Annotated in this window: 55 protein-coding genes and 1 pseudogene; 36 read left to right on the top strand and 20 right to left on the bottom strand. The window is 67.7% G+C overall.

What is annotated here, in order from left to right:
• Nucleotides 1-219 (top strand): IS3 family transposase (locus GBO37_RS06245; protein ID WP_252927878.1); only part of this gene is annotated, 219 nt, incomplete at its 5' end.
• Between the two features lie 27 nt (nucleotides 220-246).
• Here the strand turns inward: GBO37_RS06245 and GBO37_RS06240 are convergent.
• The 4 genes from GBO37_RS06240 to GBO37_RS06225 all read right to left on the bottom strand — a co-directional run bounded on the left by GBO37_RS06240 (nucleotide 247) and on the right by GBO37_RS06225 (nucleotide 2,594).
• Entirely contained in the window at nucleotides 247-384 is a 138-nt protein-coding gene (locus GBO37_RS06240; RefSeq protein ID WP_252927877.1) for a DUF1349 domain-containing protein, read from the bottom strand.
• Nucleotides 385-536: 152 nt separating this feature from the next.
• Complete coding sequence (gene repC / locus GBO37_RS06235; RefSeq protein ID WP_256480074.1) at nucleotides 537-1,115, bottom strand: plasmid replication protein RepC; 579 nt, start codon at nucleotides 1,113-1,115, stop codon at nucleotides 537-539.
• 26 nt (nucleotides 1,116-1,141) lie between these two features.
• On the bottom strand, nucleotides 1,142-1,888 hold the full coding sequence (locus tag GBO37_RS06230) for an HPP family protein (RefSeq protein WP_371927496.1): 747 nt from the start codon (nucleotides 1,886-1,888) through the stop codon (nucleotides 1,142-1,144).
• A gap of 163 nt (nucleotides 1,889-2,051) precedes the next feature.
• Entirely contained in the window at nucleotides 2,052-2,594 is a 543-nt protein-coding gene (locus GBO37_RS06225) for a cysteine hydrolase family protein (RefSeq protein WP_045981838.1), read from the bottom strand.
• 142 nt (nucleotides 2,595-2,736) lie between these two features.
• On the opposite strand from GBO37_RS06225, the gene GBO37_RS06220 reads away from it, so the two are divergent.
• Complete coding sequence (locus GBO37_RS06220) at nucleotides 2,737-2,889, top strand: hypothetical protein (protein ID WP_157001368.1); 153 nt, start codon at nucleotides 2,737-2,739, stop codon at nucleotides 2,887-2,889.
• A gap of 1 nt (nucleotide 2,890) precedes the next feature.
• A complete protein-coding gene (locus tag GBO37_RS06215) occupies nucleotides 2,891-3,466 on the top strand; it encodes a DUF2585 family protein (protein ID WP_252927874.1) in 576 nt (191 codons plus the stop codon).
• Here GBO37_RS06215 and GBO37_RS06210 read toward each other — a convergent pair.
• Nucleotides 3,429-4,676, bottom strand: a complete 1,248-nt coding sequence (locus GBO37_RS06210; protein WP_252927872.1) for a glycosyltransferase — start codon at nucleotides 4,674-4,676, stop codon at nucleotides 3,429-3,431. The two genes, GBO37_RS06215 and GBO37_RS06210, sit on opposite strands and share 38 nt — an antisense overlap.
• Before the next feature lie 187 nt (nucleotides 4,677-4,863).
• On the opposite strand from GBO37_RS06210, the gene GBO37_RS06205 reads away from it, so the two are divergent.
• A complete protein-coding gene (locus GBO37_RS06205; protein ID WP_252927870.1) occupies nucleotides 4,864-5,286 on the top strand; it encodes a hypothetical protein in 423 nt (140 codons plus the stop codon).
• Here GBO37_RS06205 and GBO37_RS06200 read toward each other — a convergent pair.
• Nucleotides 5,283-5,444, bottom strand: coding sequence for a hypothetical protein (locus GBO37_RS06200; protein ID WP_252927869.1), 162 nt, complete (start codon nucleotides 5,442-5,444; stop codon nucleotides 5,283-5,285). The genes GBO37_RS06205 and GBO37_RS06200 overlap by 4 nt on opposite strands.
• Before the next feature lie 318 nt (nucleotides 5,445-5,762).
• Between GBO37_RS06200 and GBO37_RS06195 the strand changes: the two genes are divergently transcribed.
• The gene (locus GBO37_RS06195) at nucleotides 5,763-6,236 is read left to right on the top strand and encodes a sigma-70 family RNA polymerase sigma factor (RefSeq protein ID WP_252927867.1); all 474 of its coding nucleotides are present in this window, start codon (nucleotides 5,763-5,765) and stop codon (nucleotides 6,234-6,236) included.
• Between the two features lie 107 nt (nucleotides 6,237-6,343).
• On the opposite strand, the gene GBO37_RS06190 is transcribed toward GBO37_RS06195, so the two are convergent.
• Both GBO37_RS06190 and GBO37_RS06185 read right to left on the bottom strand, forming a co-directional pair.
• Nucleotides 6,344-7,135: a hypothetical protein gene (locus GBO37_RS06190; protein WP_252927865.1), complete on the bottom strand. Its 792-nt coding sequence runs from the start codon at nucleotides 7,133-7,135 to the stop codon at nucleotides 6,344-6,346.
• A gap of 163 nt (nucleotides 7,136-7,298) precedes the next feature.
• On the bottom strand, nucleotides 7,299-7,748 hold the full coding sequence (locus tag GBO37_RS06185) for a DUF892 family protein (RefSeq protein WP_045981834.1): 450 nt from the start codon (nucleotides 7,746-7,748) through the stop codon (nucleotides 7,299-7,301).
• Between the two features lie 168 nt (nucleotides 7,749-7,916).
• Here GBO37_RS06185 and GBO37_RS06180 point away from each other — a divergent pair, with 168 nt between their 5' ends.
• The 12 genes from GBO37_RS06180 (at nucleotide 7,917) to malQ (ending at nucleotide 22,859) form a co-directional block, all read left to right on the top strand.
• On the top strand, nucleotides 7,917-8,174 hold the full coding sequence (locus tag GBO37_RS06180) for a hypothetical protein (RefSeq protein WP_045981833.1): 258 nt from the start codon (nucleotides 7,917-7,919) through the stop codon (nucleotides 8,172-8,174).
• A gap of 75 nt (nucleotides 8,175-8,249) precedes the next feature.
• Nucleotides 8,250-8,741, top strand: coding sequence for a ferritin-like domain-containing protein (locus tag GBO37_RS06175; RefSeq protein ID WP_252927863.1), 492 nt, complete (start codon nucleotides 8,250-8,252; stop codon nucleotides 8,739-8,741).
• A gap of 55 nt (nucleotides 8,742-8,796) precedes the next feature.
• Complete coding sequence (locus tag GBO37_RS06170) at nucleotides 8,797-9,621, top strand: manganese catalase family protein (RefSeq protein WP_045981831.1); 825 nt, start codon at nucleotides 8,797-8,799, stop codon at nucleotides 9,619-9,621.
• A 210-nt stretch (nucleotides 9,622-9,831) separates the two neighbouring features.
• Nucleotides 9,832-10,803, top strand: a complete 972-nt coding sequence (locus tag GBO37_RS06165; protein ID WP_252927861.1) for an NAD(P)/FAD-dependent oxidoreductase — start codon at nucleotides 9,832-9,834, stop codon at nucleotides 10,801-10,803.
• The gene (locus tag GBO37_RS06160) at nucleotides 10,803-11,546 is read left to right on the top strand and encodes a DUF2243 domain-containing protein (RefSeq protein WP_252927859.1); all 744 of its coding nucleotides are present in this window, start codon (nucleotides 10,803-10,805) and stop codon (nucleotides 11,544-11,546) included. The genes GBO37_RS06165 and GBO37_RS06160 overlap by 1 nt, the downstream gene beginning before the upstream one ends.
• Nucleotides 11,547-11,662: 116 nt before the next feature.
• Nucleotides 11,663-12,229 (top strand): hypothetical protein, encoded by a 567-nt coding sequence (locus tag GBO37_RS06155; protein WP_252927857.1) that lies wholly within the window; start codon nucleotides 11,663-11,665, stop codon nucleotides 12,227-12,229.
• Nucleotides 12,230-12,309: 80 nt separating this feature from the next.
• A complete protein-coding gene (locus tag GBO37_RS06150; RefSeq protein ID WP_252927855.1) occupies nucleotides 12,310-13,167 on the top strand; it encodes an SDR family oxidoreductase in 858 nt (285 codons plus the stop codon).
• A 10-nt stretch (nucleotides 13,168-13,177) separates the two neighbouring features.
• The gene (locus GBO37_RS06145) at nucleotides 13,178-13,384 is read left to right on the top strand and encodes a hypothetical protein (protein WP_252927853.1); all 207 of its coding nucleotides are present in this window, start codon (nucleotides 13,178-13,180) and stop codon (nucleotides 13,382-13,384) included.
• 205 nt (nucleotides 13,385-13,589) lie between these two features.
• A complete protein-coding gene (locus GBO37_RS06140; protein ID WP_252927879.1) occupies nucleotides 13,590-15,557 on the top strand; it encodes an alpha-1,4-glucan--maltose-1-phosphate maltosyltransferase in 1,968 nt (655 codons plus the stop codon).
• Nucleotides 15,554-18,853, top strand: coding sequence for a maltose alpha-D-glucosyltransferase (treS, locus tag GBO37_RS06135; RefSeq protein WP_252927848.1), 3,300 nt, complete (start codon nucleotides 15,554-15,556; stop codon nucleotides 18,851-18,853). The genes GBO37_RS06140 and treS overlap by 4 nt, the downstream gene beginning before the upstream one ends.
• Complete coding sequence (glgB, locus tag GBO37_RS06130; RefSeq protein WP_252927847.1) at nucleotides 18,850-21,030, top strand: 1,4-alpha-glucan branching protein GlgB; 2,181 nt, start codon at nucleotides 18,850-18,852, stop codon at nucleotides 21,028-21,030. The genes treS and glgB overlap by 4 nt, the downstream gene beginning before the upstream one ends.
• Entirely contained in the window at nucleotides 21,027-22,859 is a 1,833-nt protein-coding gene (gene malQ / locus GBO37_RS06125; protein ID WP_252927845.1) for a 4-alpha-glucanotransferase, read from the top strand. Before glgB ends, malQ begins: the two co-directional genes overlap by 4 nt.
• Before the next feature lie 30 nt (nucleotides 22,860-22,889).
• Here the strand turns inward: malQ and GBO37_RS06120 are convergent, their stop codons facing one another.
• The 5 genes and pseudogenes from GBO37_RS06120 to GBO37_RS06100 all read right to left on the bottom strand — a co-directional run bounded on the left by GBO37_RS06120 (nucleotide 22,890) and on the right by GBO37_RS06100 (nucleotide 25,769).
• Nucleotides 22,890-23,267, bottom strand: coding sequence for a DUF1622 domain-containing protein (locus tag GBO37_RS06120; RefSeq protein WP_045981824.1), 378 nt, complete (start codon nucleotides 23,265-23,267; stop codon nucleotides 22,890-22,892).
• Nucleotides 23,268-23,559: 292 nt separating this feature from the next.
• Nucleotides 23,560-23,925, bottom strand: coding sequence for a hypothetical protein (locus tag GBO37_RS06115; RefSeq protein WP_252927843.1), 366 nt, complete (start codon nucleotides 23,923-23,925; stop codon nucleotides 23,560-23,562).
• A 460-nt stretch (nucleotides 23,926-24,385) separates the two neighbouring features.
• Nucleotides 24,386-24,580 (bottom strand): hypothetical protein, encoded by a 195-nt coding sequence (locus tag GBO37_RS06110; RefSeq protein ID WP_252927841.1) that lies wholly within the window; start codon nucleotides 24,578-24,580, stop codon nucleotides 24,386-24,388.
• A 92-nt stretch (nucleotides 24,581-24,672) separates the two neighbouring features.
• A pseudogene (locus tag GBO37_RS06105) lies at nucleotides 24,673-25,449 on the bottom strand (SDR family oxidoreductase).
• Nucleotides 25,446-25,769 carry a nuclear transport factor 2 family protein gene (locus GBO37_RS06100; RefSeq protein ID WP_252927839.1) on the bottom strand — a complete coding sequence of 108 codons (324 nt, stop codon included), beginning with the start codon at nucleotides 25,767-25,769 and terminating at the stop codon, nucleotides 25,446-25,448. The pseudogene GBO37_RS06105 and the gene GBO37_RS06100 overlap by 4 nt, the downstream one beginning before the upstream one ends.
• A 111-nt stretch (nucleotides 25,770-25,880) precedes the next feature.
• Here GBO37_RS06100 and GBO37_RS06095 point away from each other — a divergent pair, with 111 nt between their 5' ends.
• Complete coding sequence (locus GBO37_RS06095; RefSeq protein ID WP_252927837.1) at nucleotides 25,881-26,771, top strand: LysR family transcriptional regulator; 891 nt, start codon at nucleotides 25,881-25,883, stop codon at nucleotides 26,769-26,771.
• A 12-nt stretch (nucleotides 26,772-26,783) separates the two neighbouring features.
• Here the strand turns inward: GBO37_RS06095 and GBO37_RS06090 are convergent, their stop codons facing one another.
• Nucleotides 26,784-27,323, bottom strand: coding sequence for a TetR/AcrR family transcriptional regulator (locus tag GBO37_RS06090; protein ID WP_139597944.1), 540 nt, complete (start codon nucleotides 27,321-27,323; stop codon nucleotides 26,784-26,786).
• Between the two features lie 110 nt (nucleotides 27,324-27,433).
• On the opposite strand from GBO37_RS06090, the gene GBO37_RS06085 reads away from it, so the two are divergent.
• The 3 genes from GBO37_RS06085 to GBO37_RS06075 are packed head-to-tail and all read left to right on the top strand — an operon-like array spanning nucleotide 27,434 to nucleotide 31,174.
• Nucleotides 27,434-27,925 (top strand): (2Fe-2S)-binding protein, encoded by a 492-nt coding sequence (locus GBO37_RS06085; protein WP_252927835.1) that lies wholly within the window; start codon nucleotides 27,434-27,436, stop codon nucleotides 27,923-27,925.
• Complete coding sequence (locus tag GBO37_RS06080) at nucleotides 27,922-28,944, top strand: xanthine dehydrogenase family protein subunit M (protein ID WP_252927832.1); 1,023 nt, start codon at nucleotides 27,922-27,924, stop codon at nucleotides 28,942-28,944. The genes GBO37_RS06085 and GBO37_RS06080 overlap by 4 nt, the downstream gene beginning before the upstream one ends.
• Nucleotides 28,937-31,174 (top strand): xanthine dehydrogenase family protein molybdopterin-binding subunit, encoded by a 2,238-nt coding sequence (locus GBO37_RS06075; RefSeq protein ID WP_252927831.1) that lies wholly within the window; start codon nucleotides 28,937-28,939, stop codon nucleotides 31,172-31,174. The genes GBO37_RS06080 and GBO37_RS06075 overlap by 8 nt, the downstream gene beginning before the upstream one ends.
• A gap of 39 nt (nucleotides 31,175-31,213) precedes the next feature.
• Here GBO37_RS06075 and minE read toward each other — a convergent pair whose 3' ends face one another.
• From minE to GBO37_RS06050, 5 genes are all read right to left on the bottom strand, one after another.
• The gene (gene minE / locus GBO37_RS06070) at nucleotides 31,214-31,483 is read right to left on the bottom strand and encodes a cell division topological specificity factor MinE (protein WP_176695051.1); all 270 of its coding nucleotides are present in this window, start codon (nucleotides 31,481-31,483) and stop codon (nucleotides 31,214-31,216) included.
• Nucleotides 31,480-32,328, bottom strand: coding sequence for a septum site-determining protein MinD (minD, locus tag GBO37_RS06065; RefSeq protein WP_045981816.1), 849 nt, complete (start codon nucleotides 32,326-32,328; stop codon nucleotides 31,480-31,482). Before minD ends, minE begins: the two co-directional genes overlap by 4 nt.
• Complete coding sequence (gene minC / locus GBO37_RS06060) at nucleotides 32,325-33,089, bottom strand: septum site-determining protein MinC (RefSeq protein ID WP_252927828.1); 765 nt, start codon at nucleotides 33,087-33,089, stop codon at nucleotides 32,325-32,327. The genes minD and minC overlap by 4 nt, the downstream gene beginning before the upstream one ends.
• Before the next feature lie 221 nt (nucleotides 33,090-33,310).
• Nucleotides 33,311-34,321 (bottom strand): peptidoglycan-binding protein, encoded by a 1,011-nt coding sequence (locus GBO37_RS06055; protein ID WP_252927825.1) that lies wholly within the window; start codon nucleotides 34,319-34,321, stop codon nucleotides 33,311-33,313.
• 138 nt (nucleotides 34,322-34,459) lie between these two features.
• Nucleotides 34,460-35,392, bottom strand: a complete 933-nt coding sequence (locus tag GBO37_RS06050) for a DMT family transporter (RefSeq protein WP_252927823.1) — start codon at nucleotides 35,390-35,392, stop codon at nucleotides 34,460-34,462.
• Between the two features lie 146 nt (nucleotides 35,393-35,538).
• Here GBO37_RS06050 and GBO37_RS06045 point away from each other — a divergent pair, with 146 nt between their 5' ends.
• The 14 genes from GBO37_RS06045 (at nucleotide 35,539) to GBO37_RS05980 (ending at nucleotide 51,703) form a co-directional block, all read left to right on the top strand.
• Nucleotides 35,539-35,757, top strand: coding sequence for a DUF3072 domain-containing protein (locus GBO37_RS06045; RefSeq protein WP_127899739.1), 219 nt, complete (start codon nucleotides 35,539-35,541; stop codon nucleotides 35,755-35,757).
• A gap of 119 nt (nucleotides 35,758-35,876) precedes the next feature.
• Nucleotides 35,877-36,737: a gamma-glutamyl-gamma-aminobutyrate hydrolase family protein gene (locus tag GBO37_RS06040; RefSeq protein WP_252927821.1), complete on the top strand. Its 861-nt coding sequence runs from the start codon at nucleotides 35,877-35,879 to the stop codon at nucleotides 36,735-36,737.
• A gap of 101 nt (nucleotides 36,738-36,838) precedes the next feature.
• A complete protein-coding gene (locus GBO37_RS06035; RefSeq protein ID WP_045981811.1) occupies nucleotides 36,839-37,618 on the top strand; it encodes an SDR family oxidoreductase in 780 nt (259 codons plus the stop codon).
• Entirely contained in the window at nucleotides 37,618-39,417 is a 1,800-nt protein-coding gene (locus GBO37_RS06030) for a glycoside hydrolase family 15 protein (protein WP_252927819.1), read from the top strand. Before GBO37_RS06035 ends, GBO37_RS06030 begins: the two co-directional genes overlap by 1 nt.
• A 112-nt stretch (nucleotides 39,418-39,529) precedes the next feature.
• A complete protein-coding gene (locus GBO37_RS06025; protein ID WP_252927817.1) occupies nucleotides 39,530-40,099 on the top strand; it encodes a type 1 glutamine amidotransferase domain-containing protein in 570 nt (189 codons plus the stop codon).
• Between the two features lie 431 nt (nucleotides 40,100-40,530).
• Nucleotides 40,531-41,610 (top strand): DUF475 domain-containing protein, encoded by a 1,080-nt coding sequence (locus GBO37_RS06020; protein WP_045981808.1) that lies wholly within the window; start codon nucleotides 40,531-40,533, stop codon nucleotides 41,608-41,610.
• A 149-nt stretch (nucleotides 41,611-41,759) separates the two neighbouring features.
• On the top strand, nucleotides 41,760-42,983 hold the full coding sequence (locus GBO37_RS06015; RefSeq protein WP_252927815.1) for an MFS transporter: 1,224 nt from the start codon (nucleotides 41,760-41,762) through the stop codon (nucleotides 42,981-42,983).
• Between the two features lie 84 nt (nucleotides 42,984-43,067).
• Complete coding sequence (locus GBO37_RS06010; protein WP_252927813.1) at nucleotides 43,068-43,814, top strand: ImuA family protein; 747 nt, start codon at nucleotides 43,068-43,070, stop codon at nucleotides 43,812-43,814.
• The gene (locus GBO37_RS06005) at nucleotides 43,735-45,243 is read left to right on the top strand and encodes a DNA polymerase Y family protein (protein WP_252927812.1); all 1,509 of its coding nucleotides are present in this window, start codon (nucleotides 43,735-43,737) and stop codon (nucleotides 45,241-45,243) included. The genes GBO37_RS06010 and GBO37_RS06005 overlap by 80 nt, the downstream gene beginning before the upstream one ends.
• Nucleotides 45,240-48,446, top strand: a complete 3,207-nt coding sequence (locus GBO37_RS06000) for an error-prone DNA polymerase (RefSeq protein ID WP_252927810.1) — start codon at nucleotides 45,240-45,242, stop codon at nucleotides 48,444-48,446. Before GBO37_RS06005 ends, GBO37_RS06000 begins: the two co-directional genes overlap by 4 nt.
• Before the next feature lie 46 nt (nucleotides 48,447-48,492).
• On the top strand, nucleotides 48,493-48,855 hold the full coding sequence (locus tag GBO37_RS05995) for a helix-turn-helix transcriptional regulator (protein WP_252927808.1): 363 nt from the start codon (nucleotides 48,493-48,495) through the stop codon (nucleotides 48,853-48,855).
• Entirely contained in the window at nucleotides 48,852-49,931 is a 1,080-nt protein-coding gene (gene arsB / locus GBO37_RS05990; RefSeq protein ID WP_252927806.1) for an ACR3 family arsenite efflux transporter, read from the top strand. Before GBO37_RS05995 ends, arsB begins: the two co-directional genes overlap by 4 nt.
• The gene (arsH, locus tag GBO37_RS05985) at nucleotides 49,928-50,641 is read left to right on the top strand and encodes an arsenical resistance protein ArsH (RefSeq protein ID WP_252927804.1); all 714 of its coding nucleotides are present in this window, start codon (nucleotides 49,928-49,930) and stop codon (nucleotides 50,639-50,641) included. The genes arsB and arsH overlap by 4 nt, the downstream gene beginning before the upstream one ends.
• 72 nt (nucleotides 50,642-50,713) lie before the next feature.
• Nucleotides 50,714-51,703 (top strand): D-2-hydroxyacid dehydrogenase family protein, encoded by a 990-nt coding sequence (locus GBO37_RS05980; RefSeq protein ID WP_252927802.1) that lies wholly within the window; start codon nucleotides 50,714-50,716, stop codon nucleotides 51,701-51,703.
• Here the strand turns inward: GBO37_RS05980 and GBO37_RS05975 are convergent.
• Nucleotides 51,687-52,799 (bottom strand): tripartite tricarboxylate transporter substrate binding protein, encoded by a 1,113-nt coding sequence (locus GBO37_RS05975; protein ID WP_252927800.1) that lies wholly within the window; start codon nucleotides 52,797-52,799, stop codon nucleotides 51,687-51,689. The genes GBO37_RS05980 and GBO37_RS05975 overlap by 17 nt on opposite strands.
• A 122-nt stretch (nucleotides 52,800-52,921) precedes the next feature.
• On the opposite strand from GBO37_RS05975, the gene GBO37_RS05970 reads away from it, so the two are divergent.
• A partial coding sequence (locus GBO37_RS05970) for a response regulator transcription factor (RefSeq protein WP_252927797.1) occupies nucleotides 52,922-53,311 on the top strand: 390 nt, incomplete at its 3' end.

The raw sequence follows: 53,311 nt of genomic DNA, 5'->3' as shown, positions 1-53,311 counted from the left end.
ATGAGCAGAGCGGGCAATGTCTGGGACAACTCGGCGATGGAAAGTTTCTTCTCAACGCTGAAAACTGAACGCACCGCCCGAAAAGTGTATCGGACCCGAAATGAAGCCCGCGCCGATATCTTCGACTACATCGAACGCTTCTACAACCCGCGGCGGCGCCATTCGAAACTGGGCTATCTCAGCCCCATGGAGTTCGAGGCCCGCGCTATGCTAGCTTAACCTGCTGCCCACAAAACCGGTAGCAGCTCAGAAATGGCCGTTGTCACGATAGAAGCCGTAGAATGTCCCGCGCCAGAAGTCGGTCTTGTCACCGGTGGTAACCCTGAGCACGTCACCGTCCTTTGTTACGTTTTCGGGTGGGTTCAGCCATTTGAGATCAGTCATCTTGGATCCTGCTGCGCTAGAGGTTTCCAATGGAGATTATTTTGGTTGGATGGAACTGGATGGTCGGTCGCAAGATAGGCCGTTCATTGTGGTTGTGTAAAACAACCTGTTTTTCGGTACGGGATGCTGGCAAAGTTGACAGCGGTCAACTTTCACACTTCTCGGTGATTATCGCAGCGTAGCAATGCCATAACCATCGGGCCTGGAGGGAATCCTTTTTCCTCGGCCTTATCCGTTAGACTACGGAAATATCCGCCAGGTCGAAGAATTGTCCCATGTCGTTGCAAAATACATGCCATTGTGACAGCTGCGCTTTCTGGACCCATGATACGACACGCTCTTTGCCAGGCGTCCAGCGTGATGCCTAGCATTGGTCGTACAATGTCAGCAGCTTCTACTAGGCTTTCCCATGTGTGAATGGCATCGGGACCGTAATCACAAATACTTGGTGTTGCTTTCAGTATAAGTCCAAGCAGTATCGCTTGCGGTGAGGGGTGCTCCACTTCGTTGCCTTTTTCAAATTCCAAGCAATCTTTATTTGAACTTTGATGGTGCCGCTCAAAATGGCTGGCACTGACGCTCATTTTTGATGTTTCATCAGCTTTAACCGGCGCGAGAAGTGCATCAATTTCACCTGTTAGCAGGCGAATCCCTTGCTCGAGATGCTGTAGCTGCGACATGTCCAACTTACGCCGAAGGCAGCGTTGAAGATCTGAATAACTCTGCTGCAAGCTAGCTCAGTCTGTAGCTGTGTGCTCTACGTCCCAAGCCATAAGCTTAGACAAGTCGCGAAGGCTGATGACCACTGATTCACGCTTACAGCGGAGTTCACCAGGCGGGCCAGATCGCCCGCGCCCAGGTTGAAGTTCTGCCGATAGCGTTCCAGAAGATCGGTCAGCTGATCCTCGGACAGGCCGATGCGCGCGGCGGGGTCCGGGTCGGCGGTGCGGTGGGCGTTGCGGTCGTCCACCTGGCGCATCGGATAGCGGCGCCCGGTCAGCTGCGCATAGACCGCCGCGACGACGACCAGCAGCACCGTCCCCGCCGCCACCGGCGTCACCGCAAAGCGATAGCCGAGGTCCGCGATGGCGTCGGGGCTCATCGCGGCGGTCATGGCGACGGCCCCGGCAGGGGGGTGCAATGCGCGGCACAGGATCGTCGCGGTGATGGCCAGGCCCACCGCCACCGCGATCCGCAGCGCGGGATCGGCGACATGCAGGCACACCGCGACACCGATCAGCGCCGCCACCGTATTGCCCACGATCGCGGCCCAGGGCTGCGCCAGCGGACTGTTCGGGACCGCGAACAGCAGGACCGAACTGGCCCCGAAGGGCGCGATCAGGTACAGGCCCAGCTGGCTGTCGACCGCGGGCGACAGCACGAACAGCCCGGCGATGATCAGGCCCGCGACGGCCCCGATGCCCGCCCGCACCGCCTCGGGCAGGGGGGTCGAGGCGACCGACGGGCCCAAGGCGCGCAGTGCGCTGATCATCAGTGGTCGCATGGTCCCAGTCCCGGTCAACTGCACGTTTCGCGGTCACTATGTCCATTATTTGGGCAGATGAAAGCGCATTTCGGGATATGCCCGCGGCGGGCGCCTGCAGCCTGCGTGGTGTTCACCCCGCAGCGGCGGCCCGACGCGCGGTCCGCGCATCGGGCCGGGGCCATCAGGTCTTCAGGAAATCTTGGGTGCTGATGACATCGCCATAAAGAAACGCCAGCGCGCCCATGATCGCGGTGTGGACATGCGCCGCGGGGGCGGTCTGGCCGCCGAACTCGATGTCGCGGGTCGCGCAGGCATCGTGGATCGTGGTGGTGGCAAAGCCGTGGTCGTTGGCGGCGCGGGTGGTCGCGTCGATGCACATGTGGCTCATGGCGCCAACGACGACCACGTCGCGGACGCCGTGTTCGTCCAGCAGATCCTTGAGCCCGGTCTCGCGGAACGAGTTGGGGTGGTTCTTGGTGATGACCGCCTCGTCCTGGGCGGGGGCCACGACGTCGTTGATCCGGGCACCCGCGCTGCCGGGGACGAAGATCGGGCCGCCGGGGATCTCGTGTCGGATGTTCACGACCAGATCGCCCCTGGAACGGGCATGGGCGATCACGCGGGCGGCGTTGTGGGCGGCGGCCTCGATCCCGTGAAGGGGAAGGTTGCCGTCGGGCCAGTATTCGTTCTGCAGATCGACGACCAGAATGGCGCGTTTGGACATGGGGTTCCTCCTGTCAGTCGGGCCATGGTGCACCGGATGCCCCGCATCGCGATAGGGGTCATGGCGCAAAGCCTGCGATCCGGACGGAACATCGCCCGCGGCGGGATGTTGATGCGGACATGACCGACGAAAGGACCGCGCCATGGACGACAAGAAGAAATCCGACCCCGTCGTGCCCCGCCAGAACGGCCAGGGCCAGGGCCAGGGCGTACCCCACGACCCCAAGGAGTTCGACGTGATGAACCCGGCCAAGATGGACAAGCCGTCCGCCGACGAAACCCCGTCCAAATCCTGACGTGACGGCGCATCCCGACGCGGCCGCGACCCCTGACGATCAGGGGTCGCGGCAGGCCGCACGGGCGGTCGCGGTGATCGTCATCGCGACCGCCGTCAAGCTGGCGGTCTTTGCGGCGCTGGAACGTCCCTGGGGCTGCGACTGCGGCCGGATCTGGGCAATGCCCGGCGATCCGGCGCTGAATTCCCAGACCCTGCTGGACCCCTATTCCCTGCTGCATGCGGTGACGGGCGCGCTGCTGGTCCTGCTGGTCACGCGGCTGCGGCCCGATCTGGGCCTCTGGGCGCTGCTGGCCGTCGTCGTCGCCAGCAGCACGACCTGGGAGGTGATCGAGAACCTGCCCGTCAGCATCCGACTGTTCGGCTATGACGCTGCGGACCCGTTGGCCTATCATGGTGACAGTCGCCTGAACGCATTCGCCGACACGGCCTGCGCGGTTGCCGGGGCGCTGTTCGCGCGGGCCGCATCGGCGCGGGTCGTGCTGGCCCTGGCGGTCGGGACAGAGATCGCGCTGTCCCTTTGGATTCAGGACGGTTTCATCATCGCCGCCATTCGCGCGCTGCATCAGGCGCTGTGACCAGGGTCGGGCGTCGGCCCAGCACGCCTTCGATCGCGTCCGCGGCCCCCGCGGCGCGCGGCCAATGCGGCGCGTCCTGCGCAAAGCCGTGGACGTTCGCCCGAAACGACGGGTCGTCCAGCAGGCGGCACAGCGCGTCGTGGATGCGTGCCTCGGACGCCCACCGGGGCGACAGGCGCAGCCCGGTTCCGGTCCGGGCGATGCGGGCGGCGACGCCCGGCTGATCGTTGGTCAAGGGCAGGGCCAGCATCGGCACGCCCTGTTCCAGGCACTCCATGACCGTGTTCATGCCCGCATGGGTCACGCAGACCTGCGCGCGTTCCAGGATCGCGCGCTGCGGGACAAAGCTGCGGACCCAATCCGCGGGGATGTCGCGCGCGCCCTCGGCCGACTGGCCGCCAAGCGAGACAAGCACCTGCGCCCCGGCCCGGCGACAGGCCCGCGCGATCCGCGCCAGCAGGCGGTGCCGGTGCCCCTGCAGCGTGCCCAGGCTGACAAAGACCAGCGGTCGATCCGGGTCAGGGCGGATGTCGCAGGGCAGCGGCTCGGCGACCGGGGCGCGGAACAGGCCCATGTGGCGCACCCGCCCGCCGGTCACGGGACGAGGGTGGTCGAACCCCGGCACGGCCTGCGCCAGCGTCATCAGGGGCGACACGCAATCGGTGAAATCGCGCAGCGGCCCAAGGTCCCAGTCCAGGGCGATGGTCTGGATCACCCGCGACTGCCGCCGCATCACCCATTGCGCGATCCGCCGCGCGGTCCGCAGCCGTTCGATCCCCCGTTCGCTGTGGTCGGGGCGCCACCCCAGGAACGGGATCGGCACGCCGGGTTCGTCGTCGAAGGGCAGGGCGCATGCGATCGACACCATCGGGATGTGCATGTGGCGCGACAGCAGGCCCGCCGCCGGCTCTGTCTGATCGCCCAGGATCAGGTCGGGCCGATAGGCGGCGATGGCCGCCGGACCAAGCCGGCACAGCATCTGCGTGCGCGCGGCGCCCGCGGCGATCTCTCCGTGCAGGCGCGCGGAATGGGGGCGGTTGTCGGGCGGCAGGCAGGGCCTGGAGCGGACCGTGTCGCCGGCCAGAAAGCGGACATGGTGGCCGCGGGCGCGCAGCTCCTCGGCCAGCGCGGCGAAGGCCTGGCGATGGCTGGGATAGGGCGGGCAGATCATCAGGATGCGGGCGGCAAGCCGGTCGTATTGTACCATCATCGTCCTCTTGCAGGCCCAACGACGGTTTGGGGCAATCGTTGCAAAACTTTGTCCCCGGCAATGCACCATCGACGGATCGGGCCTTCGTGGCGGGCTGAACCGCGATCGGGGCGGTTTGTTCCGCGCCGTCAGGAACATGGTCCCGACTTGCCGGTTGCGCCGCCCGTGCGGAACGAAAGGAACGGCCATGACCTGCAGGATACTGATCGTGGAGGACGACTATTGGGCCGCGCTGCACCTGGCGACGGAGGTCCGCGATCGCGGGGCGACCGTTCTGGGTCCGACCGGGTCGATCCCCCTGGCCGTCGCGCTGATGTCCGCCCGGCAGCGTCCGAATACGGCGATCCTGGACGTCCAGCTGCGCACCCAGCTGGCCTTTCCCCTGGCGGACGCGCTGGCGGAACAGGGGGTGCCCTTCATCTTCGTGACCGGTTTCGAAAGGGAGGACATGCCCGAACGCTTTGACGCGGTGCCGCATTTCGTCAAGCCGATCATCGGCGATGCCTGCATCGACGCGGTGATGGCCCTGGCCGACGCGACGCGCCGGACCCGCGTGTTCGGGCCGCAATGCCGCATCCGGTCGGCCCGGCGCGGCGTGATCGGGGGCTAGCCGTCCCGGCGCGCCTTGGACGCCGCGATGGCGGCCTCAAGACGGCGTGCCAGTTCCTGCAGCCGGGGCGGCACGGCCACCTTTTCCATCTCGATCAGCAGTTCCTTCATGCTGTCGTCCATTTCGTCCTGGGGCGGGCGGTGATCCGTCTTGCTCATCGTGACCTCAAAAGCGCCTGGCGGCCTGCCAAACACGTCTTCCATTGCCTTCAGCAGATACCACGGTGCGGGGTTGGTGACAGTTCACATTTGCCGTGGCACCGCGAATTCGTCCCCGACGGTCACGCATCGTTGCGAAAACGGCGCAGGCACCCCCCGTGATGTCCGTCCGCTGAACCTGCAAACCGTTGGGATGTTCCCGAAGACGCGCGCATCGCCGAAACAGGCGGGAAACGGCCGGCCGATCACGTTTTCGGAACCAGATCGGTATGTACGCATTTGTTCAGCGTTCTGCTTTGGGAACAGGCGTAGCCGACCATGTCCGACAATGTACTTCACCACATTCCAGCCCTGCGCGCCTATGCGCGCTCGTTATGCGGGCGACAGGAGGATCCCGACGATCTGGTTCAGGAGACCCTGTTGCGGGCCATCGAATATGCCGACAAGTACCAGCCGGGCACCCATATGCGGGCCTGGCTTTTCACGATCATGCGTAACCGCTTCTACACCAATGTCCGCAAGTCGGCCCGCGAACGCACCGGGTCCGAGGATTGCGTGTCCGACAAGCCGATATCGCGAGCCACGCAGGAATGGCACCTGCGCCATCAGGAGGTGTGGGACCAGCTAGGCCGGATCCCCGTTCATTATCGCGAGGCCATCGTTCTGGTGTCGGTCTTGGGCGAAAGCTATATCCGCGCGGCCGAGATCCTGGAATGCGACATCGGCACCATCAAGAGCCGCGTGAACCGGGCGCGGACGATGCTGAAACGGGCGTTGGAACCGGAGTTCTGAAGTGTCCGCATGCGTCAGGCCCGGTCAGCGTCCGCGGTTCCGATGACATCGCATGATGTCCCTGCGTTGGATATGCGAGACCCGATGATCGGGCCCCGCTCTGATCGTCATTCGTCGCGGTCGTCCACGATCACCGTCAGTTCCTGACCGTCGCGATGCAGGGCGATCACGTCGTCGGTGGTGTGATCGGCGGCCTCCAGCGCGTCCGTGACGGCTTGGTTTTCCGACAGGGTTTCCCGCAGGGTGGTCAGGTTGTCCTGGGCATGCTCAAGCGCTGCGTCGACATCGCCCGGCGTGCTTTCGGTCACGGCACTGGTCTGGGTTCCGCCTCCGGTCGCCATCCCGTCCGCGATGCCTGCGGGGGCATCCACCGCGCCGCCGGCCGAGGCGCCGGAGGTGGTGTCCGACTGCATCGCGGCCGAGCCGTTCGTGTCGATCGTGGTCTGGCCGCCGGTCATCGGGGGCGTGCCCTCCTCGGCGGTCGAGACCGCGCCGCCGCCCACCTGTTCCAGCTCGCTGAGGCCCATGACGGTGACGGTCGTGTCCGCATCCATCCCCTCCAGCTGGTCGCCGTAGTCGCGGCCCGACTGCAGGTCGGCCACGACGCGTTCATAGGTCAGCGACATGTCGCCCGAACCGCCCGACTGCGCGGCCGATCCCGTATTCTGACCGCTGCCGGTCGTGGTGCTCATGTCGGCGGTGCTGGAGCCTTCGGCCCCTGCATCCTCGGTGCCGGTCATCGGGGCCCCGCCGCCGCCCAGGACGGCACCGTCCGCCGCCGCGCCGCCGCCTGCGCTGTCGGGTGCAGTGGTCTGAGCCAGGGACGCGCCCGGCAGTGCCAGGGCAAGGGTCGCCGCGACAAGGGCCGCGCGGCTGGTCTGTGTCAGTGTCCAGGTCATGATGTCTCCTCCGGAGATGATAATGCGCCGTGGTCATGCGCTTGGACGGTCCCAACCGGGGCCAACCGCAGATGTTCCCGCACGCCTGCGTGAGACGAAAAAAGGACCGGCGCTCGGGCACAGCGCCGGTCCCGAAGGACGACCCGGGGGAGTTGGGCGTCCTTCACAGCATGTCGGCGGTCCGCTGCATCCAGTCGCGGTGCCGACGTTCGTCCGCCAAGGCCTTCTGGAAGAAGGCCAGCGTCTTGGGAAGCGCCGAGGGGTGGCTCGACGCGCGTTCATAGGCGGTGACGGTGTCTTCCTCGTTGGTACGCATGGCCTTGAGGATCGTGCCGTCTCCCATCAGTCCGGCCAGGGCGATCTTGCCCGTGGTCAGCATCTGCTTCATGTCGCCTTCCGCCGGCGCATCGGCGCCCGTCTCGGCGGCGATCTGGTTCAGCACCTCCAGATGCTGCAGGTGATCCTGGCGGAACGTCTCGACCTGCTGCGACAAAGCCGGGTCCGACAGCCGCGAGATCGTGGATTCGTAAGCGGCGATGGCATCGCGCTCCAGCAGGATCAGGTTCGTGACCAGGTCTGTGATCGTGTCTTCGGTGCCGACGGTGGTGGCCATGGGAGGGTCCTTTCTGTGGGACGTTCCGGATTTGGGGGCGTGCAACCGGCGGATCGCCGGTTTGTTCCAAGGCATCGTTCGACGGCACCCGATCCGCCCGGCGCGACGATGGGCGGGAACATCGCGGCCCCGCCCCGGTTGCACGCCCCGCCCCAACAGGAGAGGCCCATGACCCAGGATCCCGAACGCCCGTCGCCCGCCGATCAGCCCGCCGATCGACCCGCCGATCGACCTGGCGCCCAGACCGACGGCACCGCGCCCCCGTCCGCCAGGATCGACGAATCCGCCGCCGAAAGCGGCCAGCCCGCCGACATGGCCTATTACCGCGTCCCCGCCAGGTCGGGGGCGATGATGCTGCTGGGCACCATCGCCATCCCGCTGGCGGTGATCGTGGGGATCGCCGTCGTCCTGCTGATCGCGCTGTGAGTTTTTCGGTCGGCGCGCTGGAACMTTCGCCGCAACCGCCGGTTCAGCGGCCCCAAAACGTCAAGGAGAGCACCCATGGCCGAACAGACACTGGACACGCTGTTTCATGAAACGCTGAAGGACATCTATTACGCCGAACGCAAGATCGGCAACGCGCTGCGCAAGATGGCGCGTGCGGCGCAGGACCCCGAGCTGAAGGCCGCCTTCCAGACCCACGAACAGGAAACGCAGACCCAGTACGAGCGCCTGTCCGAGGTGTTCGATGCCCTGGGCAAGCGCCCGACCGGCAAGACCTGCGACGCGATCGAGGGGATCATCGCCGAGGCACAGGAGATCATGGAGGAGTTCAAGGGTAGCCCCGCGCTGGATGCGGGCCTGCTGGCCGCGGCCCAGGCCGTCGAGCATTACGAGATCGCCCGCTATGGCACGCTGAAGGCCTGGGCCGCGCAGCTGGGCCTGGCGGATGCCGAGCGCCTGCTGGACCAGACCCTGCAGGAGGAGACGGCCACCGACGAGATCCTGACCGGTCTGGCCGAGACCGTCATCAACGCCGCGGCCCAGGGCTGACCCGACCCCACCGGCCCGCATCGCGCGGCGCCGGCCCCCCAAATCGGAGAGATCCATGTTCTATACCGACAACAAGCTGCAATATCCCGTCCGCGTCGATGCCCCGAACCCGCTGTTCGCCCGCGCCCTGCAGCAGGCCATCGGCGGCGTCGAGGGAGAGATCCGCGTGGCGATGCAGTATTTCTTTCAGGCCTGCGGCGCGCGCGGCGACGCCCGGTTCCGCGACCTGCTGATGAACACCGCCGCCGAGGAGCTGGGCCATATCGAGATGCTGGCCACCGCGGTCGCCCTGAACCTGGAAGGCGCGCCCCTGGCGATGCAGGAAGAGGGCGCCCGTGACAAGGCGGTCGAGGCCGTGATGGGTGGCATGAACCTCAAGAACCTGCTGTCGGCGGGTCTGTCGGCGATGCCGGTGGACAGCGACGGCGTGCCCTTCGATATGTCCCATATCTATGCCAGCGGCAACATCGCCGCCGACATGACCGCCAACATCGCCGCCGAATCCACCGGGCGTACGTTGGCCGTGCGGCTGTACAACATGACCGACGACCCGGGGATGAAGGACATGCTGTCCTATCTGATCGCGCGGGACACGATGCACCAGAACCAGTGGATGGCCGCACTTGAGGAGTTGGGCGGCGCGCAGGGCGCTTTCCCGATCCCGAACAGCTTTCCCCAGGCCGAGGAGCAGTCCGAGTTCAGCTATGCCTTCCTGGGGTTCCAGGCGGATGGCAGCGCGCCGGTCGACGGCCGCTGGTCGCAGGGTCCGTCCGTCGACGGCAAGGGCCAGTTTACGTCCCAGCCCACGACCGCGATGGGTCAGCAGCCCGACCTGGGTCCGGCCCGCACCGGCAGCGGCGCGCAGACCGAGCAGATGTAGCATCCGTGCCGGCGGCCCTGGGGTCGCCGGCACGCCCTCGTGCCAGGACATGCCCATGACCGACAACCTATCCGTCGCCGCCGTACCTGAAATCGGGCGCCGCAGTCTTTCGGCGCCTTGCGACAGGTCGCACCGGGCGACAGCCGTTCGCACGGAACGGCGGATCGGTCGTTGCGCGACGCCCATCCCCGGCCGGATGCCAACGCGATCATGAGACAGTCCATTTCCGGTCACGCCGGCGCAGGTGACAGCGTGATGCTGGACTGCGTCATCATCGGCGGGGGTCCGGCCGGGCTGACGGCGGCGATCCATCTGGCCCGGTTCCGGCGTCGCGTGGTCGTCATCGATGCAGGTGCCAGCCGCGCCGCGCTGATCCCGCGGACCTGGAACCATCCGGGCTATCCAACGGGCATCCGGGGCGGTCGCCTGCTGGGGCGGATGCGCCAGCAGGTGACCGATCTGGGCGTTCCCATCATCCGGGGACGCGTGGTGCGCCTGGACCCCCTGCCGCATGGCGGGTTCGAAGTTCTGGCGGGCAGCCTGCACATCGCACGGCATGTCATCCTAGCCACCGGGGCCGTCGACCGGCTGCCGCCGATCCCCGATGCCCGCGCCGCGATCCTGGCCGGCCAGCTGCGCCTGTGCCCGGTCTGCGATGCCTATGAGGCGACGGACAGGCCGGTGGCCGTGATCGGCGCCAATGCCCATGCCGCGTCCGAGGCGCTGTTCCTATCCCATTACACGCGGCAGGTCACCCTGCTGACGCTTGGCGCGCCGCTGCGACTGTCGCCTGACGATCACGGCAGCGTGACGAATGCGGGCGTCGCGGTTGACACGTCGCCGGACGTGACCTGGGACCTGTCCGGGCCGGGGGTCGCGCTGATCCGCCCGAATGCGCCCCCGCTGCGGGTCGAGGCGGTCTGGTCGGGCCTGGGGGCCGTGGCGCAGGCGGGACTGGCGACCCGGCTTGGCCTGATCCCCGCGCCGGATGGCCGGATCCCCACGGACGATCATCAGCAGACGACGGTGCCGGGCCTGTTCGCCGCGGGCGATCTGACGACCGGGCTGAACCAGATCGGCACCGCGATGGGCCAGGCCCAGATCGCCGCCAGCCGCATCCACAGCGTTCTGCGCACAGCCGAGGGGCGTGCCCTGGCCCCCGCCCCGCTGGAGGGCGGGTGATGCGGGCGTGGCTGCCCGCGGTGACCCTGGGATTTGCCCTGGGCGGCTTTTTCGACGGGGTCCTGCTGCACCAGATCCTGCAATGGCACCATCTTCTCAGCCTGGTGTTGGGCATGGACGAGTTGCGGCTGCAGATCCTGTGGGACGGTTATTTCCACGCCGCCATGTACGCGGTTGCGCTGGTCGGGCTGGTGGCGGTGTGGCGCCACCGGTCGGTGATCGGCGCCGATCCGCGCCGCCGGCTGTGGGCCATGCTGCCGGTCGGGTTCGGACTGTGGCAAGGCATCGATGCGGTGCTGTCGCATTGGGTGCTGGGCATCCACCGCATCCGGGATGACAGCCCGGCCCCGCTGCTGTGGGATGCGGGCTGGCTGATCGGGTTCGGCATCGTGCCCGCGGCCGCGGGATTGTACGTGGCGATGGGGCCGCGCGGTCCCGAAGGTCGCGTCGGTGGCGTCACGGCCGCGCTGCTGGCGCTGACCGTCGGGATGGGCACCTGGGCCGCACAGCCGCCCGGCGACGGTCGGGTTGCCTCGGTCGTGTTCCGCAAGGACCTGACGGACGCCCAGATCCGCGACCGCCTGACCGCAACAGGCGCAGCCATCCTGTGGCAGGACGCGGCCCTGTCCCTGGCCGTGGTCGACATGCCCGCCGGCGGCGCATGGCGCCTGTACGCACAGGGCGCCCTGCTGGTCGCGGGCGGGGGCCTGCCCGCGGGCTGCCTGGGATGGCGCAGAACCTGATATTGCACGATAGGCAATTTTTCGCCGAAACAGGTCCTTCCGTTAAGGTATGTTTAATGGGCAGTCTTTGCGTGATTGGATAGGGTCATGCCTGACGATGGCGATCCGGGGGGACCATGCGCATTCTGGTGGTCGAAGACGAATTCCTGATCGCCGAACAGCTGTCCCGCGACATCAGCAATCTTGGCGACACCGTGATCGGTCCCTTTTCGGACATCGGCGATGCGATGTGCAGCCTGACCAGCGCGGATGCCGACGCGGCGATCCTGGACGTGCGCTTGGGCGCGCAGACGTCGTTCTGCATCGCCGATCAGCTGAGCCTGCAGGAGGTGCCGTTCGTCTTTCTGACCGGCTATACCGCGCGGGACGTCCCGGACCGGTTCAGCCAGACAGTCATTCATGCCAAGCCCAGCCCGACGCGCAGCCTTCTGCTGCAGTTGCATGCGCAACGCCTGCGGTTCGGTGACGCGGACGGGGTGCAGGAGGTCATGGTGGACATGCTGTCCTATGTCCGCCTGGTTGCCTCGGACGCCGCCGCGGCCGAACGCCTGGTCGAGCGGGTGATGCTGCAGGCGATCCGCGCCATCGAGGGCGGCGATGCCGTCACGGGCACCCTGCGCGGCCTGATGATCGCCCTGATGGACCACGAGATCGCGCGGAACCTGCCCCGCCATTTCCACTAGGGCGGGAACATCGCGCCCTGTCGCCGGTTGCAGGCACCGGTCCGTCCCGTGACGGGCCCGAATGCCACAGGAGACCGCGCATGACCGATTATCCCTATCCGCCCTTTCCCGAACAGGAACAGGACCTGCCCGGCAGCTTCCGCAGGATGGACCCGGTTCCCGATCACGGCGAGGACAGCTGGAAGGGCAACGGCCGTCTGACGGGGCGCGTGGCGCTGATCACCGGCGCCGACAGCGGCATCGGCCGCGCCGTGGCCATCGCCTATGCCCGCGAGGGGGCCGACCTGGCGCTGGTCTGCCTGGACGAGAAGGGGGACATGGAGGATACCGCCGCCCTGGTCCGCCAGGCCGGACGCGAGTGTCTGGTCATCATGACCGACCTGTCCAAGGCCGAAAMCTGTCGCGACGTGATCGCGCAGACCGCCGATCGGTTCGGGCGCATCGACATCCTGATCAACAACGCCGCCCATCAGCGCAGCTTTGCCAAAATCGAGGACATCAGCGACGAGGAGTGGCGCTATACCTTCGCCACCAACATCGACGCGATGTTCCATCTGACCAAGGCTGCGGTCGCGCATATGGGCCGGGGGGCCGCGATCATCAACACCGCGTCGGTGAATGCCGACAAGCCCAGCCCCGACCTGCTGGCCTATGCCACGACCAAGGGCGCGATCCAGAACTTCACCGCGGGCCTTGCGCAGATGCTGGCCGATCGCGGCATCCGCGCGAATGTCGTGGCGCCGGGGCCGGTCTGGACGCCGCTGATCCCGGCCAGCTTTCCGGGCGACAAGGTCGCCACCTTCGGCCAGAACTATCCAATCGGGCGGCCGGCGCAGCCTGCGGAACTGGCATCGGCCTATGTGATGCTGGCGGAGGCGGCCTCCAGCTACATCTCCGGGGCGACCATCGCGGTCACCGGTGGCCAGCCGATCATCTGAGGGGGATGCCATGACCAGAACGCTTGCCCTTGTCGCGGCCCTTGCGGGGGTCGCGCTGCTGGTCCGGTCCGCCACGCGCCGATCCGGCCCTAACGCGGGCGACGCGATCCGTCCCGCAGGGCCCGACCAGATGCGCGATCCGCCCCTGGAATGGTCCGACATCGATGAACGCGGGGACGAATCCTTTCCGGCCAGCGATCCGCCGGGCACCTACTAGGGCCCGGCCTTCCTGCCTTTGGTGCGGGCAAATCGACCCTTGTTTCGCCTTCTGCCGGAACATTCGCGGGCGGCGCCTGTTCTGTTCCTGTCCGATCCAAGGAGGCATATCCGTGTCCAACGACCAGCCCGCCACGCCATCCCCCGCCAAGGCCCGCACCCCCCGGCGATCGCCGCGACGGGCGGCCGATGCCGATCCGACCCTGTTGCGCCTCGCCGCCGCGCGTCTGGCGATCGAGGGGATTTCCCATCAGGTCGATGGCGGGCGCTTTGCGGCAAAGGTCGTGGCCGGGCAGCCGGACCTGTTCCAGGCGGACATCTTTTCGGACGGGCACGACATCATCGACGCCGCTTTGCTGTGGCGCCCGGTCGGGCAGGAGGATTTTGCCGAGGTGCCGATGACCTTCGTCATCAACGACCGCTGGCAGGCCAGTCACGCCTTCGACGCGCCTGGAGACTATCAGATCGGCTTTGCCGCTTGGCGCGACCTGTTCGCGACATGGCGCAAGGAGATCCTGGCCAAGCATGCCGCGGGTCAAGCCATATCGCTGGAACTGACCGAGGGCCGGCGTCTGATCGAGGCCGCCATGGGCCCCAAGGGCCGCGCCGGCGCCGACGACCGGGCCGCGCTGGATGCGGTTCTGGTGCAGGACGACGGTCTGGCCGCGCAGGGCGATGCGGCCCGCCTGACCGCGCTGACGGATGATCCGGTGACCGCGCTGATGAACCGCGCTGCACCCCGGACCGACCTGACGCTGTCTGACACGCTGCCTTTGCATGTCGACCGGCAGGCAGCGGCCTTCAGCGCGTGGTATGAACTGATGCCCCGGTCACAATCGGGCAGCATGGATCGGCACGGCACCTTCGACGACGTGATCGCGCGCCTGCCCTATGTGCGCGATTTGGGCTTTGACGTGCTGTATTTCCCGCCGATCCACCCGATCGGGCGTACGAACCGCAAGGGTCCGAACAACAGCCTGACCGCAGGGCCGGACGATCCCGGCAGCCCCTATGCCATCGGGTCCGCGGATGGCGGGCATGATGCGATCCACCCCGAACTGGGCGATTTCGACGATTTCCGCCGCCTGATCGATGCCGCTCGCGACCACGGGCTGGAGATCGCGCTGGATTTCGCGATCCAGTGCTCGCCGGATCACCCGTGGATCAGGGAACACCCGGAATGGTTCGACTGGCGCCCCGACGGCACCATCAAGTTCGCCGAGAACCCGCCCAAGAAGTACGAAGACATCGTCAACGTCCATTTCTATCGTGATGCCCTGCCGGGGCTGTGGTACGCGCTGCGCGACATCGTGCTGTTCTGGGTGAACCACGGGGTGCGCATCTTTCGCGTGGACAACCCGCACACCAAGCCTTTCCCGTTCTGGGAGTGGATGATCGCCGAGGTCCGTCGCGTCGATCCGGGCGTGATCTTTCTGGCCGAGGCCTTCACCCGGCCCAAGGTGATGAAGCGGCTGGCCAAGGTCGGCTTTTCGCAATCCTATTCCTATTTCACCTGGCGCAACGAAAAGGCCGAGATCATCGAATACCTGACCGAGCTGACGCAGACCGACAGCCGTCTGGTGATGAACCCGAACTTCTTCGTGAATACCCCCGACATCAATCCACGCTATCTGCAGTCCAGCGGTCGGCCTGGCTTTCGCATCCGTCTGGTACTGGCCGCGACCCTGGGTGGCAATTACGGCGTCTATAGCGGTTACGAGATCTGCGAAGCCGCGCCCGTGCCCGGCAAGGAAGAGTATCTGGACAGCGAGAAGTATCAGCTGCGGGTCTGGGACATGGACCAGCCGGGCAACATCCAGGACGACATCCGCCTGATGAACCGCCTGCGCCGCGATCACCCGGCGCTGCGCCAGTTCACCGATCTGACCTTCCACATGGCCCATAACGACCAGGTTCTGGCCTATGGCAAGCGTTCCGGGGACGATTACGTGCTGATCCACGTCAACCTGGACCCGCACAACACCCAGGTGTTCCAGTTCGAGGTCCCGCTGTGGGAATTCGGCCTGCCCGACGACGCGTCGATCGAGGTCCGTGACCTGATCCACGGCAACAGCTTCACCTGGCACGGCAAGACCCAGACCCTGGATCTTGATCCGCAGACCCGTCCCTATGCCATCTGGCAACTCATCGCACCCGGAGCGCCGCGCCCATGAACATCCCGAACCCCAAGCGCGACGGCGCAACCTTCGCCGTGACCGGCGGCATCGACCGCGACCAGGCCGACTGGTACAAGGATGCGGTCATCTATCAGCTGCACATCAAGGCGTTCATGGATTCGAACGGCGATGGCATCGGCGATTTCGCCGGGCTGATGCAGCGGCTAGACTATGTTCAGGAGTTGGGCGTGACGGCCATCTGGCTGCTGCCCTTCTATCCCTCGCCCCTGCGCGACGACGGCTATGACATCGCCGACTATCGGTCGATCAATCCGTCCTATGGCGCGATGCGCGACTTCAAGGCCTTCGTGACCGAGGCGCATCGGCGCGGCATCCGCGTGATCACCGAACTGGTCATCAACCACACCAGCGACCAGCATCCGTGGTTCCAGAAGGCCCGCCATGCCAAGCCCGGATCGGCGGCTCGCGACTTCTATGTCTGGTCCGACACGGACGAGAAATGGCCCGAGACGCGGATCATCTTTCTGGACACGGAAAAGTCGAACTGGACGTGGGACCCGGTCGCGGGCGCCTATTACTGGCACCGGTTCTATTCGCACCAGCCCGACCTGAACTTCGACAACCCCAAGGTGTTGGCCGAGGTTCTCAAGGTCATGCGCATGTGGCTGGAGATGGGCGTGGACGGGCTGCGCCTGGATGCGATCCCCTATCTGGTCGAACGCGACGGCACCAACAACGAGAACCTGCCCGAGACGCATGACGTCCTGAAGGCCATCCGTGCCGATCTGGACAAGCATTTCCCCGACCGGATGCTGCTGGCCGAGGCGAACCAGTGGCCCGAGGACACCCGCCCCTATTTCGGCGAGGGTGACGAGTGCCACATGGGTTTCCATTTCCCGCTGATGCCGCGCATGTACATGGCGCTGGCGCAGGCTGACCGTCACCCGATCACCGACATCATCCGCCAGACGCCCGAGATCCCGGAAAACTGCCAGTGGGGCATCTTCCTGCGCAACCATGACGAGCTGACGCTGGAGATGGTGACGTCGGAGGAGCGCGACTATCTGTGGCAGACCTATGCCACCGACACGCGGGCGCGCATCAACCTGGGCATCCGCCGCCGCCTGGCGCCGCTGATGCAGAACGACCGCCGCAAGATCGAGCTCTTGAATTCGCTGCTGCTGTCGATGCCCGGCACGCCGATCATCTATTACGGTGACGAGATTGGCATGGGCGACAACTATTACCTGGGCGACCGTGACGGGGTCCGGACGCCGATGCAGTGGTCGGGCGACCGCAATGCGGGCTTTTCCACGGCCAAGCCGCAGCAGCTTTATCTGCCGACGATCATCGACGCGGTCTATGGCCACCAGGTGATCAACGTCGAGGCGCAGGCGGACGACCCGTCGTCGCTGCTGAACTGGATGCGCCGGATGATCACCGTGCGCCGCCAGCATCCGGCCTTTGGGCGCGGAGAGATGACGCTGCTTTATCCGCGCAACCGCAAGATCCTGGCCTATGTCCGCGAACACGAGGGGCGCGCCTATCTGTGCGTCGCCAACTTGTCAGACAGCGCGCAGGCGGTCGAGCTGGACCTGGCCAGCCGCCGCGGCATGGTTCCGGTGGAGCTGACCGGCCGGTCGGCCTTTCCGCCGATCGGCGATCTGCCCTACATGCTGACGCTGCCGGCCTATGGGTTCTTCTGGTTCGCCCTGTCGGGCGAGGAAGAGATGCCGTCCTGGCACGAACAGCTGCCCGACATCCTGCCGGAATTCATGACGCTGACCACCCGCGACGGCAAGGTCAGCACCGCGCTGGCCGGCCGCGAGGGGGCGCAGCTGCAGGCAGAGGTTCTACCCCAATGGCTGCCGCTGCAGCGCTGGTTCGCGGCCAAGGACCAGTCCGCCCCGGCCCATGTCCGTCTGCGTCAGCTGGGCGATCTGGGGCAGGGCGAACATGCGATGGTCGCGCTGGACGTGACCCCCGGCGGTGAGGGCGAGGAGCAGAGCTATTTCCTGCCCCTGTCGGCCCGGTGGGGCGACGAGAACCTGCGTCCCGGTGCGCCCAAGCTGTCCTGGACGCTGGCCAAGATCCGCCACACCGCACGGGTTGGCGCGCTGGTCGACGGCGCCTTCGACGAACGCCTGCCGCAGCTGCTGCTGGACGGGATGGTTGAGGGCAAGGCCCAAGGCGATCTGCAGTTCCACGGCACCGATGCCCTGCGTGCCATCACTGAACCCGGCACTCCGCGGCAGATGGGGGTCGAGCAGTCGAACCTGTCGATCGCCTTCTCGGACCAGATCATCCTGAAGCTGTATCGTCGCCTGCGCACCGGGCATCAGCCCGATGTCGAGGTGGCGCAGTTCCTGACCACGGTCGCGGGCTTTGCCCATACGCCGCGCTACCTGGGCCATCTGGATCACAAGGGTGATCAGAACACGACCCTGGCGGCCGCCTTTGCCTTCGTCCCGAACCGGGGGGACGCCTGGACGGGCATCGTCGATGCGCTGATGCTGGAGCTGAACGAAAGCGACGGCTGGACCTCGGCGGGCGATGCCGCGCCGGKGCGGCACGGATACGACTTTCCGCTGTCGATCGGCACCTTGCTGGGACAGCGGACTGCCGAGCTGCACCGCGCCCTGGCGACGCCCACCGATGATCCGGCCTTCGCGCTGCAGGACCTGACCGCCGAGACACTGCGCGGTTGGGCCGATGATGCGGTCGCCGATGCCGAGGCGATGCTGGCCCGGCTGGAACAGGCCGACCTGCCGGACGACGCGGCGCCCTTGGCGCAACAGGTGCTGGCGCAGCGCGACGCGTTGCTGGACCGTCTGCGCCGGGTTGCAGAGCTGACCCCATCCGGCGGGCTGTCGCGCATCCATGGCGATTATCACCTGGGCCAGGTCCTGCTGGCGCAGAACGATGTGGCCATCATCGATTTCGAAGGCGAACCCGCGCGGTCGCTGGACGAACGTCGGGCCCTGTCGTCGCCCTTGCGCGACGTGGCGGGCATGCTGCGGTCCTTTGATTATGCCGCGATGACGGTCGTGGCACGGCATCGCGCCAGCTTTGGCACGACGGTCGAACAGGCGCTGGAGCGGATCGAGGATTGGCGGCGCACTGCCAGCGCGGCCTTCCTGGACAGCTATCGCCAGCATGTCGACGGGTCCGCGAACCTGCCATCCGACCGCGCCGCGGCCGATGCATTGCTGGATTTGTTCCTGCTGCAGAAGGCCATCTACGAGACCGGATACGAGCTGGGCAACCGCCCGGCCTGGGTTGGCATCCCGCTGGCCGGTATCCTGGAACTGCTGACGCAGGAGAACGCATGACCGATATCGCATATCTGCCCGACGGGCTGACCTCCACCGGGATCGAGGCGATCCTGCGGGGCCAGCATCACGATCCCTTCGCGATCCTGGGTCCGCATGACGGGCAGCTGCGCGTCTTTGCGCCCCAAGCCGCCGAGGTCCGCGCGGTGGCCGATAGCGGTGTCTTTCCGCTGGAACGCATCCACCCCGAGGGGTTCTTCTGCGGGCCCGCCCCGCAGGGGGACTATCGGCTGACGATGCGGGCGGGCGATCATGAATGGCAGGTCGACGACCCCTATCGCTTTGGCCCCGTGCTGGGAGAGATGGATGAATACCTTCTGGCCGAAGGCAGCCACCGCCGCCTGTACGACAAGCTGGGTGCCCATCCGGTCACCCATCAGGGCGTCGCCGGCGTGGCCTTTGCGGTCTGGGCACCCAATGCCCGCCGCGTCAGCGTGGTCGGCCATTTCAACGCATGGGACGGACGCCGCCACCCGATGCGCCGCCGTCTTGGCCCCGGCATTTGGGAGCTGTTTATCCCCGGCCTGACGACCGGAGAGGTCTACAAGTACGAGATCCTCAGCGCGCATGGCGAACGCCTGCCGCTCAAGGCGGACCCCGTCGGGTTCGCCCATCAGCAGCCGCCGGAAACCGCGTCCGTCGTCCACGGGCTGCCCGATCACGACTGGCGCGACGGCGCATGGATGACCGAACGCGCGCGTCGGCAGGACCGCCAGGCGCCCATCTCGATCTATGAGGTGCATCTGGGGTCATGGCGCCGGGGCGGCGATGCCGAGATCCTGGACTATGACGCGATGGCCGATCTGCTGGTGCCCTATGTCCAGCAGATGGCCTTTACCCATGTCGAATTCCTGCCGGTGGGCGAACATCCCTTTACCGGATCATGGGGCTATCAGCCCGTGGGCCTGTTCGCCCCGACCAGCCGCTTTGGTTCCCCCGAGGCGTTCGCGCGGCTGGTGGACCGGCTGCACCAGGCGGGCATCGGCGTCATCATGGACTGGGTGCCCGCGCATTTCCCGTCCGACGCCCATGGTCTGGCGCAGTTCGACGGCACGGCGCTGTACGAACATGCCGATCCGCGCCAAGGGCTCCATCAGGACTGGAACACGCTGATCTACAACTTCGGCCGCCGCGAGGTTGCCAATTTCCTGCAGGCCAGCGCGCTGTACTGGGTCGACAAGTTCCATGTCGACGCGCTGCGCGTGGATGCGGTGGCGTCGATGCTGTATCTGGACTATTCGCGCCAGCCCGGAGAATGGGTGCCCAACCGGCATGGCGGCAACCAGAACCTGGAGGCCATCGACTTTCTGCGCGAGGTGAACACCCGTGTCACCACCGACCATCCCGGCGCCGTGACCATCGCCGAGGAATCGACCGCCTTCCCGATGGTCAGCCGTCCGGTCGACCAGGGGGGCCTGGGCTTTGCGTTCAAGTGGAACATGGGCTGGATGCACGACACGCTGGCCTATTTCCGGCTGGACCCGATCCATCGGCAGTATCATCAGCACGATCTGACCTTCGGCCTGGTCTATACCTTCTCCGAGGATTTCGTCCTGCCGCTGAGCCATGACGAGGTCGTGCACGGCAAGGGATCGCTGATCCGCCAGATGGCCGGAGACCGCTGGCAGAAGTTCGCGAACCTGCGGGCCTATTATGCCTTCATGTGGACCCATCCGGGCAAGAAGCTGTTGTTCATGGGCTGCGAATTCGCGCAGGACCGCGAATGGAACCACGACCAGTCGCTGGACTGGCATCTGCTGGACGACCCCATGCATTCCGGCGTGCAGGCGCTGGTCGGGGACCTGAACCGGCTGTATCGCGACACGCCCGCGCTGCACCGGCTGGATTGCGATCCCGACGGGTTCGAATGGATCGACAGCAGCGACAGCGCCCAGAGCGTGCTGGTCTGGATGCGCAAGTCGGACGACGGCGCGCCCCCGGTGGTGGTGGTGTGCAACCTGACCCCCGTCGTGCGCGAGGATTACCGGATCGGCATTCCGGTTCCCGGTGCCTGGCGCGAGGTGCTGAACAGCGACGATCAGGCCTATGGCGGATCGGGTGTCGGCAACGCGGCGGTGCGCGATGCCGAAGCCGTCGTCTGGCATGGCCGCGACCAGTCGCTGAGCCTGACCCTGCCGCCGCTGGCGACCATCGTGCTGATGCCGGTGCAGGCATGACCTCTGCCCCTCCGGCGCAGGGTGATGGCAGCGACCTGCATGCCCGCGCCCGCGCCTATGGCATCCAGCCGCAATACGATCTGGTCGGGGGCGCCGTGCATGACGCCCCCGACGAAACTTTGCGCGGGTTGCTGGAGGCGTTCGACGCGGACACGCTGCCGCCCTTGGCGTCAGAGCCGCGCCTGACCGCGCCCGCCGGTGCGCAATGCCATATGCCCGGTCAGGGTCGTCACTGGGGCATCGCCTTGCAGCTGTACCAGCTGCGCAGCGATCGCAACTGGGGCATCGGCGATTTCGGCGACCTGCACGTGCTGGCCGGTTATGCCGCACAAGCCGGGGCGGCGTTTCTGGGCCTGAACCCGCTGCACGCGATGTTTCTGGCCGACCCGTCACGGTGCAGCCCGTTCTCTCCATCGAACCGCCGGTTCCTGAACCCGCTGTACTTGGCGGTCGATCAGGTGCCGGGTTTTCGCGCCGACATGGCCGATGCGGCGGTGCTTGAGGACCTGCGCGCCGCGGAACTGGTCGACTATCCGGGCGTAGCCGCGGCCAAGCTGTCGGCCTTGCGCGCCATATGGTCCGCAGGCGCGACCCTGCCGGACGATTTCGTGGCCCAAGGCGGCGACGATCTGCGCCGTCATGCGCTGTTCGAGGTCGCCTCGGCTGCGATGGTCGATGCCGGTCACGGCGCGGGTTGGCTTGGCTGGCCCAAGGCATGGCGCGATGTCGATGGCGATGCCATGCGGCAGCTGGCGCAGGAACGGGCGGACGACGTCGCCTTTCACATGTGGCTGCAATATCTGTGCCAGTCACAGTCGCAGACCCTGCGCGACCGCTGTCGCGATCTGGGTATGGCGATCGGCCTCTATCTGGATTTCGCCGTCGGAGAGGCGGCCGACGGGTCCGGCAGCTGGGGCAGCGACATCGTGCTGCCCGACGTGCGCATCGGCGCGCCGCCCGATTACTTCAACGAACAGGGGCAGGACTGGGGTCTGGCACCGCTGTCGCCCGTCGCCATGGCCGCGACCCGCGCGGCACCGTTCCGCGATCTGATCCGGCACGCGACACGGCAGGCAGGCGCGCTGCGGATCGATCATGCGATGGGACTGTGGCAGCTGTTCCTGATGCCGGAGGGGGCAGGGGCCGCCGACGGAACCTATGCCCGCTATCCGCTGGAGGACATGCTGTCCGCCCTGGCCGAGGCATCCCGGCAGAACCGGACCACCATCATCGGAGAGGACTTGGGCAACGTCCCCCCGGGCTTCCGCGAGGTGATGGAGGCCTGCCGCATCCTGTCCTATCGCATCTTCTTTTTCGAACGACGCGAGGACGGCTTCATCCCGCCCGCGGACTATCCGCGCGATGCGCTGGCCTGCCTGTCCACGCATGACCTGCCAACGTTTCGCGGCTGGTGGAAGGGTGACGACGTGGCCCTGCGCCAGCGGTTCGGCTTCATCAGCGACGCGGCCGCGACCGAACAGCGCGATGCGCGCACGGTGGAACGCGCCGATCTGTTGACCGATCTTGTCGCGGCAGGGCTGCTGACGGCCGACGTCGCGGCGGGGATCGACCCGAGCGACGCCCCCACCACATTGACCATCGCCGTGCATCGCCACTTGGCCAGCGCGCCGTCGCGCTTGTTCGCCGTGCGTCTGGAGGATCTGGCGGCCGAGCTGCACCCGGTCAACGTGCCGTCGACGGTGGACGAATATCCCAACTGGCGGCGCAAGCTGTCGATGCCGCTGGACGATCTGGTGGCAACGGCGCTGTTTCGGGATCTGACAGGCGGACTGGCGGCGGAACGGCCGATTGGCCCCGACGCTGCCTGACCCCTGCGGATCAGGCAGCGCCAAGGGCCGTCAGTCGTTCTTCAACGCCTTCATCTCGTACTCCATCATGAACGAGATGAAGGACCGGATGACCACGATCGCGCCCAGCAGCAGGATGTTCGCCAGACTGAGATGCAGGATGGTGCGGATCAGGTCGGCCACGATCAGCACCTCCAGCCCTGCCAGGATGTGCCGGCCAAGTGCCAGCCGCCCATGGTTCAGCTGATGATGGCGGTCATGCGCGTCGCGGTGCATCACATCACCCGACACGAAGCGCGTGGCGAAACGCGCCACGCCCAGAAGCAGGATCCCGATCGCGAACAGCTCCAGCGCGATCACGATCCATTCCAGCCCCGTCGCCACCATGCCCAGGTGATCCGCCATGGAGGACATCGTCGTGTCAGTCATGCTGCCTCATCTGGTGGCGGCCGGTTCATGCCGTTTTGGTCCATTCAGGCAGGGAATAGACGAAGACGGTATCCGATGCACCTCCCAAGGTTTGTCGGACATCATCGCCCTAATGCCCGACGCCAATAAGTGATCGCCTGTCCGCCCTCCGGCGCGCCCATTGGGGCGTCATTCAAGACCGTTACAAGGAGAGCGTTACGAAAAAAGTTCGATCCCGAACCATTCAAATCCAACAGAAAATCCCGGCATTCCTGCCGGGATCGATCCTACTGCCTGAACTGTTGACCGATCATCAGGCCTGATCGCCATGCCCCTGCACGACCTGTGCGTGCTGGACGACCGTCCAGTCCTCATGGGCCTTCTGCCGATAGACGGATGTGCAGGCGGCGGTAAAGGTGGTGTCGCTCTTCTGCGCCTTGACCTCATAGCCGACGACGATCAGACCCTCCTGGGGACGAGAGATATGGCGTTTGGAAAAGGCGACCTCATCCCATTCCGGCGTGCCGGTGACAGCCTCGACCGCGGCCTCGCCGTGAAACAGATAGGGCGCATGGCTCAGCGCCATCACGCATTCGGGGTCGACCCGCTCATGGTACCGCCCTTCCGAGGCGCGCCACAGGCTTTCCTCAAAGTTCCACACCCGTGTGTCATCCATCATGCATCTCCCGTTTGCGTCCCACCTCAACAGGAGGGATCGCAGCCGGTTCCCCGAAGGGCGGCACAGTGTCGTGATGATGACAGGGGGCGTAGCAATGATAGCGGATGGATCGATCGGCGGTCCCGTCCCGCACGCGTCGCGTACAAAACCGGTTCGGGCAGATAAACAACCGGGGAAAGAACCTAAAGCAACACCAATCAACGTCCCCGGTTGTTATGTACCTTATGCCTGAAATTGATTGACCAGTCAGCCTATCTGTTTCGACAGGGTGGGGTGATCGCATATCGGACGGCACGAACAGGACCGGCCCCCGGAAACGGGACCGGGGGCCGCTGCAGGGGGCCGATCCACCCGCCTAATGAAGGCTGAGAGGAGAGGGAACTCGCTGATCGGGCAAACCCTGCACATACAGTTTACGGACGGGGTCCGGAAAAGTTTCACCCTATGCGGGCAAGATCGCCTAGAGCGACAGATCCTCGACGATCTCGGCCCGAACGCCCTTCAGCGGGTCGTCCTCGGTGTGCCGGACAAGATAGTCATAGGCCGCCTGATGGCTGTCGAATGCCATGGGCGCGTCGGTCGCGGTGAATCCGTCGCCTGCCTGCGACAGCTTCATGTGCGGGGCGGCGCCCAAGGCGATGACGAATGTCTGCATTCTGCTCTCTCCGGTCCGGGATGGTGGGGGCGGGCATGGCTGCGGCCCGCCGATCTGCTGCAACGCACGCCGGGCGGGAATGGCGCCGACCGTCACGCGGTCGGCACGGTGCCCCCGTCGATCACGTATTCCGTGCCGGTGATGCTGGCGGCGCGATCGGACGCCAGGAACGCGATCAGACTGGCCACCTCGGCGGGTCGGGACGGGCGGCCCAGGGGGATGCCGCCAAGGCTGTCCATGATGATCCGCCGGCCCCCGTCCAGGTCCGTTCCCGCATCCGCCGCCACGCGTTCGGCCAGCCGGACCGAGGCCTCGGTCTCGATCCATCCCGGCGCCACGCGGACGACGCGCACGCCACGAGGCGCGACCTCCTTGGACAGGCTCTTGCTGTAGACCGAGAGGGCGGCCTTGGCGCTGGCATAGGCGGTCGTGGCCTCGGGCAGGGGCAGCAGCGCCTAGATCGAGGTCACGTGGATCACCACCCCCGACCCCTGCGCGACCATGCCGGGCACCAGCGCGCGGTCCAGACGCAGCGCGGGCCGCAGGTTCAGGTCCAGTTCGGCCTCCCACTCCGCCTCTCCCAGGGTGGCAAAGCCGCCGCCGGGGGCGGACGATCCGCCCAGCATGTGCACGATGATGTCGACGCCACCCATCCGATCCCGCACGGCGGCCGCGACGCTGTCGCATCCCGCCAGGGTGGTCAGGTCGGCGGCGACGAACAGGTCGTCCGGCAGGTTGGCGGCCTTGCGCGCCTTGGTCAGCACCCGCGCGCCAAGGTCGCGAAACAGCGCCACCGTGGCCGCGCCCGCGCCCTGCGTGCCGCCGGTGATCAGGGCGCGCTTGCCCAGCAGCGTCAGGAACCCAGTCATGCCCCGATCTCCAATGCGGTGATGCGATCGTCGGACAGCGCGAAGGCAAAGCGCAGCATGGCCGGGCTGCCGGGGAAATCGCCGGTGACGGTGGCGCGGACGAAGGTCCTGCCATCGGCTTGGATCATGTCGATCGGTTCGGCATGGTGGCGGTACTTGGCCTTGGCGGCCAGCCACCAGTCGCGGATCTGCCGCGGCCCGTGATGGTCGCGACCTTCGTCATGGACGACGGCAGTGCTGGCAAAGGCGGCGGCCAAGACGTCGCCATCCTGGGGCGCGCGGGCGGTGAAATAGGTGCGGATCGGGGGCGGCATCTGCATGGGACGTCCTTTCATGTCTGCTGCCCCCAACATAGCGCTGGACGGTCATGCGGATAATCGGGATAGATCGGCATCTGGTAATGACAGGATCGGGACAATGGGCGTCGTGCCATGGATGCAGGGCTGAAGGCGCTGGAGGCAGTGCTGGCCATCGCGCGGCGCGGATCGTTCCGGGCGGCGGCGCTGGACCTGGGCATGTCGACGACCGCCCTGTCGCACAGCATCGCACGGCTGGAGGCGTCGCTTGGCGTCCGCCTGTTCAACCGCACCACCCGCAGCGTGTCGCTGAGCGATGCCGGCCGCGCCTTTGTCGCCCGCATCGGCCCCGCGGTGACCGAGATCCGCACCGCGATGGAGACCGCGCAATCGCAAGGGACGACCCCCTCCGGCCTGCTGCGCATCAACGCATCCGTCCAGGCGGGGCGCGAGGTGGCGCCGCTGGTCCTGGCCTTCCTGCGCCGTCACCCGCGGATGCAGGTCGATCTTGTCACCGAAGGGCGGCTGGTCGACATCGTGGCCGAAGGGTTCGACTTGGGCCTGCGCCCTGCGGACCTGGTGCCGCGTGACATGATCGCCCTGTCCGTGGGGCGGCCGCAGCGCCATGCCGTCGTCGCATCGCCGGATTGGATCGCGGCACATGGTACGCCCCTGACGCCCGCCGATCTGCCGCCGGCGGAGTGCATCCGGGTGCGGCTGCCCAACGGCGCGCTGCTGCGCTGGCCGTTCCAGCGCGGCGCCGAGGTGGTGCAGATCGAGGCCCAGGGCCGCCTGACCCTGGACGAGGCCGCCATCGCGCGCGCCGCGGTGCTGGATGGCGCCGGCATCGGGTTCTTCATCGAACAGGACGTGGCCGATGACATTGCCGCCGGGCGGATGGTGCGCCTGCTGGCCGATTGGACGCCGCCGCGGGCGCGCTTCAGCCTGTACTATCCGGATCGGCGCAATCCGTCGGCGGGGTTTTCGGCGTTCCTGGCCATGGTCCGCGACGTGGGGCGTGCGTGATGGTCCGCGGTCCTATCGCGGCCGCAGCCCGTCCAGGAACACGTCCAGCAGCAGGCCGGCCCGCGCCGGGTCCGCACCGGGACCATAGCTGAGGCTGAGCAGCACCCGGATCAGGTCGTCCGCCGTGACCGTGCCGCGGACCTGTCCCGCGGCCACGGCGCGGTCGCGCAGCCCACCCACGGCCGCCAGCATGCGCGCCGACTGTTCGGTGAAGAACGGCGCCTCCTTGTCCAGCACCGGGGCCAGGGCCGCGACCATGCCCCGCTTGGTGGCCATCATGTCCAGCGCGGCGTGCATCCAGACGGGCAGGTCGTCGGCGCGGGCCAGTGCCTCCAGCGCCTCGACCTCGCGGGCATAGACGGCCTGGAACAGCGCCTCGCGCGTGGGGAAATGGCGATAGAGCGTCGCGATGCCCAGGCCCGCGCGCCGCGCCACGGCCTCCAGGCTGGCGGCGTCGCTGCGAAAGACCTCGCGCGCGGCGGTCAGCAGGCGGTCGCGGTTGCGGGCCTGATCGGCCCGCGGCTTGCGCGCGACTGGCGTGTCTTCGCCCATTCCCCGACGTCTCCTTCATCGTTGTTGCGAAACGGAGGATGCCTCCGTATAGTGATGCCATGGCCGCCACCGGCCCGACTTCCCGATAGCTTACCGCCAACGAGGGAAAGATGACACAGACCCTGAACCTGACCATCAACGGAACCGCCCGGGCGATCGCCCTGGACGACCCGCGCGCGACCCTGCTGGACGTGCTGCGCGAACGGATCGGCCTGACCGGGACCAAGAAGGGGTGCGACCGCGGCCAGTGCGGCGCCTGCACCGTGCTGATCGACGGGCGGCGCATGAATGCCTGTCTGGCCTTGGCGCTGTCCCATGACGGGGCCAGCATCACCACGGTCGAGGGCCTGGCCCAGGGCGAGGACCTGCACCCCGTTCAGGCCGCGTTCATCCGCCATGACGGGTTCCAGTGCGGCTATTGCACGCCCGGCCAGATCATGTCGGCCGTCGCCCTGATCGCCGAAGGCGAGGCCGGGCTGGACCCCGAGCGCGTCCGCGAAGGGATGAGCGGCAACCTGTGCCGCTGCGCCGCCTATGCCGGCATCACCAAGGCCGTGCTGGACGCGACCCGCGTCATGACCGTCCGCGAGGACGCGGCATGAACCCGTTCGATTATACCCGCGCCGACACGCTGGAGGCCGCGGTGGGCGCCGATGGCGCGATCCTGGCGGGTGGGACGAACCTGCTGGACCTGATGAAGATCGGCGTGGCGACGCCATCGCGGCTTGTCGACATTTCGCGGTTGCCGATGCGGGAGATCGACGACCATGACGGCGGCCTGCGCATCGGCGCGATGGTCAGCAATGCGGATCTGGCGCGCGACCCGCGCATCCTGGCCCGGTTTCCCGCCGTGGCCGAGGCGCTGCTGTCCGGCGCGTCCCCGCAACTGCGCAACGCCGCCAGCACGGGCGGCAACGTGATGCAGGCGACCCGCTGCAGCTATTTCCAGGACCCGCTGTCGCCGTGCAMCCGCCGCGAACCCGGGTCGGGCTGTTCCGCCATCGGCGGCGTGACGCGCAACCACGCGATCCTTGGCTGGTCCGACGCCTGCATCGCGACGCACACGTCCGATCTGTGCGTGGCGCTGGCGGCCTTTGACGCGGTGGTCCATGTCGCAGGCCCGACCGGCACCCGCAGCGTGCCGATGGCCCGGTTCCACCCGCTGCCCGATGCGGTCGGCGTGCCGCCCGCCCTTTCGGCCGGAGAGGTCATTACCCATGTGACCCTGCCCGATCCCGGCGGCATGGCCCGACACGCCCGCTATCTGAAGCTGCGCGAGCGGACGTCCTATGCCTTTGCCATCGTCTCGGCCGCGGCGGGGGTCCATGTGGAGGACGGCCGGATCGTGGCCGCCCGCCTGGCCCTGGGCGGGGTCGCGGCCCGCCCGTGGCGCGCCCATGCCGCCGAGGCCGCCCTGATCGGCCAGCCCGCGTCCGGGGACGCCTTTGCCCATGCCGCCGCGCTGGCGGTGCAGGGTGCCGCGCCGTCGGGGGACAATGCCGCCAAGATCGTGCTGGCACAGCGGATCGCCCTGCGCGCGCTGATGCTGGCCGCACAGGGCACGCCCGACCGGATGCCGGCGCTTCCCGCCTCTGTCTTCGAAGGAGACGACCATGGCTGACGTGACGACCACCCAGCAGCATGTGCGCTTGGGCTCGAACGCGGGTCAGCCGATGACCCGGCGGGACGGGCTGCTGAAGGTGACGGGCCGGGCGCCCTATGCGGCCGACCTGCGGCCCGAGGGCGTGCTGCATGCCGTCACCGCCGTCGCGGGCATCGCGCGGGGCACGGTCACGCATCTGGACACCGACGCGGCCATGGCGCATCCGGGCGTGGTCAGGGTTTATACCCCCGCGAACCGACCCCCGCTGGCGGTCCATCCCGACACCAAGATCCACGGCTTTGCCTGGAAGACCGAGGCGCTGCAGGACGACACGGTCCGCTATGCCGGCCAGCCCATCGCGCTGGTCGTCGCCGAGACGTTGGAGGCCGCGACTGAGGGCGCGCGCCTGCTGAACCCGCAGTATCGTACCGACCCGCCGCGGATCGGCCTGGACGGCGATGCGCCCTATGAGCCGGAGACCGTCAGCATCGGCCGCCCGCCGTCGCTGCAGGTGGGGGACATGGACGCCGTCCGCGCGCGGGCCGCCCACCATGTCGACACGGTGATCGAGACCGCGGCCCAGTATCACAACGCGTTGGAACCCCATGCCATCACCGCCCGATGGATCGGCGACCGGCTGGAGATCGACACGCCGAACCAGGCCATCGGCCTGCTCAAGCAAAGCTTTTCGGCCTATCTGGGCATCGATCCGGCGCAGATCGTGATCCGCAGCCCGTTCCTGGGCGGCGGCTTCGGGTCCAAGGCCATCCTCTACGGTGCCCAGCTGATGGTCGTTCTGGCGGCGCGGGACCTGGGCCGGCCCGTCAAGCTGGCCCTGCGGCGCGACCAGACGTACGGCCCGGTCGGCCACCGTCCCGCCACGCGCCAGACGCTGCGGCTGGACCTGGACGACCAAGGGCGCATCATGGCGCTGGACCATCACACGTTGGCCGTCGCCTCCAGCTTCGACGATTTCATCGAAAGCGCATCGAACGCCTCGCACAGCGTCTATGCCACGACCGCGATGCGCACGACGCACAGCGCGGTGCGCGCCGATACCGGCACGCCCGGCCCGATGCGCGCGCCCGGAGAGGCGCCGGGATCGGCGGCCCTGGAGGTGGCCATCGACCAGGCGGCCCATGCGATGGGCATGGACCCGCTGGCCTTCCGCCTGCTGAACTATGCCGAAACCGACCCGGCATCGGGGATGGCGTTTTCGTCCAAGGCGCTGCGCGACTGCTATGCGTGGGCCGCTGACCTGTTCGGTTGGGCCGACCGCCCGACCGCGCCGCGGCAGATGCGCCAGGGGCGGCTCCTCAAGGGCTGGGGCATGGGCACGGCGCAGTTTCCCTGCCCGATGTTCCAGGCTGCGGCGCATGCGACGCTTCGTGCCGATGGCAGCGCTGTGGTCGAAACGTCGGCCGCGGATATGGGGCAGGGCGCCTGGACCGCGCTGGCGCAGATCGCCGCCGACGGGCTTGGCATCGATGTCGACCGGCTGGAGTTCCGGTCGGGCCATTCCGACCTGCCCGATGCCGGGGTGGCGGGCGGATCGGGCCACACGGCCACGGCGGGCACGGCGCTGTTCAACGCGGGCGCCGACACGGTGCGGCAGCTGGCCGACATCGCGACGAAGGATCCCGCATCACCGCTGTTCGGGGCCGGCAATGCGGGCGTCACCGCGCGGGGCGGGCGCCTGTACCGCAACGACGACGACAGCCGCAGCGAGGCCTATGAGGACATCCTGGCGCGCGCCGGGCTGGACCTGCTTCGCGGAGAGGGCAGGGGCGCCCGCGAGGGCGAGCCGGAACGGGCCATGTTCTCTCATGGCGGGGTCTTTGCCGAGGTGCTGGTCGACCCGGACCTGGGCCAGATCCGGGTCAGCCGGCTGATCGGGGCCTTTGCCGCCGGTCGCATCGTCAACCCGCATCTGGCGCGCAGCCAGCTGCTGGGCGGGATGATCTGGGGCATCGGCTTTGCGCTGCACGAGGAGGCGGTCCATGACCCGCGCACGGGGCGGTTCACCAACAACGACCTTGCCGGATATCACATCCCGGTCAATGCCGACGTGCCGCATGTCGAGGCGCTGACCGTCCACGAGGACGACGAGTTCGTGAACGCGCTTGGCATCAAGGGTGTCGGAGAGCTGGGCGTCACCGGCACGGTGGGCGCCATCGCCAATGCCGTCTGGCATGCGACCGGCATCCGCCCGGTGCGGTTCCCGATCCATCCCGAAAGCCTGATCTGACGGAAAGGGCCGGCCCCGCGCAGGGGCCGGCCGCAGGGATCAGTTCGACTTGACCGCGGGCAGGTCGATGTTGATCTCAAGGCTGGACATGTTGTCGCCGCGCTCCATGCGGACGTCGACATCCTTGTCGCCGATCGGCACGTGCTTGCGGATCGCCGCGACGATGTCGCGCTGCAGCATCGGCAGGTAATCCGCCTCGGCGGTGCCGCTGCTGCTGCGTTCATGGGCCAGAAGGATCTGCAGGCGGTCCTTGGCCGTCTGCGCGGTCGCGGGCGGGGTCTTCTTGCGGGCGAATCCGAACAGGTTCATGACGCCCGCCCGAACAGACGCTGGAACAGGCCGGGGCGGCGTTCGCCCTGGATGCGCATCTCGACCTGGGTGCCGGTCAGTCGGCTGACGGCGTCGTTATAGGCCTGGGACGCGGCGGAAGGGCCGTCCAGGGTGACGGGCGTGCCGACGTTCGATGCCTTCAGGATCGCCTTGCTTTCCGGCACGACGCCCAGCAGCGGGACGGCCAGGATCTCCAGCACGTCGTCGACGGTCATCATCTCGCCGCGGTCGACGCGCTCCTGGTCATAGCGGGTGATCAGGACCTGCGCCTTGATGGGCTCGGCGCCCTGGGTCTCGGCGCGCTTGGTCTGGCTGCTCAGCAGGCCCAGGACGCGGTCGCTGTCGCGCACCGACGAGACCTCGGGGTTGGTCACGACGACGGCTTCGTCGGCAAAATACATCGCCATCTGGGCGCCGTGCTCGATCCCCGCCGGGCTGTCGCAGACGACATAGTCGAATTCGGCCTTCAGCTCGTTCAGGACCTTCTCGACGCCCTCCTTGGTCAGGGCGTCCTTGTCGCGGGTCTGCGAGGTCGGCAGGATCGACAGCGTGTCGACCCGCTTGTCCTTGATCAGCGCCTGCTTCAGCTTGGCGTCGCCCTGGATGACGTTGATGAAGTCGAACACCACCCGGCGCTCGCAGCCCATCGTCATGTCCAGGTTGCGCAGACCCACGTCGAAATCGATGACGACGGTCCGGAAGCCCTTCTTGGCCAGCGCGGCCGAGATCGCCGCCGACGATGTCGTCTTGCCCACGCCGCCCTTGCCCGACGTGATCACGATGACCCGCCCAAGGGGCGGGTTGGTCTTGGGTTCTGTCGTCATGCGATCACCTCCATGCAAAGTTTTTCATCCCTGAGATATATGTGCGTGCAGCGTTGGAGGGCCGCCGCATCCAGCGTCTCGCTGGTCTGGTAAAGGCCCGCGATGGCCACCAGTTCGGCGCTGAGGTTCTGGCAGAAGATATGCGCGCCCTCGTCGCCATGACATCCCGCCATCGCGCGCCCGCGAAGCGTGCCATAGACATGGATGTTGCCCGCCGCCACCAGCTCGGCGCCCGACGCCACGGTTCCGATGATGGTGAGGTCGCCATGTTCGGCCATCACCCGCTGTCCGGACCGGACGGGCGCGTGGATGACGACGTTCTGGACCGGGGGCGGCACGTCGGCTGCAGCCGCGGCACCCGACGCGGCGGCGGCAGCGGCGGCCGCGCGGGGCAGCGGTGCGTCGCGTCCGGTGGTCACCGGGATCAGCCCGTGCCGGCCCAGCAGCGCCTCGTCCATGCCATGCGCGTTCTGGACGCCGAAGACCCGCAGTTCGCGGGTCCGCAGATGCGCCAGCAGGTCGCCGATGCGGCCGTCCTCGCGCAGGCCGGGGGCGTTGGCCAGGTCCAGCACCATCGGCGCGCCGGCAAAGAACTGGGGCGTGGTGCGCAGCTGTTCGTCCAGCTGGGCATAGAAGGCCGGGTCCGGGCTGTCACGATCGATGCGCAGGACAAGCGCGGTCAGGAATCGACCGCGCACCTGAAAGGCGGCGACGGTGGCCGGCGCGCGATCATGCCGGTTCCGGGCGTATCGTTCTGACACGTCGAGGCTGCTCCTGCTCTGGGGCGGGTCGCGATTCGGTGCCGCGCCGCTTTTGTTGACCCTCCTCTTTCACGAACTGGCGGACAAAGGAAGAATCCCTGCGCATTTTCAGCAGGAACCCGCCGCCGGAATGGCCCGCCCATGGCAGACAGGCGGTTCCCTGCCGACGCGCGCGACCCCCTGCGCAGCGATCACGGCCGCCGCGCAGGGCCGGGTCAGGTTCAGATGCGCGCCTGCTGCCGCAGCGTGCGGACCTGTTCGGCCGTCAGATAACGACTGGCGGCCAGACCGTTGTCGCCCTGCCAGCGGGCGATGGCGCTGCGGGTCGAGGGTCCGAACGCCCCGTCGGCGCGCCCGCTCAGATAGCCCAGGCTGATCAGCTGACGCTGGATCGCCACGCGTTCGTCGCGGGTCAGGCTCAGCAACTCCTCGTCGATGGCGGCCGCGCGGTTCTCCGTCGGCGCCGGGTCGCGGCCTGCCGCATCGCTTTGCAGCGACCGGACCTGCGCGTTGGTGACATAGCCCGTCACCCGTTCGCCGGTGTCGCGCTGCCACATGCGGATCGCCTCTCGCGTGCCGGTGCCGAACAGGCCGTCCGCGCCCTTGGGGTCATAGCCCAGGGCGATCAGGTTGCGCTGGATCTGCACGCGCTGGCTGCGCGAAAGGCGCAGGTCCAGTTCGGCCTGCGCCGCGGATGTCGCCGGATCGGCGGGGGCGGGGTTCGATGCGGCCGCCCCGTTCTGCAGCATCCGCGCCTGGTTGGCGTTCAGATAGCCGTTGCCGGGAAGCTGTCGGGAATCCTGCCAGGCCGCGATCGCGCGGCGCGTGCCGGACCCGAAGACGCCGTCGATCCCCGACCGATAGAAGCCAAGCGTCGCCAGTCGCCGCTGGATCGCCATGCGGCTGGCCCGCGACAGGCCCAGATCGGCCTCGGCCCGCGCGGCGTTGTTCTGCGCCACGGGCGCGCCGCCCAGGTTCGACAGCCGCTGGCGGGCCTCGCGCGCATGGGTGCCGTTCGGATAGGCGTCGAGATACTGGCGATAGGCCGCGGCAGAGCCGTTCTCGACCACGCCCTGCCACAGCGAGCTTTCCTGGGCGGCCTGCTGCTGTTCCAGCAGGGTCTTGGCGATCGTGCCGACCATCTCGCCCAGGTCGGTTTCCGCCATTGCCATCTGGCCGGGCAGGGCCATCGTGCCTGCCAGCATCGTGGAAATGATAAAGCGTCGCATCATGTCTGTCCTTCCCGCGCGGATCAAAGCCGTACTGTCAACGTGCGTGATACCCGAAATATTTCCCGCGGAACCGGCGAAGACGCAAAATAAAGCAGATGTGTCCGTTCGTGTCGGGACCGGAGCGGCCCCGCGCGACGCCTATCGCCGCGCGGCGGGACGGACCGGGGCGGGATCGCCGATGGCGGCGGCCTTGGCCTTGCCGCGCCACAGGATGAACAGGCCGGACAGCACGATCAGTCCCGATCCGACCAGCATCCCCACGGTCAGCGTCTCGTCGAACAGCGCGATCCCCAGGGCCGCGCCGAACAGCAGTCGGGTATAGCGGAACGGGGTCACGGCCGACACGTCGCCGGTGCGCATCGCCTTCATCAGGCAGGAATAGGCCCCGATGCCGATCAGGACGGTCGCCGACAGCAACATGGCGGCGCGCGCATCGGGCATCACGAAGCCCTGCCGCTGCCACAGGGAAAACAGCAGGCCGGCCACGGCCAGCGCCAGAAACCCGTACAGCCCCAGGATCGCGGTGCTGAGGCTGCGCGGCGCGGCGCGGCTGGCCAGGTCGCGGCCTGCAAAGCCCAGCATGCCGATCACCGCCAGCAGCGACAGGGCCGAGAACCCGCCCGTTCCCGGCCGCAGGATGATCAGCACGCCCAGCAGGCCCAGCCCGATCGCCGTCCAGCGCCGCCAGCCCACCCGTTCGCCAAAGATCAGGGCCGCACAGGCCACCACCACCAGCGGCGTCGCCTGCAGGATCACGGTCGCCGTGGACAGCGGGATCAGCGCCAGCGCCAGGACATAGAACAGCCGTCCCGTGATCTCGAAGAACACCCGGACCCGCATGGCCCGCGACAGCACGTCCGGCGTCATCAGCGCGTCGCCCTGCGCACGAGCGATGATCGCGAACAGCGCCGCACCGCCCAGGCCGAACAGCATCATGATCTGGCCCACGGGCAGCAGGTCCGACACCGCCTTGACCAGCGCATCCTCCAGCGCGAAGGCCGCCATGGCGACGATCATCCATGCTGCGCCGATGGCGTTAAGCCGCGCGGGCGTGTCCGTGTTCAACATCATGGTCCCCGCCGCTGCCTTGCGCCCTGCGCATAGGCGTCTTGGACGCAATGTGCAAACCCCAACCATCCGTCGTCCACCATGCGAATGGAACGGAACCGGAACATTTGTATCGCGTTAACCATGCTGAAACACGAAAGGCTGTTCCCATGGACGATACCGATCCCAAATCCCATCCCGTCGACAACGCCGAAAAGGAACCTTCGGCCTGGGTCAGCGGCGATGATCCGATGACCGGCGCACAGGCGTCCTACCTCAAGACGCTCAGCGAGCAGGCGCACCAGCCCGACGCCTATGACGAGAACATCAGCAAGGCCGAGGCGTCGACCCGCATCGATGCGCTGAAGGCCAAGCTGGACCTTGAATAAGACCGGGCTGCGGGCCGCGCTGGCCCGCAGCCTGATCCCGCCTGTCGCGGTCGTGCGGGAACGACCGGATCGCCGTCGCGTTGGCCGGGACCTTTTTCCCTGTTGATCGGACCTGAACCGTGCCCCTTCGCATCCTGGTTGTCGCCAGCGAGACCAAAGACCAGCGTGACGAACGGCGCCGTTATGCCAATACGGCTTCCCACGAAAGCTATGCCTTGGCGCTCAAGGCCTTGCGCGATGATCTTGAAATCGATTCGACGTCCTGTGTAGAGAACGGCACGCAGATGAGCCTGCGCGATCTGGCGCAGTTCGACGGCATCGTTTTTGCCGGATCGCCGATCCAGATGCACCATGTCAGCGACGAGACGCGCCGTGCCGCCTCATTCATGCGCCTGGTCTTCGATTCAGGGACGCCGTCCTTTGGATCGTGTGCGGGATTGCAGATCGCGGCGGTGGCCGCCGGGGGCGCGACCGGCCCGCGACAGCCGGGCATAGAGGCCGCGCTGGCCCGCAACATCCTGACCACCGATGACGGTCGCGACCACCCGATGCTGGCCGGACGCCCGCCGGTCTGGACGGCGCCCGCGATGCATTCCAGCGTCGTGACGACCCTGCCTCCGGGCGCACGGGTGTTGGCCCGGAACGCCGACACCCCCGTCGAGGCAGCCGAGATTCGGCATGGCAACGGCGTCTTCTGGGGCGTCCAGTATCACCCCGAGATCACCTTGGCCGAGGTCGCGGCCTCGCTGCGCCGCCAAGCGTCCAACCTTGTCGATGCCGGGCTGGCCGCCAGCATCAAGGCGGTCGAGGATCATGCGGACAGGCTGCAGGCGCTCAGCGACGACCCCGCCCGCACGGACTTGGCCTGGCAACTGGGCGTGGATGATCAGGTGACCGACACGGCCAACCGCATGCGAGAGATCGGCAATTTCCTGTCCGCGCTTGAGGGGAACGCCCTACGCCTGCCGCATGGGCGCTGACCCCGACTGCGGCCCGTGACATCGGGACGCGATGCCGCGGCGCGGAACGACGGTCGGGGGCAGGCGTTGGCCCCGGAACTCAGCCATTCGGACCGCATCCCATGCCAGACACCCCGCAGAACCCCCTTGCCATCGTGACCGGCGCCGATTCCGGCATCGGGCGAGCAACCGCCATCGCGCTGGCCAAGGCGGGCCATGACCTGTTGATCACCTATCGGTCGGACCGCGACGGCGCGTCCGAGACGGTATCCAAGATCACCCAGATTGGCCGCCGGGCACGCCATGTGCGTTGCGACCAAAGCGTCCCTGACGACATCGCCGCGATGTTCGCGGACCTGGATGACCAGGGGATCGCCGCGCGCGTGCTGGTCAACAATGCCGGCATCGACGCCAGCGGCACGCCGGCGGCACAGATGACCGACGATGACTGGCTCAAGACGATCGCCACGGATCTGACCGGTCCGTTCATGCTGTGCCGCGCCTTTGCCACCCGTGCCGTCAAGGCGGGGAACGGCGGACGGATCGTCAATGTCAGCTCGATCCACGAGGATACGCCACGCATCGGATCGGCCGCCTATGACGCCGCCAAGGGCGGGCTGCGGATGTTGACGCGCACGCTGGCGCTGGAACTGGCAGGCGATGCGATCACCGTGAACAACGTGGCGCCCGGCATGATCCTGACCCCGATCAACCAGGCGGCCAAGGACGACCCCGACCTGCGCCGCAAGATGGAGAAGAACATTCCCCTGGGCCGCGCGGGCGAACCGCACGAGGTCGCCGACCTGATCGCCTTTCTGGCATCGGACGCGGCGGCATACGTGACGGGGCAAAGCGTCTTCATCGATGGCGGGCTGTCGATCAACCTGGGGCAGGGCGCCTGATGGCGCGCGACGCCGCGGGCTATCTGCCCCTGTCCGATTATGCGGCGCTTGGCGACGGGCGCGGCGTGGCCCTGTCCGGTGCGGACGGGGGCATCGACTGGTGGTGCGTGCCGAACATGGACAGCCCGCCGCTGTTCGATCGCCTTCTGGTCGGTCACGACGTGCTGGAAAACGGCGCGCAGGGCGGCCATTTCACGATCACGCCGCGGGGGACGTTCTCGGCCACCCGGCGTTACCGGCCCGACAGCAACGTGCTGGAGACGCGGTTTCGCACCGATGACGGCGTGGCCGTGCTGATCGAAAGCCTGAACAGCTCCACCGCAGGACGGCTGCCTTGGGCGGAGCTGGCGCGACGCATTCAGGTCCTGGACGGGCGGATGAGCTTTGACGTGGTGCTGCAGCTGGGCCACCGGTCGGGCAAGCGCAGCCCCTACATGGCCAAGCGCGGCCCCTACGAGACGTTCCATGTCGGATCGGTGCTGGGCCTGTTCCTGCATGGCGAACAGCTGCAGATCGACCATCGCGGCGACGACCGGGTCGAGGCGCGGCTGGTCCTGACCCGGGGCCAGACCGAGGTCATCGCCATCGTCGCCGGCGCGAACGAGCCGCTGGTCGTGCCGCCCCTGTCCGACATCGACGCCCGCATCGACCTGTCCGACCAGGAATGGCGCGACTGGTGCGCCCTGATCGCGCCCGACCTGCCCGACCGCGATTTCCTGATGCGGCAGGCGCTGGCGCTCAAGGTGCTGCTCTATGCGCCCAGTGGGGCGATCGCCGCGGCGGCCACGACCTCGCTGCCCGAACGGATCGGGGGCGACAAGAATTACGACTATCGCTTTGCCTGGGTGCGGGACGCGGGCTACGTCATCGAATCCTTCCTGCACCTGGGGATCATGGCCGAGGCCAAAGCCGCGCTGACCTGGCTTTTGAACCAGCTTTGCGCGCATGGGGCCAAGGTCTGCTTTTCGCTGGACGGCGGCGTCGAGGAGGGCATGGAGGAGATCCCCGTTCCCGGCTATCGCGGATCCCGCCCGGTCCTGTCGGGCAACCGCGCGGCGCGCCAGCATCAGCACGGCATCTATGGCGACATCTTCGAGACGGTGTCGGCATTCGTGCGCGCCGGCGGCCTGATCGACGACCGCAGCGCCGAGACGCTGTCGCATCTGGCCGACGAATGCGCCGACCGCTGGAAGCAGAAGGACAGCGGCATCTGGGAACTGCCGCAGCTTGAACATTACACGATGTCCAAGATCAGCTGCTGGCAGGCGCTGAACCGCGCGGTCGAACTGGCCGATGCCGGCCAGCTGCCCACCACCTGCCGCGACCGCTGGAGCCGCGAGCGCGCCCGCGTCGCCGCCTGGATCGATGCACATTGTTGGGACGCGGACATCGGCGCCTATGTCATGCATCCCGGCACCACCCGGCTGGACGCGGCGCTGATCCTGGCGGTGCGTTTCGATTACGACGGCCATGACCGTCTGCGCAGCACGCTGGACGCGATCGACGCGCAACTGGGCGCGGGTGGGCACCTGCACTACCGATATACCGGCATGGACTCCGAAGAGGGGTGCTTTCTGGCCTGTTCGTTCTGGATGGTCGAGGCACGTGTCCTGCTGGATCAGCGCGACAAGGCGTTTGCGCTGATGTCGGGGCTGCGCGCACGTATCGGCGATGCGCCGGGCATCCTGCCCGAGATGATCGACCCCGACAGCGGAGAATGGCTGGGCAACATGCCCCAGGGTCTTAGCCATCTGGCGGCCTTGCAGGCCAGCTTGGCCCTGTCGCGCCAATCGTCGTGAAAGTTTTCAGGATGCCCCGCGGCTTGCGCGCCATCCGGTCGGCGCGCAGGAACCGTTCCCCCGGGGGGCCGCGTTTCATCAGCGAACGAATTGCTGCTGAAAGGAACGTCCCATGAAACTGGACGGAAAGAACATCGCCCTGCTGATCTCTCCCCGTGGAACCGAGGAGCCGGAGTTTTCCAAGCCGCTGGCCGCATTGCGCGACGCCGGTGCCAAGGTCACGGTCGTCAGCACCCAGACCGGCACTGCCAAGACGGTGAACGGCGATCTGGATCCGGGGTCGGATCATCAGGTCGACAGTGCGGTCGGCTCGGTCTCGGCCAGCGATTTCCACGGGCTGGTCATTCCGGGCGGCACCGTGGGCGCGGATACGCTGCGCGCGGACAAGGATGTGGTGGCCTTCGTCCATGACTTCTTCTCGCAGGGCAAGCCAGTCGGTGCCATCTGCCACGCCCCTTGGGTGCTGATCGAAGCCGGTGTGCTGAAGGGGCGGACCATCACCTCCTATCCCAGCCTCAAGACCGACATCACCAATGCCGGCGCGACCTGGGTGGACAAGGAGGTCATGACCGACAGCGGTCTGGTGACCAGCCGCAACCCGGACGATCTGCCCGCCTTCTGCGCCAAGCTGATCGAGGAGTTCGGCGAAGGGCGCCACGAAGACCAGACCCGCAGCGCCTGAGGCATTACCTGCGCCCGTCATCCGTGACGGGCGCCTCTGCTGACCCATTTATGGTCAAGCCGCGTCCCATTGGGACGAAAAACTCAGGGCCCACCGGGCCTTATTTTTTTGCCACTGAGATGACGCAGCCACAGTGACGCAATCGTGCCACCGCCGGCATTGGCCGTTTTCCAAACCGTTGTCGCCGATCTGACAAGATCAGCAAAGGGTCCGTGCCTCCCATTATCGACACGACATCCCCCGGCCCGATCCGCGGAACGGCGCCCATCGCGGGAAAAGCTGAACGAAGGGCTTGCCGAATCTTCCCGGCGGACCCACGGTCGCACGGCGTCGTGAACGCATCGAGTGGTGTCCGGGCCCCTCTGACGAAAGTGGCGGCGCTTTCGTGATGTCGGCACCTGTTTTCGGATTCACCGCCTGGACTTTTCCTCATGACACAGGACACCCTATCCACCGCGCAAAAGCGCCCGGTCCTTTCCTATCTGAAATGGGCGATCATCGTCACCTTCCTGGGCCTGGCCCTGGGCGCGGTGCTGGGATGGCAGACGACCGGCACGCTTGGGGGCATGCTGTCGATCCTGTTCATCGTCACGGTGCTGGCGGTGCTGGAGATCTCGTTGTCCTTCGACAACGCCATCGTGAACGCCAACAAGCTCAAGGACATGCAGCCGGTCTGGCAGCGCCGCTTCCTGACTTGGGGCATCCTGATCGCCGTCTTCGGCATGCGGATCGTGTTCCCGCTGCTGATTGTGGTGATCGCGGCGGGCATCGGCCCGTGGCAGGCGCTGGTGCTGGCCGCAAGCCAGCCCGATGAATACGCCCGCATCATGCATGACGCGCACCTGCCCATCGCCGCCTTCGGAGGGACGTTCCTGATGATGGTCGGGCTCAGCTTCTTCTTCGACCATGAAAAGGACGTGCACTGGGTCGGCTGGATCGAACATCACATGGCCAAGTACGCCTCGATCCGCGGGGTCGAGGTCGCGGTGGTCCTGCTGTTCGTCCTGGGCTTCTCGCATCTGCTGGAGGGTGCGGAACGCACGACCTTCTTCACCGCCGCGATCTGGGGCCTGATGACCTTCCTGCTGGTCGAGGTTCTGGGCGGGCTGCTGGACAGCACGCAGGAGACCCTGCACGGTGCCGCCAAGGGCGGTCTGGGCGCGTTCCTGTACCTTGAGGTCCTGGACGCGTCCTTCAGCTTCGACGGCGTGATCGGTGCCTTCGCACTCAGCCAGAACCTGTTCGTGATCGCGATCGGCCTGGGCATCGGGGCGATGTACGTGCGGTCCATGACCATCATGCTGGTCGAGAACAGCACCCTGTCGGAATACCGCTATCTGGAACACGGCGCCTTCTATGCGATCATTGCGCTGTCCGTGGTGATGTTCGCCCAGTCCCTTGTCCACATCCCCGAGGTCATCACCGGCCTGGGCGGTGCGACGCTGATCGGCATCTCGCTGTGGTCGTCGATCCGCTGGAATCGGCACGAGGCACAGCTCGCCGCTCAGTGACGACGCACCCTGCGGCCGCGCCCGACGCGGTCGCAGGAACGGCATGAATGGCGCGCCATCATTTATGTCGCAATTTCATCGTTCGAACGGGAACGATGGCGTGATCGGCGGGTTCGGCAGACGGACCACTGATCACAAGGGCGCATCCCATGGCCACAGTTTCGCGTTCCGGCCTGTCGGACAGCTCCCTGCTGGGCCTGGCAATCTTGAATTTCTTCCTGGCGGATGCGCGGGACGGGCTTGGCCCGTTTCTGGACGCCTTTCTGGCGACGCGCGGCTGGTCGCCGCTGACCCTGGGGGCGATCGCGACGGTCGGTGGGCTGATCGGCCTTGCCCTGACCCCGTTCGCGGGGGCGCTGGTCGACAGGTCGCACTGGAAACGCGCGCTGATCGCCGGCCCGGTCATCGTCATCACCGCGGGGGCGCTGCTGGTGCCTGATCCGGCTGTGGTCTGGGTCGGCACCATTGCCACCGTGGTGCTGGGCGTGGTCATCGCCCCCGCCTTGGCAGGGCTCAGCCTGGGGCTGGTCGGGCAGCGCGCCTTTCCGCGCCAGATCTCGCGCAACGAATTCTGGAACCACAGCGGCAACCTGGCATCGCTGATGGCGATCTATCTGGCTGTCAGCCTGTTCGGAGAGTTCTCGGTCGTCTGGCTGATGATCGTGACGGCGCTTGGGGCGCTGATCGCGCTGCGGATGATCCGCCCGGACCGGATCGACCATGACGTGGCACGCGGCATGGTCGGGGGCCAGGGTACGGACGACCATGCCCGGCCATCCGGCCTGTCGGTGCTGTTGCACAACCGCGGCCTGATCCTGCTGGCGCTGGTGATGATGCTGTTTCATTTCGGCAATGCCCCGATGAGCCGGCTGATCGCGCAGGAATTCTCGATCCAGTTGGGAACGCCTTTCCGCACGACGGCGCTGATCACCGGGGTCGCACAGGCGACGATGATCGCGGTGGCCGCGGCGACCCCGTGGCTGATCCGGCGTCTTGGGTTGCGGTCGTGCTTTCTCATCGCGCTGTGCGCGCTGCCGCTGCGTGGCGTCCTGGCGGGGATGGTCCCGGATTTCTGGGTCGTGGTTCCGGTGCAGATGCTGGACGGGATCGGCGCCGGCATGCTGGGCATCCTGACCCCGGTTGCCGCGGAACGGCTGCTGGCCGAGACCGGGCGGTTCAATCTGGGCTTTGCGACGGTGATGACCGTGCAGGGGGTCGGGGCGACCTTCTCCAACGTCTTCGCCGGCTGGATCGTGTCTGGCCACGGCTATGGCATGTCCCATTTCATCGGCGCGGGCGTGGCCCTTGCGGCCTTGGCGGTGTTCCTGCTCTTCAGCCGGACTATCGCGCCGGGACCTAGGTCCGCGGACTGACCGGGCAGGGGAATGGCCTGATGCGTTGACTTTTGATGGTGAAAAGAACAAAACAGGAACTTACAGCCCTGTTCCGGTAACCCCATGTCTGCCTCCTCCGCCACGCTTTCCGCGCTTCGCAGTCGCATCTCGCATCTCGAGGGGCATGTGCAGACCCATGCGGTGCTGCCCTTCGGGCTGCCCGAGCTGGACCGCCGCCTGCCCCAGGGCGGGCTGGCCCTGGGCTGTCTGCACGAGGTCGCGGGCAGCGGTGCGGGCGCCGCTGACGGGGCCGCGGCTGCCTGCTTCGCGGCCGGCATCGCCGCGCGCCTGCCGGGTCAGGTCCTGTGGTGCGTGACGCGGGCGGACCTGTTCGCGCCGGGCCTGGCACAGGCCGGTCTGACCCCCGACCGGGTCATTCATGTCGAGGCCGGGGACGAGACATCCGTCCTGGCCTGCATGGAGGAGGGGTTGCGCCATGGCGGCCTGGCCGCCGTCGTGGCCGAGATCGGGCGCCTGTCCATGACCGCCTCGCGCAGGCTGCACCTGGCGGCCAAGAACACCGGCACCACGGGCATCGCGCTGCGCCGCTGGCGGTGGCTGGCGGATGCCGACGACTTTGGCCAGCCCACCGCGGCGATGACGCGCTGGCGCGTGTCGGAACGCCCCTCAGCCGCGCTGCCGGTGCCGGGCCTTGGCCGTGCGCTGTGGTTGGTGGAACTGATGCGCGCACGGGCGGGCGAGACCTTCGATCTGGAAGTGGAGGCATGCGATGGCACGGGTCATCTCGGTCTGCCTGCCGATGTGGCCGATCGACCGGCTGCGGCGGGTGGGCGATACGCCTTCGGATAGCGCGCCGCTGATCCTGTCGGGCCGGGCGGGCAGCCGCCGGGTGGTCACCGCCGCCTGCGACCGCGCGCTGGCGCTTGGCCTGCGGCCGGGCATGCCGGTCAGCAAGGCGCAGGCGATGATCCCCGACCTGCGCGTCGAGCCGGCCGACCCGGATGCCGACATGGCGGCGCTGGAACGGCTGGCCCTGTGGCTGATGCAACGCTTTGCGCCCATCGTCGCGGTCGATCCGCCCGACGGGGTGGTGATCGACGCGACCGGCACCGACCATCTGCACGGCGGAGAGGACGCGATGCTGCAGGCTATCCTGGGCCGGCTGACCCTGTCGGGCATCGTCGCGCGGCTGGCCATGGCCGACACGTGGGGCGCGGCCCATGCCCTGGCCCGCCACGGCGCGGACCTGCCCATCGTCGCGACCGGCGACATGCAGGCGGCGCTGGCGCCCCTGCCTTTGTCCGCGTTGCGCCTGCCGCCCGCCATCGTCGGCGGGCTGCAGGATCTGGGCCTTGCGACCATCGCGGATCTGATCGCGGTGCCGCGCGCGCCGCTGACCCGCCGGTTCGGACCTCAGGTGATGCGCCGCCTGGACCAGGCTCTGGGCAGCCTGGGCGAACCCGTGGACCCGCTGCGCCCTGCCGACCTGGTGACCGCACGCCGTGCCTTTGCCGAACCGATCGGCGCGGCCGAAACCATCGCCCGCTATATCGACAGGCTGGTCCGCGATCTGTGCCGCCAGCTGGAGGCGCGGGGCCTGGGCGCGCGGCGGCTGGACCTGATCTGCTGGCGGGTGGACAGCCGCGCCCAACCCGTGCGCGTGGGCCTGGCCGCGCCCCTGCGCGACCCCGCACGCCTGATGCGCCTGTTGTGCGACAGGATCCCCACCATCGATCCGGGCTTCGGGATCGAGATCATGTCCCTGACCGCGACCCTTGCCGAACCCCTGGCCCCGCGCCAGACCGACAGCCTGCTGGAACCCGCGGCTCCCGACATGTCCAGCCTGATCGACAGCCTGACGAACCGGGTCGGCGCGCGCGCCGTCTATCGCCTGGCGCCGGTGGCCAGCGACGTGCCCGAACGGTCGGTCACCCGCGTGGCGCCGATGAGCGTCATCGCCGAGGGCTGGCCCGACCACTGGCCGCGCCCCTCGCGGCTGCTGGCGCGGCCCGAACCGATCGACACCATGGCCCTGCTGCCCGACCACCCGCCCCGTTGGATCGTCTGGCGCGGCGCCCGCCACGACGTCGAGGGCGCCGACGGACCGGAACGCATCTTCGGCGAATGGTGGAAGCGCGATGCCGAAACCCGCGCGGTGCGCGACTATTTCCGTATCGAGGACCAGGCCGGGCGCCGGTTCTGGATCTTTCGCCAGGGCGACGGAGAGGACGTGACCACCGGGTCCCACAACTGGTTCCTGCACGGTGTCTTCGGATGAGCTATGTCGAACTGCAGGTGACCTCGCATTTCTCGTTCCTGCGCGGGGCGTCCTCCGCGCAGGAGCTGTTCGCCACCGCGGCGCTGATGGGCATGCGGGCGCTGGCCGTCACGGACCGCAACAGCCTGGCGGGCATCGTCCGCGCGTTCGAGGCGTCCAACGACACCGGCGTGCGGCTGATCGTCGGCTGCCGCCTGGACCTGCGCTGCGGCATGTCGGTGCTGGTCTATCCGATGGACCGCGCGGGCTATGGCCGACTGTGCCGTCTGCTGTCCCTGGGCAAGGCGCGGGCGGGCAAGGGGGCATGCCACCTGGACTGGGCCGATGTGGCGGACCACGGTCAGGGCCTTCTGGCGGTGCTGGTCCCCGACATGGCCGATGACGACTGTGCGCTGCGCCTGCGCCGGATGCGCGACGTCTTCGGCGATCGCGCCTATCTGGCGCTGACCCTGCGGCGGCGGCCCAACGATCCGCTGCGCCTGCATCGGCTGTCCCTGCTGGCCGCGCGGGCCGGGGTGCCGACGGTGGTCACCAACGACGTGCTGTTTCATGACCCCGACTGCCGCATCCTGCAGGACGTGATGACGGCGATCTGCCACAACACAACCGTCGACGCCCTGGGCTTTCGCCGCGAACGCCATGCCGACCGCCACCTGAAGACCCCTGCCGAGATGGCGCGCCTGTTCGCCCGCTATCCCGATGCGCTGGCCCGCAGCGCCCAGATCGCCGACCGCTGCCGATTTTCGCTCAAGGAGCTGCGCTATCAGTATCCCGAGGAACGCCCCGACCCCTCGGTCAGCCCGCAGCAGACGCTGGAGGCGCTGACTTGGCAGGGCGCGGCCGTCCGCTATCCGGACGGGACCCCGCCCAAGGTCGCGGCGACCCTGCGCCACGAACTGGCCCTGATCGCCAAGCTGGAATACGCGCCCTATTTCCTGACCGTGAACAACATCGTCCGCCACGCCCGCAGCCAGGGCATCCTGTGTCAGGGGCGGGGGTCGGCGGCCAATTCCGCGGTCTGCTTCGTGCTGGGCATCACGGCGATCGACCCCCAGGGCGGCAACCTGCTGTTTGAGCGCTTCATCAGCGAGGAACGCCACGAACCCCCCGATATCGACGTGGATTTCGAACACGAGCGGCGCGAGGAGGTCATCCAGTGGATCTATCGCACCTATGGCCGCGATCGCGCCGCGCTGACCGCGACCGTGATCCGCTATCGCACCAAGGGCGCGCTGCGCGACGTGGGCAAGGCCCTGGGCCTGCCCGAGGACGTGATCCGCGCCATCTCGGGCCAGATCTGGGCCTGGTCCGAGGACGGCGTGCCCGAAACCCTGCTGCGGGAGCTGAACCTGAACCCCGCCGACCGCCGCCTGCGGCTGACGCTGGACCTGGCGGCGCGGCTGCGCGGCACGCCCCGGCACCTGTCCCAGCATCCCGGCGGCTTTGTCCTGACGCAGGACCGGCTGGACGAGCTGGTCCCGATCGAACCGGCCGCGATGCAGGACCGCCAGATCATCGAATGGGACAAGGACGACATCGACGCGCTGAGGTTCATGAAGCTGGACGTGCTGGCCTTGGGGATGCTGACCTGCATCGCGCGCTGCTTTGCCCTCTTGGACCGCCACAAGGGCCTGCGGCTGGACCTGGCCACCATCCCGGCCGACGACGAGGCGACATTCGACATGATCTGTCGGGCCGACACGCTTGGCACCTTTCAGATCGAAAGCCGGGCGCAGATGTCGATGCTGCCCCGGCTGAAGCCGCGCAGCATCGCGGACCTGACCATCCAGGTAGCCATCGTTCGGCCCGGCCCGATCCAGGGCGACATGGTCCATCCCTATCTGCGCCGCCGCGCCGGGCTGGAGGCGGTGGTCTATCCCAAGCCGGAACTGGAACAGGTGCTGGGCCGCACCTATGGCGTGCCGCTGTTTCAGGAACAGGCGATGCGCATCGCCATCGAATGCGCGGGCTTTACCCCCGGCCAGGCCGACATGCTGCGCAAGTCGATGGCGACCTTCAAGCTGACCGGCGGGGTGTCGGCCTTTCGCGACCGCGTCATCGAGGGGATGATCGCCAACGGCTATGATCCCGAATTCTCGGAAAAGATCTTTCGCCAGCTGGAGGGGTTCGGCAGCTACGGCTTTCCCGAAAGCCATGCGGCCAGCTTTGCGCTGATCGCCTATGCCTCGGCCTGGCTGAAATGCTGGCATCCCGACGTGTTCTGCGCGGCGCTTCTGAACAGCCAGCCGATGGGGTTCTATGCCCCGGCCCAGATCGTGCGCGATGCGCGCGATCATGGCGTGGCGATCCGCCCCGTCTGCATCGCGCTGTCGGACTGGGACTGCACGCTGGAACCGGCGGGGCAGGGGTTCGCCGTCCGCTTGGGTCTGCGCATGGTCAGGGGGTTGGCCGAAACCCATGCCCGCGCCATCGTGGCCGCCCGGCCCGCCGCCACGGCCCAGGACCTGTGCCGCCGCGCGGGCGTGCCCGCCGCCGCCCTGACCCGCATCGCCGAGGCCGACGGCTTTCGCCCGACCTATGGCCTGGCGCGTCGCGAGGCGCTGTGGGCCATTCGCGGCCATCAGCCGGACCTGCCGCTGTTCGCCGCCATCCCCGCCCCGGAACCCGTCGTCGCCTTGTCCCCCATGCCCGCCGGACGCGAGGTGGTCCAGGATTACGCCCATACCGGCGTCACCCTGCGCCGCCACCCGCTGCCCTTCCTGCGCGACAGCCTGACCCGCCGCCGCATCCGCCCCTGTTCCGAGGCGATGGCCAGCGCCGACCGCCGCTGGATGCATGTCGCGGGGTTGGTGCTGGTCCGTCAGCGCCCCGGATCGGCCAAGGGCGTGATGTTCATCACGCTGGAGGATGAAAGCGGCATCGCGAACCTGGTGCTGTGGCCCAAGGTCTTCGACCGGCACCGCCGCATCGTCCTGGGTGCGGGCATGATTGGGGTCGAGGGCCGCGTCCAGCGCGCCGGAGAGGTGGTCCATCTGGTCGCCCATCGCCTGACCGACATGTCGGCAGAGCTTGCCTCCGTCGGTCGGCAGGGCACCTTTCCGCTGCCGCACGGCCGCGGCGACGAATTCCACCGCTGCGCGCCGCCCCCCGATCCGCGCAGCCAGGGGCCCAAGCCCCGCCAGATCTATGTCCGCGACCTGCCGCGTGACGGGATCACCGTGAAGACCCGCGATTTCCGCTGACGGTCCGGTCCTTGCGGGGCCATGACGTTTCTGTATAACATGAAGTATGGAAAAGAATCGCACCCTGGACGTCCTGTCCGCGCTGGCCCATGATATCCGCCTGGACGTCTTTCGTTTGCTGGTGCAGGCGGGGCCCGCGGGCATGGCGGCCGGCGACATCGCCACGCGGCTGGACATCCGCTCGAACACGCTGTCGAACAACCTGACCATCCTGACCGCCGCGGCCCTGGTCCGGTCGGTCCGCGAGGGGCGCTCGATCCGCTATTTCGCGCGAATGGACACGATGGGTGGCCTGCTGGGCTTTCTGCTGCAGGACTGCTGCGGCGGTCGCCCCGACCTGTGCCAGCCGGTACTGGACCAGATCGCCTGCACTTGCGGGCCCATGACACGCACGGATGCCGCCCCATGACCGAACCGTCCCCCGCACAGCCCAGCCCCCTGGGCGTGTTCGAACGCTGGCTGACCCTGTGGGTCGCGCTGGCGATGATCGCCGGGCTGGCCTTGGGCGCACTGGCGCCCGGCGCCGTGCAGACCATCGCCGCGGCCGAGGTCGCCTCGATCAACCTCGTCGTCGCGGTGCTGATCTGGGCAATGGTCTATCCGATGATGGTCAGCGTCGATTTCGCGGCCATCGGCGGCGTCGCCCGACAGCCCAGGGGCCTGCTGATCACGCTGGTGGTGAACTGGCTGGTCAAACCCTTCACGATGGCGCTGCTGGCGGTGCTGTTCTTCGATCACGTCTTCGCCCCCTGGATCGCGCCGCAGGATGCGCAGCAATATATCGCCGGTCTGATCCTGCTGGGCGCCGCGCCCTGCACGGCGATGGTCTTTGTCTGGTCGCAGCTGACACGGGGGGACGCGACCTATACCCTGGTGCAGGTGTCGGTGAACGACCTGATCATGGTCGTGGCCTTTGCCCCCATCGTGGCCCTGCTGCTGGGTGTGACCGACATCGCGGTGCCGTGGCAGACGCTGGTCCTGGCAACCGTCCTCTATGTGGTGCTGCCGCTGGCGGCGGGCCTGCTGACGCGGCGCTTCCTGCGCGACCCCGCCCGGATCGAGGCGTTCTCGGCGCGGGTCAAGCCCCTGTCGGCCCTGGGGCTGATCGCGACGGTCGCGATCCTGTTCGGCCTGCAGGGCCGGACCATCCTGGACCGCCCGGCCATCATCGCGCTGATCGCCGTGCCGATCCTGATCCAAAGCTATCTGATCTTTGCCATCGGTTATGGCGCGGCCTGGCTGATGCGCGTGCCGCACCGCATCGCGGCCCCCTGCGCGATGATCGGCACGTCCAATTTCTTCGAACTGGCAGTCGCGGTCGCCATCAGCCTGTTTGGCCTGAATTCCGGCGCCGCGCTGGCCACGGTGGTCGGCGTGCTGGTCGAGGTGCCGGTGATGCTGTCCCTGGTCGCCTTCGCCAACCGCACGCGGGGGCGGTTCCCGGACCTCTCTTCAGCCCCCGCACCGAAAGGACCTGCCCGATGAGCGATGCCGCGACCCTGAACCCCGATGCCTTTCGCCTGGTCCGGGCCGCCGACCTGGTGCCCGCCGCCCGCAGCAGCCATCCGCCTCGGATCCTGATGCTGTACGGATCGCTGCGCAAGCGCAGCTTCTCTCGCTTCGCGACAGAGGAAGCGGCCCGCATGTTGACCGCCTTGGGGGCCGAACCGCGCATCTTCGATCCCCGCTGCCTGCCCCTGGCCGATGCGACCGAGGCCGACCATCCCAAGGTGGCCGAACTGCGCGATCTGGTCGGCTGGTCCGAGGGGATGGTCTGGTGTTCGCCCGAACGCCACGGCGCGATGACCGGGGTGATCAAGACGCAGATCGACTGGATCCCGCTGTCCCTGGGCGGCGTGCGCCCCACGCAGGGCAAGACGCTGGCGGTGATGCAGGTCTGCGGTGGCAGCCAAAGCTTCAACACCGTGAACCAGCTGCGCATCCTGGGCCGCTGGATGCGGCTGCTGACGATCCCGAACCAGTCCTCGGTCGCCAAGGCATGGGGCGAATTCGACGACGACGGCCGCATGAAGCCGTCCCCCTATCACGACCGCATCGTGGACGTGATGGAGGAACTGGTGCGCTTTACCCTGCTGACCCGCGACATCCGCGATCAGCTGGTCGACCGCTACTCGGAACGCGTCGAAAGCCACGAGGCGCTGTCACGGCGGGTGAACCAGGGCCAGGCGGTCTGACGGGTCGTGCAGGCTTGACGGTGCCGCCGGGGTTGCCGACAGTCGGTCCGACCCGATCCCGGAAGGCATCCCATGGCACTGAAGATAGCGGTTCTTGACGACTACGCCGACGTGGCGCGCCGATATGCCGACTGGCCGCAGGGCGACGATGTCACGGTCTTTCACCGCACGTTGACCGACCCTGCCGAACTGGCCGCGACGCTGGCGCCCTTCGACGTGCTGTGCGTCATGCGGGAACGGACGCCACTGGACGGCGCGCTGATCCGCGCCCTGCCGAACCTCAAGCTGATCGTGACCACCGGGGCGCGCAACCTGTCGATCGACGTGGCCGCCGCGCAGGAACGCGGCATCACCGTCTGCGGCACGCAATCACGGGGGACCACTACCGCCGAATTCGTGATGGCGCTGATGCTGGCCCTGACCCGGCGCATCGTCCCCGAGGCCAATTCCGCCGCCGCCGGGGGCTGGCAGACAAGCATGGGCCGCGACCTGTCCGGGCTGACGCTTGGCATCGCGGGCTTTGGCCGCATCGGGCGCCAGGTCGCCACGCTGGCGCGGCCCTTCGGGGTCGAGATCCTGGCCTGGTCGCGCAGCCTGACGGCGGACCGGGCCGCGGCCGACGGGGTGCGCCACGCGCCCGACCTTGATGCGCTGCTGCAAGGATCGGACATCGTGTCGATCAACCTGGTGCTGTCCGACACGACGCGCGGCCTGTTCGGGGAACGGGAACTGGCGCTGATGCGTCCCGACGCGCTGCTGCTGAACACCTCGCGCGGGCCGATCGTGCAGGTGGATCCGCTGCTGGCGGCGCTGCGCGCGGGACGCTTGGGCGGTGCCGCGCTGGACGTGCATGACGTCGAGCCGCTGCCCGACGGGGCGCCGGTCCTGGATCGCGACCTGATCGACAGCGGGCGGCTGCTGGTCACGCCGCATCTGGGCTATGTCAGCGACCAGACGTTCCGGATGTTCTACCGCCAGACCGTCGAGGCGGTCGAGGCCTGGAAGGCCGGCCGGCCGATCCGCGTCATCGGGGGCGGGCCGCAGGCTACTCCGTCAACCTGATCGAATATTCGTCGGCCAGCCATTCCAGCACGAAGCGGCGGGTGGCATCGTCGATGCGCGTCACGCTGGCGGCCAGGTGCTGGGCGTCGTCGCCGACCAGCGACTGATAGGCCCCCAGGATCGCCGGCGCGCGCGCGATGTATTCGGGGTCGCTGCGCGCCGCGCGGATCGCCTGCAGCCAGGTCTCGCGGATCGCGGGCGGGGTGTCGCCAGGCAGGACCAGCATCTTCTGCGCCGCGAACCCTGCCGATGCAAAGACGCGATAGGCGTCGTATTCCGGCCCCGAGGGCTGCGTGCCGTGCAGGTGCTCGTACAGCTCCTCCAGCGTGGGCAGGTCGGGGAAGGTCGGGTCGCGCCGGACGCTGCCATCGGCGTCCACGATTCCCCAGCTGAACAGCGGCACCGCATCGCCCGCGGCGACCATCGGTGCCACGTTCTGCAGATAGGCCGACGTGGTCTGATAGTCGATGTTGACCTCGTGAAGGCGCATCGCCTCCAGCCCGTCGTGCCGGCCGGTATAGCCGAAGACATAGTTCGCATCCAGGCCCAGCACCCGGAAGGCCAGCATCGGCACGAGGTCCAACGAGGTGATCCCCTGGCTGGCAAAGACCAGCTGGTGGTCCTGAAGCGCCGCGATGTCGCGCCAGGATGCGACCCCCAGATCGCCCGCCACATAGACCACGCCGCCCGTGGGCGATGCCATCAGCACCGACCAGTCGTCGAAATCGTACCGCACGCGGAAATCGCCCAGCAGATAGGCGAACAGCGACGATCCCGACGTGCCCAGCAGGCTGAGCCCGTCGGCCGACGCGTCTTCGGCAAAGGCGTTCGAGCCGCGCGTGCCGCCGCTGCCCGGTTCGTTGCGCACCACGATCGAGGGTTGACCCGGCAGGTGACGCGCCAGCAGCGGCGCGTGGAACCGCGCCCAGACATCCGACCCCCCGCCCTGAGAGAACGGGATGACCAGTTCGACCGTCTGGCCGGCAAAGTCGACATCCTGTGCCGTGGCCGCGCGCGCCGACAGCATCGCCATCGCGGCGGTGACGCAGATCATCAGCGCGCCGGCAAGGCCGGGCGCGGTCGGTGCGTGTCGCATGGCTTGCCTCCCTGGCGTGGCGACCTTGCGGCCGTCTCTCCCTGCTGCGTCATGTTTAGGGGCTGTATCTTCGCCGATCCACCCCCTAAGAGGGAAAAGTCCCCCGAGCCGAGGCGAAGGCCATGCGGATCGTCCTGATCGAAGACAACCAGATGCTGGCCCGCGCGGTCGAGCAGGCGCTGCGCGAGCAGGGCCATTCCGTCGACTGGCTGGCCGACGGGCAGGATGGGCTGGACTTCCTGACCCATGACGGCGCCGATCTGGCCATCGTCGACATGAACCTGCCGCGGCTTGGCGGCCTGGACGTGATCCGCCGGACCATCGCGATGGACCTGGACATCCCGGTGCTGGTCCTGACCGCACGCGACGGGCTGGACGACCGGGTGGCGGGGCTGGATGCCGGGGCCGACGACTACATGACCAAGCCCTTCGAGATGGCAGAGCTGTGCGCCCGCGTCCGCGCCCTGGGCCGGCGCCGCGGCAAGCGCGGTCAGATGGTCGAGACGATCGGC

Origin of the sequence: Paracoccus sp. 08 (assembly GCF_024105395.1) — a bacterium.
Taxonomy (GTDB): domain Bacteria; phylum Pseudomonadota; class Alphaproteobacteria; order Rhodobacterales; family Rhodobacteraceae; genus Paracoccus; species Paracoccus marcusii.
This window is presented reverse-complemented; position numbering and strand designations above follow the sequence as displayed.

Bases quoted from the DNA above. Each gene is read 5' to 3' on its own strand.
- GBO37_RS06240 (WP_252927877.1), bottom strand. From the start codon at position 384: ATGACTGATCTCAAATGGCTGAACCCACCCGAAAACGTAACAAAGGAC.
- GBO37_RS06230 (WP_371927496.1), bottom strand. From the start codon at position 1,888: ATGCGACCACTGATGATCAGCGCACTGCGCGCCTTGGGCCCGTCGGTC.
- GBO37_RS06225 (WP_045981838.1), bottom strand. From the start codon at position 2,594: ATGTCCAAACGCGCCATTCTGGTCGTCGATCTGCAGAACGAATACTGG.
- GBO37_RS06220 (WP_157001368.1), top strand. From the start codon at position 2,737: ATGGACGACAAGAAGAAATCCGACCCCGTCGTGCCCCGCCAGAACGGC.
- GBO37_RS06210 (WP_252927872.1), bottom strand. From the start codon at position 4,676: ATGATGGTACAATACGACCGGCTTGCCGCCCGCATCCTGATGATCTGC.
- GBO37_RS06205 (WP_252927870.1), top strand. From the start codon at position 4,864: ATGACCTGCAGGATACTGATCGTGGAGGACGACTATTGGGCCGCGCTG.
- GBO37_RS06200 (WP_252927869.1), bottom strand. From the start codon at position 5,444: ATGAGCAAGACGGATCACCGCCCGCCCCAGGACGAAATGGACGACAGC.
- GBO37_RS06195 (WP_252927867.1), top strand. From the start codon at position 5,763: ATGTCCGACAATGTACTTCACCACATTCCAGCCCTGCGCGCCTATGCG.
- GBO37_RS06190 (WP_252927865.1), bottom strand. From the start codon at position 7,135: ATGACCTGGACACTGACACAGACCAGCCGCGCGGCCCTTGTCGCGGCG.
- GBO37_RS06185 (WP_045981834.1), bottom strand. From the start codon at position 7,748: ATGGCCACCACCGTCGGCACCGAAGACACGATCACAGACCTGGTCACG.
- GBO37_RS06180 (WP_045981833.1), top strand. From the start codon at position 7,917: ATGACCCAGGATCCCGAACGCCCGTCGCCCGCCGATCAGCCCGCCGAT.
- GBO37_RS06175 (WP_252927863.1), top strand. From the start codon at position 8,250: ATGGCCGAACAGACACTGGACACGCTGTTTCATGAAACGCTGAAGGAC.
- GBO37_RS06170 (WP_045981831.1), top strand. From the start codon at position 8,797: ATGTTCTATACCGACAACAAGCTGCAATATCCCGTCCGCGTCGATGCC.
- GBO37_RS06165 (WP_252927861.1), top strand. From the start codon at position 9,832: ATGAGACAGTCCATTTCCGGTCACGCCGGCGCAGGTGACAGCGTGATG.
- GBO37_RS06160 (WP_252927859.1), top strand. From the start codon at position 10,803: ATGCGGGCGTGGCTGCCCGCGGTGACCCTGGGATTTGCCCTGGGCGGC.
- GBO37_RS06155 (WP_252927857.1), top strand. From the start codon at position 11,663: ATGCGCATTCTGGTGGTCGAAGACGAATTCCTGATCGCCGAACAGCTG.
- GBO37_RS06145 (WP_252927853.1), top strand. From the start codon at position 13,178: ATGACCAGAACGCTTGCCCTTGTCGCGGCCCTTGCGGGGGTCGCGCTG.
- glgB (WP_252927847.1), top strand. From the start codon at position 18,850: ATGACCGATATCGCATATCTGCCCGACGGGCTGACCTCCACCGGGATC.
- malQ (WP_252927845.1), top strand. From the start codon at position 21,027: ATGACCTCTGCCCCTCCGGCGCAGGGTGATGGCAGCGACCTGCATGCC.
- GBO37_RS06120 (WP_045981824.1), bottom strand. From the start codon at position 23,267: ATGACTGACACGACGATGTCCTCCATGGCGGATCACCTGGGCATGGTG.
- GBO37_RS06115 (WP_252927843.1), bottom strand. From the start codon at position 23,925: ATGATGGATGACACACGGGTGTGGAACTTTGAGGAAAGCCTGTGGCGC.
- GBO37_RS06110 (WP_252927841.1), bottom strand. From the start codon at position 24,580: ATGCAGACATTCGTCATCGCCTTGGGCGCCGCCCCGCACATGAAGCTG.
- GBO37_RS06100 (WP_252927839.1), bottom strand. From the start codon at position 25,769: ATGCAGATGCCGCCCCCGATCCGCACCTATTTCACCGCCCGCGCGCCC.
- GBO37_RS06095 (WP_252927837.1), top strand. From the start codon at position 25,881: ATGGATGCAGGGCTGAAGGCGCTGGAGGCAGTGCTGGCCATCGCGCGG.
- GBO37_RS06090 (WP_139597944.1), bottom strand. From the start codon at position 27,323: ATGGGCGAAGACACGCCAGTCGCGCGCAAGCCGCGGGCCGATCAGGCC.
- GBO37_RS06085 (WP_252927835.1), top strand. From the start codon at position 27,434: ATGACACAGACCCTGAACCTGACCATCAACGGAACCGCCCGGGCGATC.
- GBO37_RS06075 (WP_252927831.1), top strand. From the start codon at position 28,937: ATGGCTGACGTGACGACCACCCAGCAGCATGTGCGCTTGGGCTCGAAC.
- minE (WP_176695051.1), bottom strand. From the start codon at position 31,483: ATGAACCTGTTCGGATTCGCCCGCAAGAAGACCCCGCCCGCGACCGCG.
- minD (WP_045981816.1), bottom strand. From the start codon at position 32,328: ATGACGACAGAACCCAAGACCAACCCGCCCCTTGGGCGGGTCATCGTG.
- GBO37_RS06055 (WP_252927825.1), bottom strand. From the start codon at position 34,321: ATGATGCGACGCTTTATCATTTCCACGATGCTGGCAGGCACGATGGCC.
- GBO37_RS06050 (WP_252927823.1), bottom strand. From the start codon at position 35,392: ATGATGTTGAACACGGACACGCCCGCGCGGCTTAACGCCATCGGCGCA.
- GBO37_RS06045 (WP_127899739.1), top strand. From the start codon at position 35,539: ATGGACGATACCGATCCCAAATCCCATCCCGTCGACAACGCCGAAAAG.
- GBO37_RS06035 (WP_045981811.1), top strand. From the start codon at position 36,839: ATGCCAGACACCCCGCAGAACCCCCTTGCCATCGTGACCGGCGCCGAT.
- GBO37_RS06030 (WP_252927819.1), top strand. From the start codon at position 37,618: ATGGCGCGCGACGCCGCGGGCTATCTGCCCCTGTCCGATTATGCGGCG.
- GBO37_RS06025 (WP_252927817.1), top strand. From the start codon at position 39,530: ATGAAACTGGACGGAAAGAACATCGCCCTGCTGATCTCTCCCCGTGGA.
- GBO37_RS06020 (WP_045981808.1), top strand. From the start codon at position 40,531: ATGACACAGGACACCCTATCCACCGCGCAAAAGCGCCCGGTCCTTTCC.
- GBO37_RS06015 (WP_252927815.1), top strand. From the start codon at position 41,760: ATGGCCACAGTTTCGCGTTCCGGCCTGTCGGACAGCTCCCTGCTGGGC.
- GBO37_RS06010 (WP_252927813.1), top strand. From the start codon at position 43,068: ATGTCTGCCTCCTCCGCCACGCTTTCCGCGCTTCGCAGTCGCATCTCG.
- GBO37_RS06005 (WP_252927812.1), top strand. From the start codon at position 43,735: ATGGCACGGGTCATCTCGGTCTGCCTGCCGATGTGGCCGATCGACCGG.
- GBO37_RS06000 (WP_252927810.1), top strand. From the start codon at position 45,240: ATGAGCTATGTCGAACTGCAGGTGACCTCGCATTTCTCGTTCCTGCGC.
- GBO37_RS05995 (WP_252927808.1), top strand. From the start codon at position 48,493: ATGGAAAAGAATCGCACCCTGGACGTCCTGTCCGCGCTGGCCCATGAT.
- arsB (WP_252927806.1), top strand. From the start codon at position 48,852: ATGACCGAACCGTCCCCCGCACAGCCCAGCCCCCTGGGCGTGTTCGAA.
- arsH (WP_252927804.1), top strand. From the start codon at position 49,928: ATGAGCGATGCCGCGACCCTGAACCCCGATGCCTTTCGCCTGGTCCGG.
- GBO37_RS05980 (WP_252927802.1), top strand. From the start codon at position 50,714: ATGGCACTGAAGATAGCGGTTCTTGACGACTACGCCGACGTGGCGCGC.
- GBO37_RS05975 (WP_252927800.1), bottom strand. From the start codon at position 52,799: ATGCGACACGCACCGACCGCGCCCGGCCTTGCCGGCGCGCTGATGATC.